The 57,387-nt window shown below is 54.9% G+C and carries 54 protein-coding genes and 1 riboswitch (2 of these 55 cut by a window edge); of the genes, 40 read left to right on the top strand and 14 right to left on the bottom strand.

The window, feature by feature from the left end; genetic code table 11:
* The 26 genes from rsmH to ACO6S1_RS19935 all read left to right on the top strand — a co-directional run.
* Positions 1-454, top strand: partial view of a 16S rRNA (cytosine(1402)-N(4))-methyltransferase RsmH gene (gene rsmH, locus ACO6S1_RS20060; protein WP_422344294.1) — the end only. The gene continues 515 nt to the left of window position 1, outside the view; only the last 454 of its 969 coding nucleotides appear in the window; the start codon falls outside the window, past its left edge; it ends in the stop codon at positions 452-454.
* Complete coding sequence (locus ACO6S1_RS20055; RefSeq protein ID WP_422344293.1) at positions 451-1,053, top strand: colicin transporter; 603 nt, start codon at positions 451-453, stop codon at positions 1,051-1,053. Before rsmH ends, ACO6S1_RS20055 begins: the two co-directional genes overlap by 4 nt.
* A complete protein-coding gene (locus tag ACO6S1_RS20050) occupies positions 1,050-2,738 on the top strand; it encodes a peptidoglycan D,D-transpeptidase FtsI family protein (RefSeq protein ID WP_422344292.1) in 1,689 nt (562 codons plus the stop codon). The genes ACO6S1_RS20055 and ACO6S1_RS20050 overlap by 4 nt, the downstream gene beginning before the upstream one ends.
* Positions 2,739-2,741: 3 nt before the next feature.
* Complete coding sequence (locus ACO6S1_RS20045; protein ID WP_422344291.1) at positions 2,742-4,220, top strand: UDP-N-acetylmuramoyl-L-alanyl-D-glutamate--2,6-diaminopimelate ligase; 1,479 nt, start codon at positions 2,742-2,744, stop codon at positions 4,218-4,220.
* Positions 4,217-5,638, top strand: a complete 1,422-nt coding sequence (locus ACO6S1_RS20040) for a UDP-N-acetylmuramoyl-tripeptide--D-alanyl-D-alanine ligase (protein WP_422344290.1) — start codon at positions 4,217-4,219, stop codon at positions 5,636-5,638. The genes ACO6S1_RS20045 and ACO6S1_RS20040 overlap by 4 nt, the downstream gene beginning before the upstream one ends.
* Positions 5,638-6,708: a phospho-N-acetylmuramoyl-pentapeptide-transferase gene (gene mraY / locus ACO6S1_RS20035; protein WP_422344289.1), complete on the top strand. Its 1,071-nt coding sequence runs from the start codon at positions 5,638-5,640 to the stop codon at positions 6,706-6,708. The genes ACO6S1_RS20040 and mraY overlap by 1 nt, the downstream gene beginning before the upstream one ends.
* A complete protein-coding gene (murD, locus tag ACO6S1_RS20030; protein WP_422344288.1) occupies positions 6,705-8,039 on the top strand; it encodes a UDP-N-acetylmuramoyl-L-alanine--D-glutamate ligase in 1,335 nt (444 codons plus the stop codon). The genes mraY and murD overlap by 4 nt, the downstream gene beginning before the upstream one ends.
* Positions 8,036-9,289: an FtsW/RodA/SpoVE family cell cycle protein gene (locus ACO6S1_RS20025; protein WP_422344287.1), complete on the top strand. Its 1,254-nt coding sequence runs from the start codon at positions 8,036-8,038 to the stop codon at positions 9,287-9,289. The genes murD and ACO6S1_RS20025 overlap by 4 nt, the downstream gene beginning before the upstream one ends.
* Positions 9,286-10,470, top strand: coding sequence for an undecaprenyldiphospho-muramoylpentapeptide beta-N-acetylglucosaminyltransferase (gene murG, locus ACO6S1_RS20020; RefSeq protein ID WP_422344286.1), 1,185 nt, complete (start codon positions 9,286-9,288; stop codon positions 10,468-10,470). Before ACO6S1_RS20025 ends, murG begins: the two co-directional genes overlap by 4 nt.
* A complete protein-coding gene (gene murC, locus ACO6S1_RS20015) occupies positions 10,467-11,873 on the top strand; it encodes a UDP-N-acetylmuramate--L-alanine ligase (RefSeq protein WP_422344285.1) in 1,407 nt (468 codons plus the stop codon). The genes murG and murC overlap by 4 nt, the downstream gene beginning before the upstream one ends.
* Positions 11,870-12,775 carry a UDP-N-acetylmuramate dehydrogenase gene (gene murB / locus ACO6S1_RS20010; protein WP_422344284.1) on the top strand — a complete coding sequence of 302 codons (906 nt, stop codon included), beginning with the start codon at positions 11,870-11,872 and terminating at the stop codon, positions 12,773-12,775. The genes murC and murB overlap by 4 nt, the downstream gene beginning before the upstream one ends.
* Complete coding sequence (locus tag ACO6S1_RS20005; RefSeq protein ID WP_422344283.1) at positions 12,772-13,695, top strand: D-alanine--D-alanine ligase; 924 nt, start codon at positions 12,772-12,774, stop codon at positions 13,693-13,695. The genes murB and ACO6S1_RS20005 overlap by 4 nt, the downstream gene beginning before the upstream one ends.
* A 10-nt stretch (positions 13,696-13,705) precedes the next feature.
* On the top strand, positions 13,706-14,593 hold the full coding sequence (locus ACO6S1_RS20000) for a cell division protein FtsQ/DivIB (RefSeq protein WP_422344282.1): 888 nt from the start codon (positions 13,706-13,708) through the stop codon (positions 14,591-14,593).
* Between the two features lie 61 nt (positions 14,594-14,654).
* Positions 14,655-15,914: a cell division protein FtsA gene (gene ftsA, locus ACO6S1_RS19995; RefSeq protein WP_422344281.1), complete on the top strand. Its 1,260-nt coding sequence runs from the start codon at positions 14,655-14,657 to the stop codon at positions 15,912-15,914.
* 104 nt (positions 15,915-16,018) lie between these two features.
* A complete protein-coding gene (gene ftsZ, locus ACO6S1_RS19990; protein WP_422344280.1) occupies positions 16,019-17,557 on the top strand; it encodes a cell division protein FtsZ in 1,539 nt (512 codons plus the stop codon).
* A gap of 164 nt (positions 17,558-17,721) precedes the next feature.
* Positions 17,722-19,458, top strand: coding sequence for an SPOR domain-containing protein (locus ACO6S1_RS19985; protein ID WP_422344279.1), 1,737 nt, complete (start codon positions 17,722-17,724; stop codon positions 19,456-19,458).
* A gap of 16 nt (positions 19,459-19,474) precedes the next feature.
* Positions 19,475-20,638 carry a deoxyguanosinetriphosphate triphosphohydrolase gene (locus tag ACO6S1_RS19980; RefSeq protein ID WP_422344278.1) on the top strand — a complete coding sequence of 388 codons (1,164 nt, stop codon included), beginning with the start codon at positions 19,475-19,477 and terminating at the stop codon, positions 20,636-20,638.
* Positions 20,635-21,309: an NAD(P)H-binding protein gene (locus tag ACO6S1_RS19975; protein ID WP_422344277.1), complete on the top strand. Its 675-nt coding sequence runs from the start codon at positions 20,635-20,637 to the stop codon at positions 21,307-21,309. The genes ACO6S1_RS19980 and ACO6S1_RS19975 overlap by 4 nt, the downstream gene beginning before the upstream one ends.
* Before the next feature lie 99 nt (positions 21,310-21,408).
* Positions 21,409-21,508: riboswitch (glycine riboswitch) on the top strand.
* 168 nt (positions 21,509-21,676) lie between these two features.
* Positions 21,677-22,822 carry a glycine cleavage system aminomethyltransferase GcvT gene (gene gcvT, locus ACO6S1_RS19970; protein ID WP_422344276.1) on the top strand — a complete coding sequence of 382 codons (1,146 nt, stop codon included), beginning with the start codon at positions 21,677-21,679 and terminating at the stop codon, positions 22,820-22,822.
* A gap of 29 nt (positions 22,823-22,851) precedes the next feature.
* On the top strand, positions 22,852-23,223 hold the full coding sequence (gene gcvH / locus ACO6S1_RS19965; protein WP_422344275.1) for a glycine cleavage system protein GcvH: 372 nt from the start codon (positions 22,852-22,854) through the stop codon (positions 23,221-23,223).
* A gap of 50 nt (positions 23,224-23,273) precedes the next feature.
* Entirely contained in the window at positions 23,274-24,632 is a 1,359-nt protein-coding gene (gcvPA, locus tag ACO6S1_RS19960) for an aminomethyl-transferring glycine dehydrogenase subunit GcvPA (RefSeq protein WP_422344274.1), read from the top strand.
* Complete coding sequence (gcvPB, locus tag ACO6S1_RS19955; protein ID WP_422344273.1) at positions 24,629-26,212, top strand: aminomethyl-transferring glycine dehydrogenase subunit GcvPB; 1,584 nt, start codon at positions 24,629-24,631, stop codon at positions 26,210-26,212. Before gcvPA ends, gcvPB begins: the two co-directional genes overlap by 4 nt.
* Positions 26,213-26,243: 31 nt before the next feature.
* Positions 26,244-27,230, top strand: coding sequence for a bile acid:sodium symporter family protein (locus ACO6S1_RS19950; protein WP_422344272.1), 987 nt, complete (start codon positions 26,244-26,246; stop codon positions 27,228-27,230).
* Positions 27,220-27,867 carry a DUF938 domain-containing protein gene (locus tag ACO6S1_RS19945; RefSeq protein ID WP_422344271.1) on the top strand — a complete coding sequence of 216 codons (648 nt, stop codon included), beginning with the start codon at positions 27,220-27,222 and terminating at the stop codon, positions 27,865-27,867. The genes ACO6S1_RS19950 and ACO6S1_RS19945 overlap by 11 nt, the downstream gene beginning before the upstream one ends.
* 80 nt (positions 27,868-27,947) lie before the next feature.
* Positions 27,948-29,534: a long-chain-fatty-acid--CoA ligase gene (locus tag ACO6S1_RS19940; RefSeq protein WP_422344270.1), complete on the top strand. Its 1,587-nt coding sequence runs from the start codon at positions 27,948-27,950 to the stop codon at positions 29,532-29,534.
* 112 nt (positions 29,535-29,646) lie between these two features.
* Positions 29,647-30,717: an acyltransferase family protein gene (locus ACO6S1_RS19935; protein ID WP_422344269.1), complete on the top strand. Its 1,071-nt coding sequence runs from the start codon at positions 29,647-29,649 to the stop codon at positions 30,715-30,717.
* On the opposite strand, the gene ACO6S1_RS19930 is transcribed toward ACO6S1_RS19935, so the two are convergent.
* Positions 30,714-31,301: a TetR/AcrR family transcriptional regulator gene (locus ACO6S1_RS19930; protein ID WP_422344268.1), complete on the bottom strand. Its 588-nt coding sequence runs from the start codon at positions 31,299-31,301 to the stop codon at positions 30,714-30,716. The genes ACO6S1_RS19935 and ACO6S1_RS19930 overlap by 4 nt on opposite strands.
* Before the next feature lie 116 nt (positions 31,302-31,417).
* Here ACO6S1_RS19930 and ACO6S1_RS19925 point away from each other — a divergent pair, with 116 nt between their 5' ends.
* Positions 31,418-31,735 carry a YciI family protein gene (locus tag ACO6S1_RS19925; RefSeq protein WP_422344267.1) on the top strand — a complete coding sequence of 106 codons (318 nt, stop codon included), beginning with the start codon at positions 31,418-31,420 and terminating at the stop codon, positions 31,733-31,735.
* Positions 31,736-31,802: 67 nt separating this feature from the next.
* Here the strand turns inward: ACO6S1_RS19925 and ACO6S1_RS19920 are convergent, their stop codons facing one another.
* The gene (locus tag ACO6S1_RS19920; RefSeq protein WP_422344266.1) at positions 31,803-33,545 is read right to left on the bottom strand and encodes an amidohydrolase; all 1,743 of its coding nucleotides are present in this window, start codon (positions 33,543-33,545) and stop codon (positions 31,803-31,805) included.
* A 53-nt stretch (positions 33,546-33,598) separates the two neighbouring features.
* Positions 33,599-34,474 carry a DMT family transporter gene (locus ACO6S1_RS19915; protein ID WP_422344265.1) on the bottom strand — a complete coding sequence of 292 codons (876 nt, stop codon included), beginning with the start codon at positions 34,472-34,474 and terminating at the stop codon, positions 33,599-33,601.
* Between the two features lie 306 nt (positions 34,475-34,780).
* On the opposite strand from ACO6S1_RS19915, the gene ACO6S1_RS19910 reads away from it, so the two are divergent.
* The 8 genes from ACO6S1_RS19910 to ACO6S1_RS19875 are packed head-to-tail and all read left to right on the top strand — an operon-like array spanning position 34,781 to position 41,520.
* A complete protein-coding gene (locus ACO6S1_RS19910; RefSeq protein WP_422344264.1) occupies positions 34,781-36,199 on the top strand; it encodes an aldehyde dehydrogenase family protein in 1,419 nt (472 codons plus the stop codon).
* Between the two features lie 55 nt (positions 36,200-36,254).
* The gene (locus ACO6S1_RS19905; RefSeq protein WP_422344263.1) at positions 36,255-37,202 is read left to right on the top strand and encodes a polysaccharide deacetylase family protein; all 948 of its coding nucleotides are present in this window, start codon (positions 36,255-36,257) and stop codon (positions 37,200-37,202) included.
* Positions 37,199-38,344, top strand: a complete 1,146-nt coding sequence (locus ACO6S1_RS19900; RefSeq protein WP_422344262.1) for an acyl-CoA dehydrogenase family protein — start codon at positions 37,199-37,201, stop codon at positions 38,342-38,344. The genes ACO6S1_RS19905 and ACO6S1_RS19900 overlap by 4 nt, the downstream gene beginning before the upstream one ends.
* 26 nt (positions 38,345-38,370) lie before the next feature.
* On the top strand, positions 38,371-39,414 hold the full coding sequence (locus ACO6S1_RS19895; RefSeq protein ID WP_422344261.1) for an enoyl-CoA hydratase/isomerase family protein: 1,044 nt from the start codon (positions 38,371-38,373) through the stop codon (positions 39,412-39,414).
* Positions 39,411-40,193 carry an enoyl-CoA hydratase-related protein gene (locus ACO6S1_RS19890; RefSeq protein WP_422344260.1) on the top strand — a complete coding sequence of 261 codons (783 nt, stop codon included), beginning with the start codon at positions 39,411-39,413 and terminating at the stop codon, positions 40,191-40,193. The genes ACO6S1_RS19895 and ACO6S1_RS19890 overlap by 4 nt, the downstream gene beginning before the upstream one ends.
* Complete coding sequence (locus ACO6S1_RS19885) at positions 40,190-40,435, top strand: hypothetical protein (RefSeq protein WP_422344259.1); 246 nt, start codon at positions 40,190-40,192, stop codon at positions 40,433-40,435. The genes ACO6S1_RS19890 and ACO6S1_RS19885 overlap by 4 nt, the downstream gene beginning before the upstream one ends.
* Positions 40,432-41,310 carry a 3-hydroxyisobutyrate dehydrogenase gene (mmsB, locus tag ACO6S1_RS19880; protein ID WP_422344258.1) on the top strand — a complete coding sequence of 293 codons (879 nt, stop codon included), beginning with the start codon at positions 40,432-40,434 and terminating at the stop codon, positions 41,308-41,310. Before ACO6S1_RS19885 ends, mmsB begins: the two co-directional genes overlap by 4 nt.
* Positions 41,311-41,316: 6 nt before the next feature.
* Entirely contained in the window at positions 41,317-41,520 is a 204-nt protein-coding gene (locus tag ACO6S1_RS19875; RefSeq protein WP_422344257.1) for a hypothetical protein, read from the top strand.
* On the opposite strand, the gene ACO6S1_RS19870 is transcribed toward ACO6S1_RS19875, so the two are convergent.
* Positions 41,514-41,894 (bottom strand): hypothetical protein, encoded by a 381-nt coding sequence (locus tag ACO6S1_RS19870; RefSeq protein ID WP_422344256.1) that lies wholly within the window; start codon positions 41,892-41,894, stop codon positions 41,514-41,516. The two genes, ACO6S1_RS19875 and ACO6S1_RS19870, sit on opposite strands and share 7 nt — an antisense overlap.
* A gap of 131 nt (positions 41,895-42,025) precedes the next feature.
* Positions 42,026-42,397 carry a VOC family protein gene (locus ACO6S1_RS19865; protein ID WP_422344255.1) on the bottom strand — a complete coding sequence of 124 codons (372 nt, stop codon included), beginning with the start codon at positions 42,395-42,397 and terminating at the stop codon, positions 42,026-42,028.
* Between the two features lie 66 nt (positions 42,398-42,463).
* Here ACO6S1_RS19865 and ACO6S1_RS19860 point away from each other — a divergent pair, with 66 nt between their 5' ends.
* The gene (locus tag ACO6S1_RS19860) at positions 42,464-43,003 is read left to right on the top strand and encodes a winged helix-turn-helix transcriptional regulator (RefSeq protein WP_422344254.1); all 540 of its coding nucleotides are present in this window, start codon (positions 42,464-42,466) and stop codon (positions 43,001-43,003) included.
* Here ACO6S1_RS19860 and ACO6S1_RS19855 read toward each other — a convergent pair.
* Positions 43,000-44,538, bottom strand: a complete 1,539-nt coding sequence (locus ACO6S1_RS19855) for a CpaF family protein (protein WP_422344253.1) — start codon at positions 44,536-44,538, stop codon at positions 43,000-43,002. The two genes, ACO6S1_RS19860 and ACO6S1_RS19855, sit on opposite strands and share 4 nt — an antisense overlap.
* Before the next feature lie 189 nt (positions 44,539-44,727).
* Between ACO6S1_RS19855 and ACO6S1_RS19850 the strand changes: the two genes are divergently transcribed.
* On the top strand, positions 44,728-45,648 hold the full coding sequence (locus ACO6S1_RS19850) for a DMT family transporter (protein WP_422344252.1): 921 nt from the start codon (positions 44,728-44,730) through the stop codon (positions 45,646-45,648).
* Here ACO6S1_RS19850 and ACO6S1_RS19845 read toward each other — a convergent pair.
* The 5 genes from ACO6S1_RS19845 to ACO6S1_RS19825 all read right to left on the bottom strand — a co-directional run bounded on the left by ACO6S1_RS19845 (position 45,645) and on the right by ACO6S1_RS19825 (position 50,488).
* Positions 45,645-45,902 (bottom strand): ATP synthase F1 subunit epsilon, encoded by a 258-nt coding sequence (locus ACO6S1_RS19845; protein ID WP_422344251.1) that lies wholly within the window; start codon positions 45,900-45,902, stop codon positions 45,645-45,647. The two genes, ACO6S1_RS19850 and ACO6S1_RS19845, sit on opposite strands and share 4 nt — an antisense overlap.
* Positions 45,903-46,049: 147 nt before the next feature.
* Positions 46,050-47,495, bottom strand: a complete 1,446-nt coding sequence (gene atpD / locus ACO6S1_RS19840) for a F0F1 ATP synthase subunit beta (RefSeq protein WP_422344250.1) — start codon at positions 47,493-47,495, stop codon at positions 46,050-46,052.
* A gap of 23 nt (positions 47,496-47,518) precedes the next feature.
* Positions 47,519-48,394, bottom strand: coding sequence for a F0F1 ATP synthase subunit gamma (locus ACO6S1_RS19835; RefSeq protein WP_422344249.1), 876 nt, complete (start codon positions 48,392-48,394; stop codon positions 47,519-47,521).
* Positions 48,394-49,923, bottom strand: coding sequence for a F0F1 ATP synthase subunit alpha (atpA, locus tag ACO6S1_RS19830; protein WP_422344248.1), 1,530 nt, complete (start codon positions 49,921-49,923; stop codon positions 48,394-48,396). The genes ACO6S1_RS19835 and atpA overlap by 1 nt, the downstream gene beginning before the upstream one ends.
* A 10-nt stretch (positions 49,924-49,933) precedes the next feature.
* Complete coding sequence (locus tag ACO6S1_RS19825) at positions 49,934-50,488, bottom strand: F0F1 ATP synthase subunit delta (RefSeq protein WP_422344247.1); 555 nt, start codon at positions 50,486-50,488, stop codon at positions 49,934-49,936.
* Between the two features lie 324 nt (positions 50,489-50,812).
* On the opposite strand from ACO6S1_RS19825, the gene ACO6S1_RS19820 reads away from it, so the two are divergent.
* From ACO6S1_RS19820 to ACO6S1_RS19810, 3 genes are read left to right on the top strand one after another with little or no spacing between them, the layout of a single operon-like run.
* Entirely contained in the window at positions 50,813-51,271 is a 459-nt protein-coding gene (locus tag ACO6S1_RS19820) for a DUF1203 domain-containing protein (RefSeq protein WP_422344246.1), read from the top strand.
* The gene (gene ada, locus ACO6S1_RS19815) at positions 51,268-52,332 is read left to right on the top strand and encodes a bifunctional DNA-binding transcriptional regulator/O6-methylguanine-DNA methyltransferase Ada (RefSeq protein ID WP_422344245.1); all 1,065 of its coding nucleotides are present in this window, start codon (positions 51,268-51,270) and stop codon (positions 52,330-52,332) included. Before ACO6S1_RS19820 ends, ada begins: the two co-directional genes overlap by 4 nt.
* Complete coding sequence (locus tag ACO6S1_RS19810; protein WP_422344244.1) at positions 52,329-53,078, top strand: isocitrate lyase/PEP mutase family protein; 750 nt, start codon at positions 52,329-52,331, stop codon at positions 53,076-53,078. The genes ada and ACO6S1_RS19810 overlap by 4 nt, the downstream gene beginning before the upstream one ends.
* Positions 53,079-53,085: 7 nt before the next feature.
* On the opposite strand, the gene ACO6S1_RS19805 is transcribed toward ACO6S1_RS19810, so the two are convergent.
* The 3 genes from ACO6S1_RS19805 to ACO6S1_RS19795 form a co-directional block, all read right to left on the bottom strand.
* Complete coding sequence (locus ACO6S1_RS19805; RefSeq protein ID WP_422344243.1) at positions 53,086-54,351, bottom strand: TCR/Tet family MFS transporter; 1,266 nt, start codon at positions 54,349-54,351, stop codon at positions 53,086-53,088.
* Positions 54,326-55,873: a S1C family serine protease gene (locus ACO6S1_RS19800; RefSeq protein ID WP_422344242.1), complete on the bottom strand. Its 1,548-nt coding sequence runs from the start codon at positions 55,871-55,873 to the stop codon at positions 54,326-54,328. Before ACO6S1_RS19800 ends, ACO6S1_RS19805 begins: the two co-directional genes overlap by 26 nt.
* A 122-nt stretch (positions 55,874-55,995) precedes the next feature.
* A protein-coding gene (locus ACO6S1_RS19795) for a primosomal protein N' (RefSeq protein WP_422344241.1) crosses the window boundary here: on the bottom strand, positions 55,996-57,387 show its 3' portion. It continues 798 nt past the right edge of the window; 1,392 of the gene's 2,190 nt are visible here — the last part of the coding sequence; its start codon lies off the right edge, out of view — the gene reads right to left on this strand; it ends in the stop codon at positions 55,996-55,998.

The raw sequence follows: 57,387 nt of genomic DNA, 5'->3' as shown, positions 1-57,387 counted from the left end.
TGCTCGTCCGCTTACCCGGACTTCCGAGTTGGCAAATCTGGTCCGCAAGACGTTGGGGCACAAGCCCGGCGACAAAAAAGACCCTGCAACGCGAACATTTCAGGCAATTCGAATTCATATCAACCGCGAGTTGGGTGAACTCGAAGATGGTCTGGTCGCTGCGGAACGCCTGCTGAAGCCCGGCGGGCGTCTGGCCATCGTGACTTTCCACAGTCTTGAAGATCGTATTGTCAAAAATTTTCTGCGTGATCGCAGCGGCCAAAAATCCGCTGGCTCGCGCCACTTACCCCAAGTTTCCGAAAAACGGCCGGCGCCCACCTTTCATAAACCAGCCAAACTGGTGCGCCCGACCGGGGCGGAGCAGGTCTCTAATCCCCGAGCCCGCTCCGCCACCCTCAGATCAGCGGTGCGCTCCGACGCGCCAAGTCAAGCGACGATGGGAGGCGATCAATGAAATTGGCAGTGAAACGTCTTGAAGGTATCGGATGGCTTGCGCTGGTTTTTCTGGTTGCGATATTGCTCTATCCGTTGTCTCTCAGCGTGGCCACTTTGCGCAGTGACCTGGCGCGCACTGACAGTAAAATCGTATCGCTCAAAAAGGAAATTCGTTACCTGGAAACAGAATTCAGTGCACGGGCGAATCTGCGCCAGTTGGAGCATTGGAACAAACTGGAATATGGTTACGTTTCGCCCAATGCGTCGCAATATCTGGATGGAGAACGTGCGCTTGCGAATCTCGGTGAGGCGAATTTGCGAAAACCCGTGAAGGTGGCGGTCATTAGTTCGATGGACGATGTCAAGCCAGCTGGAATTATTGGCTCGGTATTTCCGACTGCTTCAGCCAGAACAAGCGATACCGGAACAGGCGAAGCCGTTACCGCTCAACAGGTAGCTGTTGTTGCAACAGATGAAAATGTGCCGACGGCTCAGCAATTGCGTGAGACCAAAACCAGGCGGGTCGCAGATATGGAGGCGAAGCTTCTTGATGATGGCTTGGTCAGGCAGCTTGCGGCGAGAGCGGGTCGTGAGCAGGCAGGGAGCCTTGCTCAATGACGACTCTTCTGGCCAGCAGCAGAAAAGTCCAGTTTTCCGGGAAAAATAAGGAATTAGCAGCCAGTGCCCACTTTCGATTGATGGTGCTGTTGCTTGTATTTCTGGCGATTTTCACTGTTGTGGTTGGGCGGTTGATCAGCTTCGGTATCCTGGAAGATGCCCAGCCGACCCGAATGTCAAGCTCCGCCTTTGTGCCTGTACGGGGTGATATTGTTGACCGTAATGGAGTGCCATTGGCGCGCACCATAAGAGGCTATGCCATTCGCGTGGTTCCGGAGCGGGTACTGGGTGACAAAGCTTTATTGGCGCGGCAATTGGCTGATCTTTTTCCAGACACAAGCGCGGCAGAATTCCTTGCAAAGCTTGAGGGCTCGCGGCCAACTTATCTCCGCCGTCGGGCGCTGCCTAAGGAAGTAAAGCAAGTTCATGCATTGGGCGAAATTGGCATAGAGTTTCCCAGGGAGAATGAGCGTCTCTATCCACAGCGCGATCTGGCGGCCCATGTTCTGGGGTATGTTAATGCGGATAGCGAAGGTGTGATGGGCATGGAGCGTGCGCTCAATGATCGCCTGAAGGCTGAAAACACACGTGGAACGCCGGCCATGCTATCCATAGACAGCCGCGTGCAGGCGGCATTGGAAAGCGAATTGATGGTCGCGATGACAGCGCATGAAGCGCGCGGTGCGGCTGGCATCATACTCGATGTTCATACGGGTGAAGTAATGGCGTTGGCGTCGCTCCCCGTGTTTGATCCCAACAAGATCCGCAAGGAGACGATCAAATATCAGACCAATGAGGTCACGCAGAGCGTGTTTGAACTGGGATCGACCTTTAAGCCGTTGACTGTTGCAGCTGCCCTCGACGCCGGAACTGTTACCGACTTGGCTGTACGATATAATGCTACAGAGCCGATTAAGGTTGCTGGTTTTACGATCAAAGATGATCATGGTCAGAACCGCTATCTCAATGTGCCGGAAACGCTGGTTCACAGTTCCAATATTGTCACTGCCCGGCTGGCTGACAATCTTGGTAAAGAAGGTATGGAACATATGATCCGCCGTCTCGGCTTTGATGAGCGTCCGCACATCGAACTAGCGGAGCGGGGAAAGCCGCTCTGGCCGCAGCGTTGGGGCCGTGTGACCAATATGACGGTTGCTTATGGTCACGGCATTGCCGTTACGCCGCTCCATTTGGCAAGCTCTTATGCTGCCTTGGTGAATGGCGGCATCTGGCGTCCGGCCACGCTGCTTAAAGTTGAACCTGGTGAAGAAGCGGAGGGTCGCCGCGTGTTCAAGGCGGCAACAAGTGCAAGGATGCGGCAATTGCTGCGGATGATCGTATCCAATGGGACGGGTCGCAAGGCGGACGCACCAGGCTATCGGATCGGTGGCAAAACCGGATCGGCTGAAAAGCCATCCAATGGCGGCTATGCCAAAACATCGCTGGTCTCGACCTTTGCTGCTGCCTTTCCGATGGATAATCCGCGCTATGTGGTTATCGCGATGCTTGATGAACCCAAAGGCAATGCCGAAACCGGTTTTCAAAGGACTGCCGGTTGGACGGCTGCTCCAGTCGTGCGCAAGGTTGTTCAAAGAGTGGGGCCGATGCTGGGCGTTGTGCCGGATGAGCATCGGGATGTCGATGTATCGGAGCTGACACCGCTACTCTGGTCGCCGAAAGGATAGGCGATGAAATTAAGCGCTCTTATCGCCGGGCTTAATGACGCGGCATTGGAAAGCGAAGCAGGCGAGGCTCGTGTGACAGGCTTTGCCATTGATAATCGAAAGATTGCGCCTGGAAATATATTCGGCGCATTCCAGGGTAGTAATTTCAATGGCGAGGATTTTATCGAGGCCGCGGTTACAGCTGGTGCGATAGCAATCGTCGCTCATCCTGATGCTGAAGTGAAGGGCGCGGTCCATATTGCCGACCAGGAGCCGCGGCGGCTGTTTGCATTGCTGGCTGCGCGCTATTTTACCCCTACCCCGCAATATGTTGCTGCTGTGACGGGTACCAATGGTAAAACGTCAACAGCTGAACTGACTCGCCAGCTTTGGCGCATGGCTGGCCTGAACAGCGCGTCGATCGGAACGCTGGGCGTCACAACTGCGGATGAACAAGTCAAAACCGGCCTGACCACACCCGATATAGTGACTTTCCTCTCCAATATGTCCGGGCTTGCTCGTGAAGGTGTGAGTCATGCGATATTTGAGGCTTCAAGCCATGGGCTTTCTCAGTATCGCACAGAGGGTTTGCCGGTGCAGGTTGGCGTCTTTACCAACCTGAGCCGCGATCATCTCGATTATCATGGTGACATGGATAGTTATTTTGAAGCAAAAATGCGGCTGTTCGATGAAGTGGTTGATGACGCCGGCACTGCCGTGATCTGGGCTGATGATGAATGGTCAGGCGCAGCGATCAAGCGCGCGATGGATCGTGGGTTGAATCTTTTTACCGTAGGCGAGCAGGGCACATCGCTTCGTCTTTTGTCGCGAACACCCACGCAGTTGGGCCAGGTGCTCATGATCAAGGCGCAGGGCAATACCCATCGCATCGCTTTGCCGCTGATTGGTGCCTACCAGGCCGCAAACGTGCTTTGCGCGGCGGGCGTCGTCTTGGCGACCGGTGGTGCGCTGGAAGATGTAATCGACCATATGCAGCGCGTACAGCCTGTGCGAGGCCGCCTTGAGCGCGCCGTTATCACAAAGATCGGCGCGCCGGTCTATGTTGACTATGCCCATACGCCCGATGGATTGCGTGCGGCGATAGAGGCGTTGCGGCCGCATGTTAAGGGGCGGCTGATCACCATCTTTGGAGCTGGCGGAGACCGGGACAAGGGTAAGCGGCCGGAAATGGGCAAAGTTGCCGCACAGCTATCGGACATTTGCATTGTTACTGACGACAACCCGCGCGGAGAGGACCCGGTGGCCATTCGCAGCGACATAATGGCCGGGGCAAAAGGCGCCACGGAAGTTGGCGACCGCAGGGCGGCCATTGGCCATGCCATTGCACAGGCTGGTGCGGACGATATCATTTTGTTGGCTGGTAAGGGACATGAACAGGGGCAGATTGTCGGCGATCGGATCATTCCGTTCGATGATGTTGAAGTCGCACGAGAATGTGTCCGCGAAGCCAATGGCACACCGCAACCGGAGACGGCCGCATGAAGCCGCTATGGACATCTTCTGCCATTGCTGCAGCTGTTGACGGGCAGGCCAGCGCCGAATTTGAAGTCAGCGGGGTCGCGTTCGACTCTCGCGAAATCGGACCGGGCGACCTGTTTTTTGCGCTGAAAGGCGAACAGAGTGATGGCCATCTCTATGTCGATAGCATTTATGAAGCGGGCGGAGCCGGTGCGGTTGTAAGCCAGCCGGTCGATGGTCCGCATATATTGGTATCGGATACGACCAAGGCGCTGAATCAGCTCGCCACCGCATCGCGTACCCGAACCGAAGCCAAAATTATCGGTGTAACTGGCTCTGTCGGTAAGACCGGAACCAAAGAAGCCCTATTTGCAGCTTTGAACCGTGCGTCCATGGGAAAGTCCCATCGGTCGGTAAAAAGCTACAATAACCATGTTGGCGTTCCGCTGAGCCTGTCGCGTATGCCGGCGGAATGCCAATATGGGATTTTCGAAATGGGAATGAACCACGCCGGCGAACTGGCCCAGCTCACGCGGCTGGTTCGACCCGATGTCGCTATCATTACCGCCATAGCGCCTGCGCATATCGGCCATTTTTCCGGTGTCGAAGCCATCGCCGATGCCAAGGCGGAAATTTTTCAGGGCCTGACCCACGAAGGCACGGCGATCATCCCGTTTGACAGCGAACATTATGAGCGCCTGCGCAAAGCAGCGCTGCGTTGCACCAAGAAAGTGGTCACGTTCGGTTTTGGTGAACAGGCGGATGTTCGTGCGGTCGATGTCGTGCCAGCACCGGCTGGCGGATCGCTGGTTACGGCCAGGTTTCGCGACGATGGCCAGGGCGATCGCAGTCTCTGTTTCACGGTCGCAGAGCCGGGCAAGCATTGGGTATCCAATGCGCTGGCCATCTTGGCGGCTGTACGCGCGGTTGGCGGCGACCTGGCGGCAGCCGGATTGGCACTGGCAGAACTGAACGGCCTTGATGGCCGCGGAAAACGGCATAAAATTGAATTGAAGGATGGCGGTCACGCGCTTTTGATCGACGAAAGCTATAATGCCAATCCGGTATCGATGAAGGCCACTTTAGGGCAATTGGCGAGTGAACCGTGCAACGGGGATAAAATCGTCTTGCTTGGTGCTATGGGCGAATTGGGCGACAAAGCGCAGGTCTACCATGAGGCTTTGGCCGATGACATTATCACGTCGGGTGCGCGAACGATAGTTCTGGTTGGCGACGAAATGGCTTATACTTCGGCCCGGCTGGCCGAACTGGCATCAGAAAAACTTGATTACACCCCCGAAATAACTCATGTGGCGGGCGCTTCGGAAGCGCTAACTGAAGTCGCAGGAAAAATCGGCGACGAAGACACTCTGCTGATCAAGGGATCCAATTATCTGGGGCTTGCCAAGGTCGTATCGGCTTTGGTGAGCGGGGAGTATTAATGTTTTATCTACTGGCACAATGGCTTGAATTTGAAGGCGTTCTTAACGTCTTTCGCTATCTGAGTTTCCGGTCTGGCGCTGCAATTGCAACTGCATTGTTCATCGGCATGCTGATTGGACCGAGATTCATCAACATGCTGCGGATAAAGCAGGGGAAGGGCCAGCCGATCCGGGAAGACGGTCCGATCACACATCTAAAAAAAGCAGGCACACCGACAATGGGCGGCCTGATGATTTTGACTTCGGTTGTCATTTCGGTTTTGCTTTGGATGGATCTCAGCAATATTTTTGTTTGGGCCTGCATCTTTGTGACGCTGGGTTTTGGCGCCATTGGCTTTATGGATGACTATGACAAAGTCAGCAAGGCCAGTCACAAAGGCGTCCCCGGCCGGGTTAGATTGCTGATGGAATTTGTTGTCGCCGGCTTTGCAACATGGATCATTGTCCAGCAGATCGGCACCAATCTCTATGTTCCTTTTTTCAACGACGTGCAGATCAACCTGGGTTGGTTCTATTTTCCCTTCGCGATGTTTGTCATCGTTGGTTCCGGCAATGCGGTGAACCTGACCGATGGCCTCGACGGGCTGGCAACGATGCCAGTGGCTATTGCGAGTGCGACCTTCCTGATCCTGGTTTACATGTCCGGCAATGCGGTCTTTTCCGAATATCTCGGCATCCCCTTTGTACCGGGGGCAGGCGAGCTAGCCATTTTCTGCGCCTGTATAATTGGTGCTTGTTTGTCCTTTCTCTGGTTTAACGCCCCGCCTGCTGCCGTGTTTATGGGCGATACTGGAAGCCTGGCCCTCGGCGGCGCATTGGGGGCGATTGCTGTTTCGATTCATCACGAAATCGTTCTTGCCATTGTTGGCGGGTTGTTCGTGCTGGAAGCGGTTTCTGTCATCGTGCAAGTTTTCTTCTTCAAACGTACAGGCAGGCGGGTATTCCGCATGGCCCCGATCCATCACCATTTCGAACAGCTTGGCTGGTCTGAATCAACAGTCGTGATCCGCTTTTGGATCATCAGTCTGGTTCTCGCACTAGCCGGTCTGGCAACGCTCAAGCTCAGATGATCCGCTCGTCCGCCTTTGCCAACAAGAGCTACGCCATTTTGGGCCTGGCACGATCTGGCATGGCGACGCTGGAGGCCCTGCATGCCAGTGGCGCGCGAATACTGGCGTGGGACACAAGGGAAGACTTGCGTGAGGCGGCCAAGGACAAAGCGATCATTGCTGACCCGTTGGAGGCGGATCTGAGCGACTATGATGCGGTGATCGTATCCCCCGGCGTTCCGCTCAACACCCATCCGATCCGCGACAAGGCGGCTGATGACGGTGTGCCGATCATCGGTGATATCGAGCTGTTCGCGCATGCGCGGCGTTCTTTGCCACCGCATCGCGTTGTTGGCATTACCGGCACCAACGGCAAGTCGACCACGACGGCATTGCTCCACCACATCATACAGAGTTCAGCGATTCCAACGCATATGGGCGGGAATATCGGCCTGCCGATCTTGTCACAAAATCCATTGCCAGCCGGCGGTATCTATGTGCTGGAACTGTCAAGCTACCAGATTGATCTGACGCAAAGTCTGGATTGCGATATTTCGATTTTACTGAATATTTCTCCCGACCATCTTGATCGCTATGACAGTTTTCATGCCTATGCAGCGGCCAAGGCGCGGTTGTTCGACATGATGTCTGCTGATCACATGGCGATTATTTCCGGCAGCGATGAAAAATCGCAGTTGATCATTGCCCATTTGCGTGAAGAGGGCCGCATAAAGAAAATCGCCGATCTAAGCGCTGCTGCTGCAACCGGTCAGGAAAACTGGCCATCACTGCAAGGACCGCACAATCTGCAAAATGCTATTGTTGCCGCTTCCGCAGCGCACAGTCTGGGCCTCTCGGAACAACAGATACGGGCTGCGTTGGCAAGTTTTCGCGGGCTGCCGCACCGGATGGAACGGATTGCAAAAGCCAATGGCGTTCTATTTGTCAACGACAGCAAGGCGACCAATCCTGCGTCCTCGGGACCCGCGCTGGGCGCCTATCCCAAAATTCACTGGATTGTTGGCGGGCTGCCCAAAAGCGATGATCTGAAAGAATGCGAACCCTATTACAAGAATATCGTGCACGCTTATACTATTGGTGATGCCGGACCACGATTTGGTGAATTGCTGTCGCCGCATATGCCAGTCGAACCCTGCGAGATGATGCTGACCGCGGTGCAGCAGGCTGCCGCCAATGCAAAGCCAGGCGAAGTTGTCCTGCTTTCACCTGCTTGCGCCTCGTTCGACCAATTCAAGGATTTCGAGGCACGCGGCGATTGTTTTCGCTGTGCGGTAAAAAGCGTAATCGACAATGATCAAATCGGAACGGCAACTGGGGGCTCAGTATCATGACCGATGGAACAACGACACAAGGCTCGGCGCCAGCAAATGGATTGCCAGAAATTGCTGCAGGTCTGAAAAAGAAGCGCTTTCAGTTTGAATCGCGTTTGGGGCGCAGCGATCGCTCTCCTCTCTCGGTTTGGTTCTGGGAGCTGGATCGGGTGCTGCTGGCTTTGATGCTGACCCTGATCGCCATCGGCCTGATCGCTGTGGCGGCTGCATCTCCGGTATCTGCTCTAAAACACAGCACCGCGGCTGTTTCGCTGGACCCGCTCTATTATTTCTATCGTCAGCTCGGTTGGGTGATAGTCGGCATTCCGGTGATGCTGGTAGTGTCGATGCTACCCAAAGAGCAGGCACGGCGATTTGCGATTATCGCGGCGATTGCGGCTTTTGCTTTGCTGTTTCTGGTGCCGATATTCGGCAAGTCGGTCAATGGTGCGCAGCGCTGGATCGGCTATGGTTTTGCTACGGTTCAGCCGGGTGAATTTCTCAAACCCTTTTATGCTGTCTCTCTGGCATGGCTGCTTTCCTTGCGGATCAAGGATCCATCGCTACCCGTAATTTCACTGTCGTTCGTGCTGACCGGCGTTGTTGCTTTGCTTTTGATGATGCAGCCAAATCTGGGCCAGACGCTCATTTTCTGTGGCATCTGGTTTGTACTGATGATGATTTCTGGCCTTTCGGCGCGGTTGATCGCAGCCATGGGCGGGGTTGGTGTTGGCGGCCTGATTGCGGCATATTTCTTTTACCCCGTGGCAACCCAGCGCATCAACACATGGCTATTTGGTGGTGACGAATTTGATCAGGTGATGCTGGCGCACAAAGCATTGACCGGCGGTGGTCTGCTCGGCACAGGCCCGGGTCTCGGTACCGCAAAGTTCAAATTGCCTGAAGCGCATACCGATTATATTTTCTCGGTCATTGGCGAGGAGTTCGGGCTGCTCGCCTGCGTTGCCATCGCGCTGGTCTATCTGGCTATCGTTGTCCGCGTGTTCCTGCGCCTGCTGGATGAAGAGGATAATTTCATCATTCTCGCCGTCGGCGGGCTAACCGCGCAATTTGGTGGACAGGCGCTGATCAACATGGCGGTCAACTTGCAGCTTTTTCCCTCCAAGGGCATGACATTGCCGCTGATCAGCTATGGCGGTTCGTCTTTTATCGCCCTTTCGCTCGGCGTTGGACTGCTGCTAGCTTTCACACGCAGAAACCCCTATTTAGATCGCTCACTTTATGTCACGAATGGGATGGTGACCAAATGAGCTTTACGAAACACTATGTGCTCGCCGCCGGTGGTACGGGTGGCCACATGATTCCGGCCTATGCGCTAGCGAAGGAACTGGTTCAGCGCGGTCACCGTGTTGCCCTGATCACCGACGAGCGCGGCAAGAAAATCCCGGGCATGGTCGATGATGGTCAAGTGCATGTGTTGCCTGCGGGCCGGATTACCAAAGACCCGCGCGGCTGGCTTGCCGGCGCGCGTGCGATTATGAAGGGTCGCAAGATGGCGATGCAACTTTACGATGCGTTTGAACCATCGGCCGTTGTCGGCTTTGGCGGCTATCCCGCCTTTCCGGCTCTGCTGGCGGCGCACCGCAAGAATATCCCGACGATTATCCACGAACAAAATGCCGTGCTGGGCCGGGTCAACCGCCTTGCTGCACGTTCCGTCAATGCGATAGCGACATCCTATCCGGATGTTTTGAAGCTGAAAACGAAGCATAAAGAAAAGGTCCATCTGGTCGGCAATCCGGTGCGCGAAGAGGTCATCGCTCTGCGCGACGAGCCTTACCCGCCGCTGACGGAAGAAGGTATTTTCCGCGTGCTGGTTACCGGTGGCAGTCAGGGTGCGACGATATTGTCCGACGTCGTGCCTGACGGCCTCGCGCTTTTGCCGATGCATCTGCGCCGGCGTCTGCAAGTGACGCAGCAATGCCGCGAACAGGATATCGAACGGGTGCGGGAGAAATATGCCGAGCATGACATCCCTGCAGAACTCGCGACCTATCTGCCAGACTTGCCGCAACGACTGGGCTGGTCGCATGTGGTGATCGGACGGGCGGGCGCGTCCACGATTGCCGAACTGACCACCGCCGGCCGCCCCGCAATCCTCATCCCGCTGCCCATCGCAACCGATGATCACCAAACGCAGAATGTCCGGGAGATGGTTGCTGCTGGCGGTGCGCGTGCCATTGCGCAGCCGCAATTCACTGCCAAGGAACTGGCCAAACAAATGCAGAAAATGGCGCTTGGGCCAGATGCGCTGCAAAATGCGGCGCGCTTTGCCAAGAAATGCGGCCGTCCCGATGCGGTGAGCGATCTGGCTGATCTGGTCGAGAGCATTGGAACATCGCCGCTATCGAAAACGCTCAAAGTCAAAAAAGAAAAATCACAAATGCTACCCAATCAACGCCCCGCGCTGGCGAAAGAAACCGCGCAATGAAGGGCGTGGGTACCGATATCGGGACAATTCATTTTGTCGGCATTGGCGGTATCGGCATGTCCGGTATCGCTGAAGTCATGCACAATCTGGGCTATCAGGTGCAGGGCTCCGACATAGCCGAAAGCTATATTGTCGAGGGCCTGCGTGCCAAGGGCATCAAGGTGATGATTGGCCAAAATGGCGAAAATGTCGTTGGCACCGCTGTGGTCGTCACGTCGACTGCGGTCAAGCGCGGCAATCCTGAAGTCGAAAAAGCCCTCGAAGATCGCATTCCGTTGGTCCGCCGCGCGGAAATGCTAGCCGAATTGATGCGTCTGAAGCGCACCATCGCCATAGCGGGTACGCACGGCAAGACGACCACGACCTCCATGGTTGCGGCGATGCTCGATGCGGGGGGTATTGACCCGACCGTGATCAATGGCGGCATCATCAACAGCTATGGTTCCAACGCGCGTCTCGGCGACAGCGAATGGATGGTGGTTGAGGCAGATGAGAGCGATGGCAGCTTCCTGCGTCTTGATGGCACAATTGCGGTGGTCACCAATATCGATCCGGAACATCTCGATCATTATGGCAGTTTCGACAAGATCAAGGACAGCTTTGTCGAGTTTATCGAAAATGTGCCCTTTTATGGCGCGGCAATCCTGTGTCTTGATCATCCCGAAGTACAGGCGATCCTGCCGCGCATTCGTGACCGGCGGCTGATAACCTATGGATTTTCCGCACAAGCTGACGTGAAGGGTGTCAACGTCACACCAATTCCCGGCGGCAACCGCTTCGATGTGGTGATCCGCGACCGTGATGGCGAGACGCGGACGATTGAAGGCATCACGCTCCCCATGCCCGGGCGGCACAATGTCGAAAACGCGATAGCAGCGGTCGCGGTTGGCCTGGAAATGGGCATGACCGACGAGCAAATTGCCAGCGGATTTGATCATTTCGGCGGCGTCAAACGGCGTTTCACCAAAGTTGGTGAAGTCGATGGCGTATCTATTATCGACGATTATGGTCACCATCCGGTGGAAATCCGGGCGGTGCTTTCGGCTGCGCGAGAAGGCGCAGAAGGCCGGGTCATCGCGGTTGTCCAACCCCATCGCTTCACGCGGCTCCGCGATCATATGGAAGATTTTCAGCAAGCCTTTAACGATGCAGACATGGTCTATGTGACGCCGGTCTATGTTGCTGGCGAAGATCCTATCGAAGGTGTGGATAGCGAAGCTCTTGCCGCCGGCCTGCGCAAGCGCGGACACAGGGTTGCCGAAACCGTGGCAGATGAAGCGGATTTGACAGCACGGCTTGCGGATGTGGCGCAGGACAAGGACATGATTGTCTGTCTGGGCGCTGGTGATATCACGAAATGGGCTGCTGGTTTGGCCGATGGCATGAGGGCAGCACGGTCATGATGGCTGCGACGACCCTTCCCGAAACGCGCGGCAAGCTTACCGCTGACGCGCCTCTGGCGCCGCTCGTCTGGTTTAAAAGCGGCGGTCCGGCGGAGTGGTTGTTTGAACCCCAAGACGTCAGCGATTTACAGAATTTCCTGCGCGGTTTGCCCGCAGATATAACGGTCTGGCCGTTGGGCCTGGGCTCTAACCTGATCATTCGCGACGGCGGCAAGCGCGGCGTGACCGTGCGTCTGGGCAAAGCCTTCGCTGGCATCGCCCTACATAATGACGACTCCGAGGTGATAGTCTGCGGCGCTGGCGCACCGGGTATATCGGCTGCCAGCTTCGCGCGCGATAACGGGTTGGCCGGGACCGAGTTCCTGCGCGGTATTCCCGGCACGGTCGGGGGCGCGGTGCGGATGAACGCGGGCGCTTATGGCCGGGAAATGTGTGATATATTGGTAAGCGCTGATGTTGTGTTGCGCGACGGTAGTCTGGAAACATTCTCTCTCGATGATATGGATTATAGCTATCGCCACTCCGGACTGCCGGAAGGCGCTATCGTTGTCAGCGCGACCTTGCGTGGCACGCCGGGCGACAAGAATGAAATCACAACAGAAATGAAACGCATCGCGGACGAGCGCGAAGCCTCTCAGCCGCTGCGTACCAAAACCGGCGGCTCGACGTTTAAAAACCCCGATGGTCACAAGGCATGGCAATTGGTTGATGAAGCGGGCTGCCGTGGGTTGCAAATGGGTCAGGCACAGGTGTCAGAGAAACATTGCAATTTCCTGCTCAATTTGGGCGGAGCGACCTCCGCCGATATCGAGGCTTTGGGTAATGAAGTCCGTCGGCGCGTCAAAGAACATAGTGGTGTCGAATTGCAGTGGGAGATTCAGCGCGTGGGAGAAGAGACATGACCGATAAACTCCATGTCGCTGTCCTCATGGGCGGATGGTCTGCTGAACGCGAAGTTTCGCTGATGAGCGGTAACGGGGTCGCCGATGCGCTGGAAAAAAACGGTCATCAGGTGACTCGCATCGATATGGACCGCAATCTTGCTATGGTTTTGGACGCGGTAAAACCGGATGTCGTGTTCAACGCGCTGCACGGTTGTCCGGGCGAAGACGGAACCGTTCAGGGAATGCTCGATCTGATGCAAATCCCCTATACTCATAGCGGTCTGGTAACCTCAGTCATCGCGATCGACAAGGAGCTGACCAAGCAACAACTGATTCCCGCTGGTATTCCGATGCCTCCTGGCAAGATGGTCAAGAGCAAAGATATTTTCGAAGCCGACCCATTGCCTCGCCCCTATGTACTGAAACCAGTCAATGAAGGCTCATCCGTCGGAGTGGCAATTGTTACCGATCAGGGCAATTACGGCAATCCGATCGGCCGCGATGTATCCGGCCCGTGGCAGGAATTTGACGAATTGCTCGCTGAACCCTTTATCAAGGGGCGCGAGCTGACGACCGCTGTGGTCGGCGGCAAGGCGCTATGCGTAACCGAGTTGAAGCCGAAAGCCGGTTTTTATGATTATGACGCCAAATATACCGAAGGCCTGACTGAACATATCTGTCCAGCCGATATTCCGGCGGATATTGAAAAGCTCTGTCTGGATTATGCGCTGCGAGCCCATCAGGTTCTGGGTTGCAAGGGAACATCCCGGACGGATTATCGCTGGGATGATGAATTGGGTGCGGACGGCCTGTTTGTATTGGAAACCAATACCCAGCCGGGCATGACGCCGCTCAGCCTGGTCCCGGAACAGGCCAAGCAAATGGGGATAAGTTATGAAGAGCTGGTCGAAATGATCGTGAGGGAAGCCCTGAGATGAGGAAAAGGCGATGACAGCAGCGTCAGTGAGGCGGACAAATAAAAAGTCCAAGGGTAAGCCACGTAAGGTGAACAAGAAAAAAGTGCGTCAGATCTCGATATTTGACAAAATCCTGCGCGCGATGCCGGTTACCGAAGCACAGGTTCAGAAAGGCCTGACCTGGGGTTTGGTCGGCGTGTTTGTTTTGGGTGCCTATAGTATCGCGCACTATGCCGGCATCAACGAACGGATCAGCAGCCAGGTAGCAACCACCGTTGGGGCCGCGGGATTTGAAGTGAAGCGGGTTGAAGTCACCGGCGTCAACCGGATCGATGAACTGAAAGTCTATGAAATTACATTGGCACAGAAAGATCGCTCGATGATGCTGGTCGATATTGATCAGGTGCGCGACGATTTGATGGGCAATGGCTGGATCAAGGACGCGCGGATTTCGAGGCGCTTGCCGGACACGTTGGTGGTCGAGATTATCGAACGCGAACCGGCCGCAGTTTGGCAGCGGGATGGAAAACTGTCCCTGATCGACCAGACCGGATATCCGTTGCAACAGATACAGCCGGAAGAAATGCCGGACCTGCCGGTGATTGTAGGCAAAAAAGCCAATAAACGCGTACCCGAACTCACCAAGCTATTGGATGTAGCACCGGCGCTCAGTCCGATGGTGACAGGCGCGACCTGGATTGGTAACCGGCGATGGAATCTGGAGTTTGAAAGCGGGGAAACATTAGCCTTGCCGGAAGGTGAAGAGACAGCCGCTGCGGCGTTGCTCAACTTTGCGCGGATGGACGGGGTGAACCGCTTGCTCGGACGCGGGGTTGTGCATTTTGATTTGCGCGATTCGGAACGCGCCTATCTGCGGATGCCGCCGAAAGCCGAAACTTCACCGGAACCAGAGGGTTAAACAAGACGCTATCGATTGGGGGCACCATGAGGCAGCAAAAAGGACACAAGGGAACAGACACATGGCAGCACGGGTAGAAAAAATTTTTACCGCTTTGGATATCGGGTCATCCAAGATTTCAGCGATGATCGCTGGTCGGATGGACAATGGCGATATCACCGTGCTCGGAACCGGACAGCGCGCCAGTAAGGGCGTGAAGCGCGGCTATATTGCCGACACCGAACGGACTGAACTGGACGTCCGCGATGCGGTTGAGCAGGCCGAGCGAATTGCCGGCACCAATATTGATGACGTCTGGGTGAGTTTTTCGGCTGGCGGTTTGACCAGCATGCTAACGTCTGTTGAAACGGAGCTGGGCGGCCACCGCATTGAGCAAGAAGATATAGATCACTTGCTGCAGGCTGGACGCAGCAGCATCGACCCTCAGGGCAAAATGGTACTGCACGCGCAACCTGCGCTTTATACAATTGATGGCCTGGCCGGGGTGAAAAAGCCCAAGGGTCTGCATGCCGACCGGCTGGGCGTTGATATCCACGTGATTCTTGCCGACGCATCGCCAGTGCGTAATATCGATATGAGTGTGCGCGGAGCGCATCTTAATGTGAAATCCATTATTGCGTCCCCGATAGCCGCTGGCACCGCCTGCCTGTCGAAAGAGGAGCGCGAGCTGGGCGTTGCGATGGTAGAGCTGGGCGCAGAAGTTACCAATATCTCGCTATTTGCTGGTGGTATGTTGGTTGGACTCGCCACTTTGCCTTATGGTGCGGCGGATATTACCGATGACATCGCATCATCATTTGGTCTGCGGCGTGCGCAGGCCGAGCGGATCAAATGTTTCCACGGGTCGGCAACCACCAGCCCGCGTGACAATCATGACGTAATTGATCTGCAACTCGATAAAGTGGGGCCGGAAGCGGACGAAGATGGCCGTATCACCAAGGCGCAGCTTATCGGCGTGATCCGTCAGCGATTGGATCATCTCATGGGCGAAATTGGGCAGACACTGAAAGGGCTGGGCTTTACCGGGCCAGTCGGCCGGCAGGTTGTCCTGACGGGCGGCGGGGCAGAGCTGAAGGGCATTGCCGATTATGCGCAATCCGCGCTTGGTCAAACAGTACGGGTCGGACGACCGACCGGTTTGACAGCTCTTCCCGATGCCCATAGTGGTCCGGCCTTTGCTGGTCTGGCTGGTCTTGCACTTTATGCGGTGCAGGAACCCGTCGATCTCAGATCGCTTTCCGGCAGCCATCAAAACGTCCAGAAATATGCCGGTCCTGCGGTAATTGGACGGCTGATGTCGGCAATCCGGGGGAATTTTTAAGAATTTACGAAAAAAATTAACTTTTCGGGTGATTCCCACATCAAATTTGTGCAAAGCGTTACCCAAATGTTACACATCGAGTTTATGTCTGGGGAGACAGTAAAATGAGCATCAATATTGGCCCACCTGAAGTGGAAGAGTTGAAACCACGTATCGCTGTTATCGGCGTTGGCGGAGCAGGCGGCAACGCGATCGCAAATATGATCGCGGCAAAGGTTGAAGGCGTTGATTTCATCGTCAGCAATACCGATGCTCAATCGCTCAACAGCTCCCCCGCCGAACAGCGCATTCAGCTTGGGCCAGAGATTACACAGGGCCTTGGTGCCGGTTCTCGCCCGGAAGTCGGACGCGCAGCAGCGGAAGAAACGCTTGAGCTCGTCGAAAAGGCTCTCGAAGGCGCGCATATGTGCTTTATCGCGGCTGGCATGGGCGGCGGCACCGGTACGGGTGCGGCACCTGTCATTGCCAAGGCGGCGCGTGACAAGGGCATATTGACTGTCGGCGTTGTCACCAAACCATTTACTTTCGAAGGCACAAGGCGGATGAAATCGGCCAATGCCGGTATCGAAGAGTTGCAGAAAAACGTCGATACTCTGATCATCATCCCCAATCAGAACCTGTTCCTCGTCGCCAATCCCAATACGACTTTCAAAGAAGCTTTTCTGTTGGCCGACGAAGTACTGCAACAGGGCGTTCGCGGCATTACTGACCTGATGGTCATGCCTGGCCTGATCAACCTCGATTTTGCTGACGTCCGTTCCGTGATGCACGAAATGGGCAAGGCGATGATGGGCACTGGCGAAGCGGAAGGCGACGGTCGTGCACTGGAAGCGGCTGAAAAAGCCATTGCCAACCCGCTGCTCGATGGCGTGTCGATGCAGGGCGCAAAAGGCGTCATCGTTTCTATCACTGGCGGCGAAGACATGCGCCTGATGGAAGTGGACGAAGCGGCTAATCATATCCGCGAACTGGTTGATCCTGATGCCAACATCATCTGGGGCAGCGCGTTTAACGAAAATCTTGACGGCCGCATCCGCGTTTCGGTCGTTGCCACCGGCATCGATAGCGATGGTTCGGTCGCAGCACCTGCCGTCAGCTCTTCCTTCGCGATGAGTAATCCGGCGCCAGCGGCTACTTCTTTTGCTTCCACCATACCCGCCGAGGAGGAAGCCGAAGCAGATGTTCATGAGGAACAAGCGCCAGAAGAAGAGTCCGTTCTCGACATGGCTGACAGCCTTGAAACGAGCGAAGCGGAAATGGTTGTTGAACCCGAGCCCGAGCTAGAACCTCAACCGGCACCTGCACCCGCGGCAACCTATTCCGATGACGATGAACTGGAGGACGAAACCGCAGCAGCGCCGTCCTTCGCATCGCTGACACCGGGTATGGTTAGCGATGAGCCGGAAGAAGACGAGCTGGTTCTTGGGGACGAAACCATGCAGCCGGTCGATGCCGAAGAAGCAACACCCGCACCGAGCGAAGCCGCTCCGCGGGTAGCGAGCGGCGGTGGCACACTGTTTGAACGTATGTCCAATCTGACACGCGGTGGAAACAAGGCAGATGACGAAAGCGAAGACGACGATGAGGGTTCCCGGGACCCCTTGGATATTCCTCGCTTTCTGAACCGACAAAACAATCAGTAAGAGGGTGCAGCTATCGATCGGTCACAAACAGTGTTTTTTTGTCGTCTGATCGGGGCAGTTGGCCTTTCCCCCACGCATGGGCGCTTGATTTTAGAAAAATCACGCAGTTTAGTGAACCTGTGAAAAGCTTCTCAAAATATCTGATTCTGGCGGCGCTTCCGCTCATGAGTGCTGGTCCGCCATCCATGGCTGTTGCGCAGAGCAATGCAGAAACGAATACGACAGATCTGCAGGATGCGCTACGCCGCATCGCAAGAAATTCTAATGATTCTAGCGCTCTGGCTGATGCCGGACTTGCGGCTTTGGCCTTGGGCGATACCCGCGCGGCAATCGGTTTTCTGGCCAAGGCAGATCAAATCTATCCCAATAGCGGCCGTGTGAAAGCGGGTTTGGGACGTGCGCTCTTGATCGAAGAAAACCCTTTTGGAGCAATCCGTTATTTCGATGAAGCAATTGCCAATGGCATCGCACTAAAGGATATCGCGGAGGATCGTGGGCTGGCCTATGATCTGATCGGCAGAAATGCCGATGCGCAAAAAGACTATGCGGTGGCTTACCGCTACAGTCAGAATGACCGGCTTGTGAGCCGCTATGCCATTTCCCTTGGCATTAGTGGGGATATCGAGGGCGCGGAGGAAAAGCTTAGTCCCTTGCTGTTGAAAAGCGACCGTGACGCCTGGCGCAATCGGGCTTTCATACTGGCGATGAATGGCAAGAAGAAGGAAGCCAATAAAATAGCCAGCCAGACCATGCAAAAGCCGATGGCTAGGGCGATCAAACCTTTTTTTGACCGGATGCCAAATCTGACTGCCGCACAAAAGGCTGCCGCAGTGCATCTAGGACATTTTCCTGCGAGCGAAAATATCGGTGTCGATGTTGCGGCTGTTCGTTTGGCAGCCAATAGTGCAGTGCGCGGCGGCGACGGAGCTGATGCCGGACTAATTCCCGTGGGTGAACCGCTGGGTGTAGATGTAGAAAAGCCCAAAGTTCTGGCAATGCCGGATGTTTCGCCGCGTCGTCGGCCCGGTAGCAAAAGCGCAGTCAATAAAAAGAAACAGATTGCATCTCGATCTGAGTCCAATGGCCGAGTGCCGCTTGGAATGAACAGTTTGCCACCGCCAACCAGCGCACGGCCGTTGGTGAAAGCTGCCGTGGATCGACCGAACGATCCTGTGACAAAAGCGCCTGCTGCTCCAGGATTTGAGACATCTGTCGGCGGTGCCACGGAAAGTGCAGAGCGGCAGATCACTATAAAATCTCCCGGCAGCGGCAATGGAGCACCGCTGGTTTCGGAGACTGTTAGTCGGAAGGTCGATATCGGTGGCATCGCGCCGCCAAAGAAAACCGAACCTGAAGTGGTGAAAAAACCGGTTCAACTGGTCAACTTTGACCTGGCGAAAGCCGGTTCCTCTGGCGCAATGCCGCCAACGACAGCTATGGAAACTCCCGAGCCGTCCAACGTACGTCCACTATCGGCCATCATCGGTTCAATCGCTATTCCAGAGGCCGAAAAAAGGCCCGGCGTAGTTCCTGTGGACCTGTCAAAGATAACGCCTGCTGCACCGAAACCGAAGCAGGTCACAACAGCGCCCGAACCCAAAAAAATCGAAGTCAAACCAGAGCTGCCGGAGCATCCCAAGCGCTATTGGGTGCAGATTGCCACAGGCTCGGATATCAAAGCATTGGAATTTGACTATCGGAGGATGGCGAAGAAAAATGCTGAATTATTTGCAGATGTAAACGGCTGGACATCGGCATGGGGCAAGACCCGGCGTCTGGTCGTCGGTCCTTTTGATGATTTGAGCGCAGCAAAAAAGTTTGAAGCGGGTTTTCGAAAAGGCGGCGGTGATGGATTTGCCTGGGTTAGTGACAATGGCACGAAAGTGAACAAGCTGAACTAATGGCATACCCCAATTAATGACTGGTATGGCCCGCTATGCCAGTGATCCGCTCCAAAGCCGCGGACGCCTCTATGATGAAGGCCGCCCGGAAAATGACGGCAGCACTCGGGGACCTCGCGACGATTTTCAGCGCGACCGCGATCGCATCATTCACTCGATATCTTTTCGCCGGTTGCGCCACAAAACGCAGGTTTTTGTCTCGCCCGACGGTGACCATTTTCGCGTTCGTCTGACACACAGTCTGGAAGTGGCTCAGATTGGCCGGACCATTGCGCGCTCTTTGGGGCTCAATGAAGATCTGACCGAAGCGCTGTGTCTGGCGCACGATATCGGTCATCCGCCTTTTGGCCATGCCGGAGAAGATGCGCTGGAGGAAGCGCTCGCGGATTTTGGCGGCTTTGATCACAATGCGCAGACGATCCGGACGCTGACCAAATTGGAGCGGCCCTATCCACGCTGGGATGGTTTGAACCTCACATGGGAAATGCTCGAAGGTCTCGCCAAACATAATGGTCCGGTGTCCGATCCGACCTGGGCCTTGTCGGAGGCCAATGCGCCAATGAATCTTGATCTCGATAGCTGGCCGTCGCTGGAGGCCCAAATTGCGGCTGTGGCCGACGATATCGCTTATGATAATCACGATATTGACGATGGTATCAGGGCCGGGCTGCTGAGCATTGATCAGCTGCTGGTACTACCCTTTATCGCGGAACGCTGGAGTGATATCTGCACGCGCTTTCCCGACATAGACCGCGACCGTCTGGTGCCGGAACTGATCCGCGACCAAATTGGCTTGATGGTCAATAATGTGATCGAGACGACAGCGCGCCGGATCAGGGACGCGGGCATCGAAACCAGCGATGATGTGCGCAGCGCTGGCATGATGATCGGCGGTTTTTCCGATGATATGGCGACGAAGGAACGAGCGCTCAAAAAATTCATGTACGCGAATCTCTATAACCACCCTGAGCAGATGGAAGCCGCCGACAAGGCGCGGATCGTCGTTGCGGATCTGGTCACGGCCTATCGGGACAAGCCGCAGTTGATGCCGGAAAGCTGGGCAGAAACGCTGCCATCCGAGGAGCCCGAGCGCATGCGCCACATTGCCGATTTCATGGCGGGCATGACCGATCGCTATGCTAGCAACAGTCACACTGCAATTTTTGGAGATCAGGCATGACAGACCCGGTATTGATCGTTGGCGCGACGGGTTTGATCGGCAATTTGCTGGTCCGCAAGCTCATTGCCGATGGGCGAGATAACGCGCTCCATTTGCTGCTCCGCAAACCGGCAGATAAATCCTATGGCGCAGCGACTGTGCATGTCGCGCCGACTAAAGAATGGCCGGACGTTATCGCCACTGTCAAAGCAGGCCGCGCGGTGTCCTGTCTTGGCTCGACGATGAAAAAAGCGGGATCGAAAGAGGCGTTTGCCGCCGTTGATCGCGATCTGGTCGGCGCGGTCGGCAAAGCTGCCAAGGCGGCGGGTGCGCGCCAGTTTATCTCCGTTTCCTCGACGATGGCCAATGCCGAAGCTTCGAGTTTCTACCTGAAAGTCAAAGGACAGGCAGAACAACTATTGCGTTCCGAGGGCTTTGACCGGCTCGATATCATTCGCCCGGGTTTGCTGCGCGGAGAGCGGTCGGGTGATGCACGGCTTGGCGAGAGCCTGGCGATTATTGCCAGTCCGGTAATGGATCGGTTGCTGCACGGGTCTTTGCGGCGCTATCGCTCCATCGACGCGGCGGAAGTGGCATCAGCCATTGCGGCTCTTCTGGCTCAAGACAAGCCGGGCACGACTATCCATGAAAATGACGCGATATGGAAATTGGCAGGAATGACAGCGGCCTGAACTTTTTACAGCCTTCGGGCCTATCGAATCATTGACTCATACGGCACGCTCATCCACTCCTAAGACTGCTTATGATCGCCGCCTTGCAGGCATAGATCACGATGCTGTGCGGGAGAGCGTTTGCGATTCCATAGAAGGACAAGCCGCCGAAGGAGCAACCGCCCCGGAAACTCTCAGGCCAATGGACCGCACAGATTTCACAAGCACTCTGGAAAGAGAGCAAGCTCCCTTTGGGGTAAGCGTTGCTCCACCGAAGGGGTAAGTGGCTGCTGTTTGGGCACCATGAAACTCTCAGGTTCCGTGACAGAGGGGGCAGTTTTGCAGGCTTTTGCTGTGAGCTGTGCCCTTGTGACCAACGGAATTTTTGATGAGTGATAATAAAACCGAGACATTGAAGACATTGCCACTCGATAGCTGGCACCGCAGCCTTGGTGGGCGGATGGTGCCTTTTGCCGGGTATGAAATGCCGGTGCAATATGAAGGCGTAATGGCCGAGCATCTTTGGACCCGAGAAAATGCCGGATTGTTCGATGTGAGCCATATGGGTCAGGTGCAGCTGAACGGTAAAGGCGCCGCCGAGGCGCTGGAGGCGATTACCCCGGGTAACATTTCGGCACTGGGCGCTGGCAAAATCCGCTATACGTTGCTGCTGGCACAGGACGGCGGAATTCTCGACGACCTGATGGTCACCAATACCGGGCGCAATCTCTATCTGGTGGTGAACGGCGCGACCAAACATGACGACATTGCTTATATGCGCGGCCAACTACCTGAGCATATCACGCTCGACCATATGGAAGACGCTGCGTTGCTCGCCCTGCAGGGGCCAAAAGCCGCTGATGCGCTGGCCAAGCTGAATATCCAGCCATTGGAAGCTGGCTGGCCCGCTCCCAGTGAGCTCTATTTCATGGAAGCGGGGCCGTTTCTCTGGGGCGACATTCCGCTCGGCATTAGCCGGTCGGGCTATACCGGCGAAGATGGATTTGAAATCAGCGTTCCGGCGGAGCACGCGGAAAAACTGGCCGTAGCCCTATGTGCGATGGATGAAGTGAAGCCCATCGGTCTTGGCGCGCGCGATAGCTTGCGGCTGGAAGCTGGGCTGCCGCTTTATGGACATGACATGGACGCCAATGTGCTGCCGGTCGAAGCGAATTTGAACTTTGCCCTTTCCAAAGCGCGGCGGGAAGAAGCCAATTTCGCTGGCGCAGAGCGGGTATTGGCGCAATATCCGAATAAGGCTGATAAAAAACGCGTTGGCCTGTTCGTCAATGGCCGTCAGCCGGTCCGCGAGGGCGCGAGTGTTGTCGACGCCGATGATAAGGTGAATGGCGCCGTGACCAGTGGCGGTTTCTCGCCAACGCTGCAAAAGCCGATTGCCATGGCTTATGTCCCGGCGGCGCTATCGGAAACCGGGACAGAAATCATCGTGGAACAACGCGGCAAACTTATAACCTGCACCGTCGCAGACATGCCCTTTGTGCCGCATAACTATCACCGCAAACCGAAATTATAGACAATTAGAAGAGGGAAAAGGACGAGACTATGAGCCGATATTATACGGATGAGCATGAATGGGTGGATGTTGAAGGCGAAACAGCAACCGTTGGAATTACCGATTACGCGCAGGAGCAATTGGGCGACATTGTATTCGTCGAAACGCCTGAAATTGGTGCGGAACTGGATCAAGGCGATGACGCCGCTGTGGTTGAATCCGTGAAGGCCGCATCGGACGTTTACGCTGCGGTTTCCGGAACGGTGGTCGAAGTGAATGAAGCACTGGAAGACGAGCCGGCGCTGGTTAACAGCTCAGCTGAAGAAGATGGCTGGTTTTTCCGACTGACCCTGTCTGACATGTCGGAACTCGAAGATCTGATGGATGAAAAGGCTTACAAGGCGTTCGTCGAAAATCTCTAATGAATGAGCCCTTTCTTTCTATGTGAAGGGCTTAAGCAAGGAAGAAGAAAATGCGTTATCTACCTCTAACTCCCCAAGATCGACAGGACATGCTGGCGACAATTGGTGCGAATAGCATTGATGATCTTTTCGTCGATGTGCCCAAGGAAGTGCAGCTGGATGGTCCAGTCCGCGACTTGCCCGTGCACGCAGGGGAAATGGCAGTTGAAGCGCATATGAAAAGCCTTGCCAGGAAAAATTTGGCGGCCGGTGATATGCCGTTTTTTCTGGGGGCAGGGGCTTATCGCCACCATGTTCCTGCCAGCGTTGATCATATCATCCAGCGCGGCGAGTTTCTGACTGCCTATACGCCCTATCAGCCGGAAATTGCGCAGGGGACATTGCAGACCCTGTTTGAATTCCAGACACAGGTAGCGCGCCTTTTCGGCGTCGATGTTGCCAATGCGTCCATGTATGATGGTTCCACAGCCTGCTGGGAGGCGATTGTCATGGCGCGGCGGATTACCAAGCGCGGCAAGGTGATTCTGTCCTCTGGCCTGCACCCGCATTATGTGTCTGTCGCGGAAACGATGGCGCGTTTCACCAAGGACCAGTTGGTTAACGCAGCACCGACATTGGAAGCGGCGACCGACGGCGCAAAATTACTCGACCAGATTGATGACGATACCAGCTGTGTCGTGGTGCAATATCCTGACATATTGGGGCGCATATCGGATATGTCAGCGCTGGTTGAAAAAGCGCATAATCACAAGGCCTTGCTGATCGCTGTGGTCACGGAACCCGTGGCTTTGGGCGCGATTACATCGCCCGGTCAAATGGGAGCCGATATCGTGGTAGGGGAAGGCCAGTCGCTCGGCGTCGGCCTGCAATTTGGCGGACCTTATGTTGGCCTGTTCGGCTGCAAGCAAAAATATGTTCGCCAGATGCCCGGACGACTTTGCGGCGAGACCGTGGATTCCGAAAGCAAGCGCGGCTTTGTGCTGACGCTGTCTACACGCGAACAGCATATCCGGCGCGAGAAAGCGACCTCGAATATCTGCACCAATAGCGGGCTTTGTGCTTTGGCCTTTACTGCGCATATGACCTTGCTGGGCGAAAAGGGGCTGCGAGAGCTCGCGATGCTCAACCACAAAAAGGCGGTTGCTGCAGCGGATCGCTTAACAAAAATTGACGGCGTATCGGTGCTGAATGAGAGCTTTTTCAATGAGTTCACGCTGGTTCTTGATAAAGACACACGGCCGATTGTGCGCAAGCTTGCGGATCAGAAAATCCTGGCTGGCGTATCGCTAGGTCGGCTTTATCCGGACGAGGGTAAACTGGCGCATGGATTGATTGTAGCGGTGACGGAAACGACCAGCGACGAGGATGTCGAGATACTGGCGACTGCTCTGGAAGGAGAATTGGCATGAACATGTTGACCGAAGGCCGTCCGACCAAACAGGAAGCCAATATCGCTATGCCGGAGCCAGGCGCGGTACAGACCCATACCGGAAATCGTGCCTTGATGGTCGATGAACCATTGATTTTCGAGACCGGATCACCGGATCGCAGTGGTGTCGATTTACCAGAAGCACCGGCGGTAGACAGCCGCCTGGGAGGCCTTGAGCGCGATGACGCAATTGGCATACCGGGCCTATCCGAAGCCGAAACCGTGCGTCACTACACCCGGCTCAGCCGCCAGAATTATGCGATTGATGTCGGCCTGTTTCCTCTCGGAAGCTGCACCATGAAGCATAATCCGCGGCTCAATGAGAAAATGGCGCGGTTAAAAGGCTTTTCAGACATTCACCCGTTGCAGCCCGTGGACAGTGTGCAAGGCGCGCTTGGTCTTATTGATGAACTCGCGACTTGGCTTAAAACATTGACCGGCATGCCTGCCGTGGCGATGAGTCCAAAAGCGGGTGCGCATGGCGAGCTATGCGGCATCCTTGCCATCCGTTCGGCGCTCGAAGCGCGCGGCGATGCGCGGGAAGTCATATTGGTTCCGGAAAGCGCTCATGGCACCAACCCGGCGACGGCGGCATTTGCAGGTTACAAGGTTGAGGATATTCCCGCCAACGCCGATGGTCGCGTTGATCTCAATGCGCTGAAAGCCCGCCTTGGCCCCGATGTGGCGGGCGTGATGATCACCAATCCCAATACGTGCGGGCTCTTCGAACCGGATATGAAAGCTATTTCCGACGCGGTGCATGAAGCAGGCGGTCTGGTCTATTGTGATGGCGCTAATTTCAATGCGATAGTCGGCCGTGTGCGTCCGGGCGATCTGGGTATTGATGCTATGCATATCAACCTGCACAAAACCTTCTCGACTCCGCATGGCGGCGGTGGACCGGGTTCCGGGCCCGTTGTCTTCTCCGAAGCATTGGCACCTTTCGCGCCCTTGCCCTTTGTCGAAAAATCAGAGGACGGGCATTTTCGACTTGTCGAAGAGGAAACTGCGGAAGAGCATCATGCCAGCAGCTTTGGCCGGATGGTCGCTTTTCATGGTCAGATGGGGATGTTTACCCGGGCTCTCACCTATATGCTCAGTCACGGAGCAGATGGCCTGAAGCAGGTAGCCGAGGATGCGGTACTCAATGCCAATTATGTGCTGCGCAGTCTGGAAGATGTCCTCGATGCGCCATTCGCGAAATCCGGACCTTGCATGCATGAAGCCTTGTTCTCGGATAAGGGCTTTACCAATGGCCTGACCACGCTGGATCTCGCAAAAGGCCTGATCGACGAAGGCTATCACCCAATGACCATGTATTTCCCATTGGTGGTGCACGGCGCGATGTTGGTGGAGCCAACCGAAACCGAAAGCAAGGCGGCGATTGACCAGTTTATCGGCGCCCTGCGGTCGGTGGCAGAACGCGCGAAAGCGGGCGACGAGTTGCTAAAATCCGCGCCGCATTTCGCCCCTCGCCGACGGCTGGACGAGACGCAGGCGGCCCGCAAACCGATTTTGGTCTGGCAAGAACCGGAGGAATATGCTGAAGCAGCCGAGTAAAGGCTGACGGACAGCCGGTTTTGGGGGCAATATGATACAGCGCTTAACAAACCTGTTTGCGCTGTGGACGGTCCTCGGCACAGCCTGGGCGTGGTTCATACCGGAGCATTTTCTCTGGGTGGTGGACGGACGTTTCCGGCCATTGGGCCAACCGCTGATCAGCGTCATGCTCGGGCTGATCATGTTGGGCATGGGCCTGACGCTGTCCTTTGAAGATTTCAAGCGGATCGCCCGTATTCCTAAATGTGTTGCTGCGGGTGTTGTCTTGCAATTCACGATTATGCCGCTTGCGGGAATAGCTATTGCGATGCTGGCGGGTCTGGAAACCGGACTGGCGGTCGGGCTGATCCTTGTCTCCTGCTGTCCGGGCGGCACGGCATCCAATGTTGTGGCCTATCTCGCCAATGCCAATCTCGCGCTGTCGGTGACGATGACCATGGCCTCGACATTGATTGCTGTTTTCGCCACTCCGCTGCTTACCGGATGGCTAGCGGGGAAATTTGTCGAGATTGATCAGTGGAACCTGTTCATCAACATGGTGTCGATTGTGCTACTGCCGGTGATAGTCGGCGTGCTGCTCAATCGCTATTTTTCCAAAGCAACGGCGAAAATCGCAATTGTATCTCCGCTTGCATCAGTAATCGTGATTGTGTTGATCGTCGGTGCCATCATCGCTAATTCCAAAGCGCTTATACAGGAACATTTTGGTATATTGATGCTGGCCGTTCTGCTGCTTCATATTTTCGGGTTCGGACTGGGTTATCTCCTGACCCGGGCTTTGGGATTTGGTGCCGGAGAGCGACGGACAATCAGTATTGAAGTCGGTATGCAAAATAGTGGTCTGGGGTCCAGTCTTGCATCAACGCCAGCCTTCGCCGCGCAATTTGCAAATCCGGTGCAAGCGGCTCTGGCGCCTGTTCCCAGTGCCATTTCTGCCGTCTATCATGTTGTCATCGGCAGTTTTCTAGCCGCGATCTGGCGGCGGCAACCTATTGAGGAGCGCTTTTATGACAAATGAGGGCGATTCAAACTCATGGTCCCGCGATCAAACAGCCGCCGAGGATGTAAAGCACGCCCCCGCCACTCTCCGCAACCGCGATGCGATTATTGCGGTGCTGCAGAATGTGTTACCCGACAGAGGCACAGTGTTGGAAATAGCCAGCGGTACGGGCGAACATGTGGTCTATTTCGGTGAGAAATTCCCAAACCTGATATGGCAACCTAGCGATCCTGACCCAGATGGTTGTCGTTCCATCGCCGCCTGGACGAAGCGGGCAGGGGTGGGCAATGTCCTGCCGCCACTACAGCTTGATGCGCTCGCGCCCAGATGGGATGTTGCCAAACCGGCTGCTATTCTGTGCATCAACATGGTCCATATCGCGCCTTGGGAGGCGTCTATCGGGCTATTTGAGAAGGCAGCGCTCCTGCTAGAGCCGGGTAGCGCTTTCTACCTCTACGGCCCTTATTTTCGCGGTGATGCGCCCACGGCACAGGGAAATCTCGACTTTGACCGCAGCCTTAAAAGCCGCAATTTACGGTGGGGCATTCGGGAAGTTGATGACATGGATGCGTTGGCCACGAAAAACGGGTTTACGCGCACCGACCTCGTTGAAATGCCTGCCAATAACCTGTCGCTGATTTATCGGCGCGACTGACCTTTCGGCCGCAGCGTCAATGCTCTTGCCTTGATTTAGGCGACCGCTTAACGTCGCGCAAAAGAGATTAAGGAGTGGGCATGTCAAACGAAACACCAGAAATCCGCCGGTGCATGGGATCATCTATCGCTTATTGGGCAGAGCGCCTGCCAGACAATATCGCGCTGGACGATGCGGCGGGGGCGGTGACCTATGCCGAACTCGACCGGATTGTCACCGATTATGCCCGCGCCTTTAGCGGTTCCGGTCTCAAAAAAGGCGACCGTATCTGCTGGCTCGGCAAGAACAGCGCGCTCTATTTCACGCTATTTGCCGCCGCTAGCCGTGCAGGCGCCGTCATCGCGCCGATTGGATGGCGTCTTGCCGCGCCGGAAGTTGCTTATGTTTTGAAAGATTCGCAGGCCGTGATGGTAATCTGCGAACCGGAATTTGCCGAAACCGCGAAGCGGGCTGCGGCCGAAACGGCTACGGTCAAAACCATATTGGTGGCGGGCGAGGCGGACGGCCTGCAGTCGCTTGATGCATGGATGGATGAGACTCAGCCGGGCGAATTGCCTGCCACCGATCCGGCAGAGGGCGTGCTCCAGCTCTACACATCCGGCACCACCGGTAATCCAAAGGGTGTGGTGCTGACTAATGACAATCTGTTCAAAATGCGCCCGCTGGTCGAGGACAAGCCGGAACATGCGTGGATTGATATTGGCCCGGACGACAGCACACTGGCGGTGATGCCCTGCGCGCATATTGCGGGGTCCGGCATTGGTCCGATTGCTTTTTATAACGGCGCCACAATGATGGTCATTCCGGAATTTCATCCTGATACTGTGCTCGATTGCGTGGACAAGGGGCTGAACCAGTTTTTCCTCGTGCCAACCGCGCTGCAGATGCTGGTCAATTGGCCGCGCGCCAAGGAAACGGATTTTTCCAGTGTGCGGTCGGTAACCTATGGCGCCGCGCCGATCCCGCTGGAACTGCTGCGCCAGTGCATCCAGACCATGCCGCAGGCCTTATTCTGCCAGCAATATGGCATGACCGAAACGACCGGCACTGTGTGCATCCTGCCGCCTGAAGATCATGATCCGGAAGGTAACGAGCGCATGCGCGGCATCGGTATCCCGTTGCCCGGCGTGGAGCTGCGCATTGTGGACGAGCAGCACAATGAAGTTCCCCCCAATACTATCGGAGAAATTGCCACACGATCCGGTCTTAACATGCTGCATTATTTCAATAATCCGGAAAAGACCGCCGAGACCGTGGATAGCGACGGCTGGCTCTATACCGGCGATGCTGCGATCATGGACGAAGACGGCTATTTCTACATCAAGGACCGGGTGAAGGACATGATCATCTCCGGCGGCGAGAATGTCTATCCAGCCGAAGTTGAGAACGCGATTTTCGGTCACCCGCAAGTGAACGAAGTCGCGGTAATCGGCATACCCGATGACAAATGGGGCGAGGCGGTAAAGGCGGTCGTTTCGCCCAAACCCGATGCGGGTGAGATTGATGCTGACAGCGTCATCGCTTGGGCCAGGGAACGCATTGCTGGCTTCAAGGTGCCCAAATCGGTTGATGTGATCCCGGAATTGCCCCGTAATGCGAGCGGCAAGATTTTGAGAAGAGAGTTGCGTGCACCCTATTGGGAAGGCAAAGAGCGCGGGGTGAATTAGACGCCAACATGGCAGCTTGCTCGGCAGGCAAAACAGGGGATGGGGAAATTCTTAATCGATTGTGCCAACATTTTGGGGCAGATTTTGCCCTGTCGTCGTTTAGCGCTTGTCTATGTCGCTAGGCAAAGAGGGTGAAGTCCATTCACCAGTAAATAAAGCGAATCACATTAGCGGATTGGACGGCATTCGGGCCTCTGCCGTGCTTATCGTGATATTGTCTCATGTCGGTTTGAACCAGTTTGTTCCCGGACAATTTGGTGTCACGATATTCTTCTTTTTGAGCGGATATCTGATCACGACACTTTTGCGCAGGGAAATGGAGCGAACCGAGACCGTTAGCCTGAGGGGCTTTTATTTCCGGCGTGTTGTCAGAATTGTTCCACCGATGATCATTGCGATTTTCATAGTGCTGGTCCTCGCGCAATTAGGACAGTCTCTGGCAGAGATTTCCTATGAATATCTGGTCTGGGATTTCCTGTTTCTTACCAATTACGCCATGTATTTCGAGCAGTATAGCGGCCTGTTATATCCGCTCTGGTCATTAGGCGTTGAAGAGCATTTCTACATGCTTTTCCCGGCTTTTTACCTGCTTCTGGCGCGGCGATTGTCCAGTCACCAGATTGCTTTGGTCTGTCTGGGGCTATGTGTTTTCGTGCTTGGGGTGCGCCTGGTGAGCTATCAGCTGATGGAAGACCCACAATATATTTTGATCATGACCCATACGAGGATTGATTCCATTCTTTTCGGATGTTGTCTGGCATTGTGGAATAATCCCGTGATGGACGAGAAAGATCATTTTACAGTAAGTTGGCTGGCGATTTTTGGGGCGTCACTGGTCCTCTTGAGCACATTTTTGATCCGAGATGAGTTCTTCCGTCAAACCTTCCGTTACACGCTGCAAGGTATCGGGTTGTTTATCGCCTTCAACTTCGTGATCCGGGACCGAGGGTGGATTGCTGCGATTCTAAATTCTGTTCCAATGCGGTGGACGGCTTTGTTTTCTTACACCCTTTATCTCTTGCACGTTCCGATCATCACGCTTGTCTACAAAAATGCTACTGACATACCGGTGGCCATGCAGTCATTGATTGGGATAATATTGGCGTTTGCGTTGTCAGCGGCTGTTTATGCATGGGTCGAAAAACCGCTGGCCAAGTGGAAAAGCAAGAAACGGACTTTCTAACTCGCCAACTGGTCCAAAGCAAAGCTCTCTGCGGCACTTCGCACCTCTTCAGCCAATGCTGAATCGGGGAGCGATCTGGCAATAACCATCCCGCCCACGCACAAGGCAGCCAGTGACAAGGCGCGCTGTCGTGATTCATCGTCTTTCTCACCAATGCCGGTCTCAAACAATCCAACCATTGCTTTCAACAGTTCAGAGTAAGACGTCTGCACCTGCGGATTGGAGCGTGCGATGTCCGAGGGCAAAGCGATCATCGGGCATTGTCCATCAATATCGCCCAAATGTTCCGACGACAGATAGCCGGATATCATCTGACGGACCATGTCCTCTCCGGGCGAATTTGGATCAACGCCAGCATTTTTTCGCCATTCAGCGCCGCGGCCATGAAGAAAGCTGGATATCGCGGCGTGGTGGAGCTGTTCTTTGGTCTTGAAATGATTGTAGAATCCGCCACGGGTCAGTCCCGCATTCTCCATCACCATGTCGATCGTGACATCCTGAAAGCCGTGCCGGTTGAACAGTACCCGCGCGGATTCGATGATCTTGGCCCGTGTCTGCTGTTTGTGTTCTACACTGTAAGGCATTGATATGCTCTCCGTTTCACGGAACCATAGAAGGTTTTTAAAAATGTTCTTTAACATATTTAGATCGGCGCAATAAAGGCTCTTCCAAACTAAAAAAATCAGAGAAGGAGAATGAAATGCAGAAATTTATTTTGGCCTATCATGGCGGCAAGACCTCGATGACACCGGAAGAGGGTCAGCAGCACATGCAGAAATGGATGGCGTGGATGGATAGTCTTGGCGATGCAGTTGTAGATCGCGGACTTCCCGTCGGTCCATCAGTGACGGTAAGTTCTGATGGTGTGTTGGAAGATGGCGGGGCGAACCCACTGTCCGGAATCACGATCATTCAGGCCGAAAGCCAGGAGGCTGCCATCGCTATGACGCAAAAATCTCCGCATCTTGACATTGGCGGAACCATCGATCTGGCGCCGGCGATGGAGATGCCGATGTAAGGGAAGCGCCGACAGCCTCACGCGCGATTATCGAAAACCGGATTAGGTCGCGGTCAATAAGCCATGTCTACTCCGCCGGGAACCATTGGCCCTCGAATATCACGCCTTGTACCTGCACCTCCTGCAGCTTGGCGGCCCCGCCTTGATAGGGGTCACGATCCAGCACAGTAAAATCGGCCTTCTTGCCAGTGGCTATGGAACCGACCATCGCATCAAGCCCGATGACCTGCGCCGCTTCTATGGTGATGGCGCGCAGGGCTTTATCGAGGGACAGCTTTTCTTGCGGTGCCTTGGCATTGCCATCCAGCGTGATCCGGTTGCTCGCCACCCAGGCGAGGTAGAGCGGGTCAATCGGCGCCATGTTAAAGTCACTATGCAAACCGAGCGGAACACCCTTGCGTTCGAGTGAGCCGAGCCGGCTCATCTGCGCTGCACGGTCGGGACCCATGCCGGTCTTGGCATAGGTATCGCCGAGAATACGGATATAATTGGGTTGGGCAGAGACATAGAGACCCATTTCACCGATCCGCCGGTTCTGCGCCTCGGTAGAGTAACCGAGATGCTCCATAACAATGTCCTGGCCATTTTTGACCGATAATTTCTCTGTGATATCAAGTACGATATCGAGGCCTTTGTCACCATTGACGTGGGTATGGAGGTTCCAGCCTGCATCCCAGAATCGCTGTGTCTGTTTCAGCAATTCATCCGGTTCGGTCAGCCATTTGCCTTCATGGCCATCGCTATAACCAGGCGGATTCATCTGCATATATTGGGCAAAAAAGGCGCCATCGGCGAACAGCTTTACCCGGTTGGAGAAGAAGAATTTATCGCTTTCATATTTGGCTTTCATATCCTTTAGCCAGACATTCGGATCGCCTGTTACTAGCGGCGCAACCGGAATGGCGAGAATTCGCGAAGGGGTTGTCTGTAGATCGTAAAGGCTCTTGAACAGCTGCGATTCCATCTCCGGTCCACCAAATCCGCCAAAGGCAAGATCGGCACTGGTGGTCACGCCGTTTTCCAGCATCATCTGGCGCATATCGGCGAGGCCCTGCTGTACTTTTGCGGGAGAGAAGAGATAGGGACGGAGTTTGTCGATGCCGTTGAACAGCGCGGTTTCATGAATAACACCACTCGCAAAGTCGGCATGTCCGGGGTCGATCTGGGGTTTGTCAAATTCGGCCTTGAAAGCTTCAGCAGTGCCGATGCCGAGTAAGTCGAGGGCCTTTGAATTTGCGATAATTTCATGAAAACTGCGCTGCCAGATCACCACCGCGCGATCGGGCGAAATGCGGTCCAGTGCCGCGCGGTCCATATCCCCATGAAACAGTTTATGATGACCCCAGGTGATGAAAAGCTCGTCCTGACTTTTTGCCAGTTCTTCCCGCAACCGCCGTTCGTAGGCCGCCTTGCCGCGCGCTGCGGGATAGGTCTTGCCCGGCAGCTCCCATGCTTCAGGGCTGATGAAGGGGATAGGCAGCATCATGATCGTCTGCATCGGGTGGATATGCGGCTCGACAAAACCGGGCATCAAAATCTTGTCGGCAAAGCGCCGGTCGACGGTTACATCCCGGCGGTCGGTCCACGGATCGAGCTCTTCGATCTCTTGCGCAAGGGCGAGGATGATACCATCCGCAGTGGCTACAAATCTGGCCTCGGGATAACCCGGTTCCATGGTAATGATCCTGGCGGCTTCGTAAATTGTTACTTGGGGATAGGGCGGAGCTGCGGGTGGTTCATTAGCCGCTGCTATACCCGAAAAGGCTATCATTGCCCAAAATGCGGCTGCCTGGCGCCAAAAATACTGCATATCTCTCTCCCCTGGCATGGAAGCTATGCGCTTTACACCGGCTTGCCAAGCTATCAGTTTTTGGAGTGAACCTGACGCGTTTCGCGGACATGCTCACGCCAGGCGATGAACAGGCCGGATCCGATGATGATCGGCGCACCAATCAGGATGGATAGGCCCGGCCATTGGCCGAATATGATGATGCCGATGATCGTCGCCCAGAGCAGCGCGCTATAATCCATGGGCATGATCGTCGATACGGGCGCGAAGCGCAGCGATTGCGTGATTGTCAGCTGGCCAATAGCACCGAATATCCCGACGCCAAGCAAATAGCCCCATGTCTTGGCGTCATGCCCACCGCCATAGATATAGGCGCAAACGGCCAACGCTGGCAGGGTGTAGACCGAGAACCAGAATATCGTAACTATGCTGGTTTCGGTTCGGCCAAGCATCCTGATGACCAATGTTACTGACGCCGTGACCAATGCCCCGATCAAAGCGACGGTCGCGCCGAACGCAGGGATCAGGTTGCCACCTGGCTGGATAACGACCAATACGCCGATAAAGCCGATCAGGATCGCCGACCACCGCCGGATACCGACCTTTTCACGGAGGATGACGGTAGCGAATAGCGTTGCAAAAATCGGCACGGTAAAGCTGATCGTCGTTGCATCGGCCAGCGGCAGTAGTGTCATGGCCCAGAAATTGAGGCCCATCGCGAATATTCCGAGCGCAGACCGCAAGATATGAAGCTTGTGTTTGTCGGATTTGATCGCAGGCCATCCTGCCGTGCTGCGCCAAATCAGGAAACAAATGAGCGGCATTGCGGTTAACTGCCGATAAAAGAGGCTTTCGGTGACATGGACACCTTGCTGTCCGGCGAGCTTCACGAAAGCGAACATAATGGCAAGCGACAGCATCGCGGCCAATCGGGTAATTATACCAGCCATCGGCCGGTTTTGGCCGACTATGGTTGATGGAGCCGGCGTTGGGTCCACCGGTGCTTTATCTAAAACATCAGTTGTCATTTGGTGGTTAGAATGGTGGTGAAGTGGCTCATTTTGCTGACGATAGGCGCAATCGGATTGACAAAGCAATTGCGTATCACGGTGGAGCTTTGTTGCTTTTGTAATTTAATTGCGCGCAGCGTTGCATGCTTATCGGCGGTGAATTATATATATCGGTAAAGATAATGCCGGTTCAACGAGTCCTTTTGCGTTGATTTTCGGGCAAAAACATAATTTCAGGAGCTTTCTATGCTGGACACAACCACCAACCCACAGGATCCCGTCGTGGAAGAAGTCGCCGAATTGGTCGCGCGGTCGCGTGCAGCACAGCAGCAGATTGAAAATTACACGCAGGAACAGGTCGACGAACTGATCCGTGCGATGGTGTGGGCAGTTGCCGAGGAATCCGTCGCCGAGAAAATTGCGCAACACACGGTTGATGAAACGCAGCTTGGTAATTATGACGGCAAATATCTGAAGATTTTCCGTAAGACCCGGGCGACCCTGTTTGATATTATCGATGATAAATCCGTTGGCATTATTGAGGAAGATCACGAGCGCAACATCGTAAAAATCGCCAAGCCAGTTGGCGTTATCGGCGCATTGTCGCCATCGACCAATCCGGAAGCCACGCCAGTGATTAAAGCGATCTCAGCGGTCAAAGGGCGTAACTCGATCATTGTGGCTCCCCATCCTCGCGCCAAGCTGACAAACAAACTGATTTGTGACCTGATGCGCGACGCGATTGTCAAAATGGGCGCACCGGCTGATCTGGTTATCAGCATTGATGTGCCTTCGGTTGAGAAAACGAACGAATTGATGCGGCAATGTGACCGGGTGCTGGCCACAGGCGGTGGCGCGATGGTGACGGCAGCTTACTCCAGCGGCACACCTGCTTTAGGTGTTGGCGTCGGCAACGCAGTCATTACCGTGGACGAGAGCGCTGACCTGGAAGATGCCGCCGAAAAAATCCGGATTTCCAAGACACTGGACCTCGCGGCGAGCTGTTCTTCAGACAATAGTGTGATCTTGGTCGATGCCATTTACGACGAGATGGTCGAAAAGCTGAAACATCAGGGCGGCTATCTCTGCAATGAAGAAGAGAAACAGAAATTGCAGGATGCGCTGTGGCCTGATGGTAAATTCAATACCGCAATTGTTGCGCAACCGGCTGAAAAAATCGCTGGCATGGCTGGATTCAATCTGCCGGAAGGACGGACCTTCTTCATGGTGCCGGAAACCGGTTTTGGCCCGGACTTTCCTTTCTCTGGTGAAAAACTGACCGTCATCATGGCGCTTTACCGCGCTGCCGATATTGAAGAAGCCATTGAGCTGACCAACAATATCCAGGCCTATCAGGGGCAGGGGCATAGTTGTGGTCTCTACTCGCGGTCAGACGAGAATATCATGAAGCTTGCCAACGCGACCCGCACATCCCGCGTGATGGTGAATCAGCCGCAATCGGCCTCCAACAGCGGAAACCTCTGGAATGGCATGCGTCAGACATTTTCGCTCGGCTGTGGCAGCTGGGGCGGCAATGGTACGAACAACAATATTACCTGGCGCGATCTGATCAATGAAACCTGGGTTTCCAAGCCACTTGCGGTATCCAAGGAATTACCTTCCGACGAAGATTTGTTCGGCGACGTGATGCGGAAACTGGCATAGCGTCGTAGTTGCCGATAGGAGGTGCCTTTCTAACAAGAAAGGAATCAGTCCTACCATGATGCGCTTCTTATTCATCTTGATGGCAAGCCTTGGTCTCGCCTTACAACCTGCTGTTGCAGAAAAACGGATTGCGATCAGTTTTGACGATGTTCCGCGGCATGCCGGCGGTTTCTTTACGTCGGACGAGCGGGCGATAAAGCTTATCGCTGCATTGGCCGAAGCGGGTGTCGAGCAGGCGGGATTTTTCGTGACCACCGGCAATCTCGACAAGCCGGATCGGGAAGGCGGAGAGGAACGGATCCGCGCCTATGTGGCGGCGGGGCACGTGATTGCGAACCATACCCATACCCATCCCTGGCTGTGGAAGACCGAAACGGCGGACTATATCGCCGAGATTGATCGGGCCGAAAAATGGCTGAAAGGCCGGGACGGTTACCGGCCCTGGTTCCGCTTTCCCTATCTTGATGAAGGACGCCGCGATCTGGAGAAGCGCGATGCGATCCGCCAGGCACTGGCCGAGCGCGGCCTTAGCAACGGCTATGTGACAGTCGATAATTATGACTGGCACATTGACTATCTGGCGTCGCAAGCCGCCAAGGCAGGCAAGACCATGGACATGGACGCGCTGCGCGATCTCTATGTCGAAACCATGGTCGATACCGCTAATTTTTATGACGATATTGCGGTGCGGACGACAGGCCGCTCTCCGGCCCATGTCCTGCTGCTGCACGAGACAGACATTGCAGCGCTGTTCATTGATGACCTGGTGCGGGGACTGGTGGCGGACGGCTGGGAAATTATCACCATGGATGCGGCCTACGAAGACCCGATTGCCGCAATCGAACCCGATACCTGGTTTCTCGGCAGCGGCAGGGTCGCGGCCATGGCGCATATTAAGGGCATCACGCCCCGCGAACTTGTGTATGAGCGGACCGACGAAGATGTTTTGAACCGGCTTTTCGCCGAGCGGGTTTTGAAAGAAGAATGGAACGACAAGAAATGACTGATCAATTCTCCCTGACCGAAGACCAGTTTGCCATTCAGGATATGGCCCAGAAATTCACGGCCGATGCCATCACGCCCCATGCCGGTGAATGGGATGAAAAGCATATCTTCCCGCGCGATGTGATCAAACAAAGTGCTGATCTGGGTTTTGGCGGGATTTATGTGTCGGAAGAATCTGGCGGGATCGGGCTTGGCCGGCTGGAAAGCGCGATCATCATGGAAGCGATGGCGTACGGATGCCCTTCTACCAGCGCCTTCATCTCGATCCATAACATGGCAGCATGGATGATCGATACCTTCGGTGCGCAGGCGGTGAAGGATAAATATCTCCCTGATCTAATCAGCATGGACAAGATTTCCAGCTATTGCTTGACCGAACCGGGGGCCGGTTCCGATGCCGCTTCGCTGAAAACCAAGGCGGTCCGAGATGGTGATTACTATGTCGTCAGCGGCTCAAAAGCCTTTATCTCTGGCGGCGGCGAAAACGAACTCTATGTCACGATGACACGGACCTCGGACGATGGCGCGAGCGGCGTAACTTGCCTTGTTATCGAGAAAGATATGGAAGGCGTCAGTTTCGGCGCGAATGAGAAAAAGCTCGGCTGGCACTCGCAACCCACAGCGCAGGTCAATTTCGATAATGTCCGAGTGCCGGTGGAGAACCGGGTTGGCGGCGAAGGCGAGGGCTTTCGTATTGCGATGGCGGGGCTTGATGGCGGTCGGTTGAATATCGGAGCCTGTTCGCTTGGCGGAGCGCAACGCTGCCTCGACGAGGCGGTGGCCTATACCAAAGAGCGCAAGCAATTTGGCAAGAGCATCAGCGATTTTCAGAATACACAGTTCATGCTGGCCGATATGGCGACCGATCTCGAAGCCTCCCGCGCGCTGCTTTATATGGCCGCAGTAAAGGTCACGCAGGGCGCGCCGGACAAAACGAAATTTGCCGCCATGGCCAAGCGCCTGGCTACCGACAACGGCTCCAAAATTGTCAATGATGCGCTGCAGCTTTTTGGCGGCTATGGCTATTTGCAGGACTACCCGATCGAGCGCTTTTGGCGCGATCTGCGCGTGCATTCGATTCTCGAAGGCACCAACCAGGTCATGCGCATGATTGTGTCGCGTGAAATGCTCAGGCAATAAGCCTATCCCAAGATTAGAAAGACAAAATGACCGAAGATCTGATTATTAAGAAAACTGGACGGGTCGGGCATATCAGCCTGAACCGTCCCAAAGTTATCCATTCGCTGAATCTCGCGATGTGCGAAGCCATGCGTGACGCGCTTATTGATTGGCGCGACGATGACAGTGTGGAAGCCGTAATTATTGACCATAGCGAAGGCCGTGGATTCTGCGCGGGGGGTGACATTGCAATGTTGCAGGCCTCTGGCAAAAAGGATGGCAAAAAGGGCAGGGAGTTTTTCTACAAGGAATATCAACTCAACCATCTGCTGTTCGAATATGCAAAGCCTGTTGTCGCGTTCATGGACGGCATCACAATGGGCGGCGGCGTTGGTATTTCGCAACCGGCCAAATATCGTGTTGCCACCGAAAACACACGCTTTGCCATGCCGGAAACGGGTATTGGTCTATTTCCCGATGTCGGTGGTGGCTGGTATTTATCGCGGCTGACCGGGCGTTTGGGGCAATTTCTGGCGCTTACCGGCGCACGGTTAGATGGAGCCGAATGCAAGGAAGTCGGATTGGCGACCCACTATGTTCCATCCGATAATCTTGACGAAGCGAAGCAACGGATCAGCGAAAATCCGGACCGGATTGACGGGATTTTGGGCCAACTGTCGGATATTGTTCCGCCTGCACGGATTGCTGATAATCTCGACAAGATCGACAAGTTTTTTGCCTCCGATGTCTATGAGGAAATCCTCGCCGCACTGGATGCAGATGGCAGCGATTGGGCCGCAAAAGAGCGCGGCACTTTGGGGACGAAGAGCCCGCAAACCTGCAAAGTTGCCCTGCGTCAGTTAAAAGAAGGCGCGGCGATGGAAACATTTGCTGATGAAATGCGCAATGAATATCGTATCGGGTCGCGCGTGCTCGTTCGGCATGATTTTATCGAGGGCGTTCGCGCGTTGATTGTCGACAAGGATAACGATCCCAAATGGGATCCCGCGACACCGGAAGAAACAAGTGATGAACTGATCGACGCTATTTTTGCGCCCTTACCGGCAGAAGAGGAATGGAAACCGCTATGACCTACGAAACAATTCTGACCGAAAAAAAGGGTCAGGTGACGTTGATTACCCTCAACCGACCTAAGTCGCTAAACGCGCTGAATAGTCAGGTTCTGGATGAATTGATCAGCGCTTTTGCGGCCTTTGAAGCGGACAAAACGCAGCTTTGTGCCGTGCTCACCGGTTCCGGCGACAAGGCTTTTGCGGCCGGCGCTGATATCAAGGAAATGTATGAAAAATCTGCAGCTGATTTCTATCTCGAGGATTTTTTCTCCAAATGGACCAGCCAGATCGTCAAGACCACGCGCAAACCCTGGATTGCTGCTGTGAACGGTTTTGCATTGGGCGGTGGCTGTGAACTGGCCATGATGGCGGACTTCATCATTGCCAGCGAAAACGCCAAATTCGGTCAGCCGGAAATCAAGCTGGGTGTTGCACCGGGCATGGGCGGGTCACAGCGCCTGACCCGCGCTGTGGGCAAATCGAAATCGATGGACATGTGCTTAACAGGCCGGATGATGGATGCAGAGGAAGCGGAACGATCAGGTCTGGTGGCACGGGTTGTGCCGCATGACCAACTCGTTGATGAAGCCATCAAGGCGGCTGCCACGATTGCCTCGATGCCGCCCATGGCCATTCAGGTGAACAAGGAAATGGTGAATGCCGCGTTTGAAACCATGCTGGATCAAGGGCTGCTGCATGAACGCCGCCTGTTCCAGATTTTGACCGCTACCGAAGACAAAGCCGAGGGCATGGCGGCGTTTATCGAGAAACGGGAAGGCAATTGGAAGGGGCGGTGATCCTAAAAGCTGTCGTACTGATTCTTTTTGGACTAGCGTCAATCTTTTGGGCAATCTGGACGTGGGTTGCTTGGAAAAAAGGTAAGTCTACTCCGCTGGAGTTAATTGGTGCGGTGAAAGAACCGCGGACAGAGATAGGCACGGTATCGCTTGCGTTCGAGGTCTTTTTTGAAGTCGCTATCGGATTGCTTTCTATCGGGATTGGCTGGTCTTTGTTGCCGGCAATGGGAGAATTACTATGAAAATCGGATTTATCGGTCTCGGTAATATGGGCGGCGGGATGGCTGCCAATCTGGCGAAGGCGGGGCATGAAGTGCATGCCTTTGATTTGTCTGGCGAAGCGCTCGCCAAAGCCGGAGAAGCAGGATGTCATCCGGTCAGCGATGCCGCCGATGCAGTCCGGGGCATGGAAGCGGTCGTCACTATGCTACCAGCAGGCAAGCATGTGCGTTCCGTCTATGCCAATGATGTGGTGATCAATGCCGGGCCCGGGATGCTGGTTCTCGATTGTTCGACGATTGACGTGGATAGCGCGCGCGATGTCGCGGAAATGGCGAAGGCCAAAGGAATTCTGCCAGTCGATGCGCCTGTTTCAGGCGGTATTGCCGCGGCCAATGGCGGCACACTGACTTTTATGGTCGGTGGTAGCGAGGAGGCGTTTAAACGCGCTGAGCCAATTTTATCCGATATGGGCAAGGCTGTGATTCACGCCGGGGATAACGGCGCGGGCCAAGCGGCGAAAATCTGCAACAACATGCTGCTCGGCGCTTCCATGATTGCGACCTGTGAAACGTTCAAAATGGCTGAAAAGCTTGGGCTCGACCTTCAGAATTTCTACGACATCTCATCGAAAGCGTCGGGCCAGAACTGGTCGATGACAAGCTATTGCCCTGTGCCAGGGGTTGGACCACAAAGCCCGGCGGATAATGGCTATGAAGGCGGTTTTGCGGCGGCTCTGATGTTGAAAGACCTGCGTCTTGCCATGGAAGCAGCGGAAAGTGCTGGCGCGCAGGTTCCCATGGGCGAAAAAGCGCGGGCGCTTTATGAGCAATATGCCGAAGCGAACGGGCAAGGCGGTATGGATTTCTCCGGCATCATCAACATGCTGGACGATTGATCGACCTTGGACTTGTCGCTGGATTTAAGTGGTTGGGCGATTGCTGGCGGCCTGGCTGTGGTGATTGCGGTCATCGCTGCGATTGCCGAACGTCGCCGCAATAATCGCAAGAATATCGAAAAAGTAGGTTTCATGCCTTGGCCGTTCGTCATGTTGATGTCATTGCTCTTCGCAGCCATCAGCATCGGGTTGGCGTTTAAAGGTCACTGACTTTTATCGGGCGTTTCCTCGCAATCAGTTTTGCGATCATAATCAGCGCTGGCAAACAGTTCAAAGCGCCCCTCTTCCCGCATTACATAATCCGTTACTCGCAGGCGCCCGGGCCCGATGCTTCGATACTGAGTTTGCCCGGTTTCGACTTCTGCGTTGTGCCAATTGGCGATGAACGATTGATCTGAAGCGACGGCCGTCAGATCATGATCTACTCCGTTGCTACCAATCCACCGGCCCCGCCAACGATTTTCTGCGTCAGGCACATAATCCGCGTGACCAGCAAATTGCATTGCCGAACTGAATACGCCCGTGACCTGATAGTTTAGTGTCAGTCCCCGGTGCCCCACCAACGGGCAAACAGAGAGCAACATTTTGGCGGGCTGCCCAAACAATTCGCCTTTGCCCGACCATTGACCCAGCAGTCATTCCGGATGCTCTTGCTTTTCAGGATGCGTTGGCGCTTCCATGGTTAGCATCATTGGCAACACCAGCAACGCGGAAATCATTGATTGTCATTCTCGAAAAACATCATCGCATTACCATCGGGATCGTAGAAGGTAAGCAGTTTAACCAGACCGGGAATATGCTGGATATCACCATCCTGCTTTACCTTTGCCGCGTCCAGACTGGCTTTTGCTTCAACAATATCCGTTACGCCCCAGACGGGGGTGGCACCGCCCCCTTTTTCCACTGTTTCAACCTGGCTAAGCCCCAGATTGACGTTCGCGAGCCCGGTGGACATCTCACCCCAGGCGATTTCCTCATTTTTGTAGAGAAGCTCGAAATTCAGGATATTCCTATACCATTCGATTGAGGCATCGATGTCGCTCACGCCCATCGAAACGGTCAGATCGCCGTCATAGCTAATAGTCATCTTGAGAACTCCTGTTTTCGAGTCGCGGTTGATTTATAGTCAGAAAAGTATAGTAGATTAAATATTATGTCAATTTTGCCTCTATCGACGGTTATTGCGCTGAGCCGCTATCGCTGGTCCATAGCGATACTGGCGACACTGTCTGGCAGAGGGGCGCGTTTTGTGGAGATATTAAACCGTGTCGGCCTGTCGCGTGACAGCTTGTCCCGCGCTTTGGAACAATTGATGGAATCGGGGTGGGTTATCCGCAATCCGGGGCATGGTCATCCGTTACGTCCGGAATATCTGCTAACAGAAAGCGGCGAGGCGTTAGCGCGCGTGGCCGGTTCCATTGTCAGGACGCAGAACCGTCTGGAAATTCCAGTGCAAGATTTGACCCGCTGGACGCTACCGCTGGTTCATGTTCTGGCTGACGGGCAGAATCGGTTCAGCAGGATAGAGCGGGCTTTGCCTGAGGCATCACCGCGCGCAGTTTCGCTATGCTTGAAAGCCTCGGCGTCACAACGGCTGGTGCAAAGGAAGGTGTTGGATGGGTTTCCACCGACAACAGAATATCTTCTTGCGAAAAACGGCAAATATCTCGCCGAAGCTTTAGAGATGTTCTAGAGACAAGCCTCAAGCAGGGGCTGTTCAAAGCCATATTGCCGCGCTTTTTCAAGCGTATAGGGGCGCAGACCAGCGGACTGATATTCGCCAATAATCTTGCCGTCAGCATCCTCGTCGAGATACTGATATTTAAACAATTCCTGTGTCACAATCACGTCGCCTTCCATCCCGATTACCTCGGTAATGTTGGTTGTACGACGCGAACCGTCGCGAAGACGTTTCACCTGAACAATCAGGTCAACGGATTCTGCAATCTGGCGTGAAATCGCTTCTTTCGGAATCTTGATGTCACCCATGAGGATCATGTTTTCCATACGGCCGAGACACTCGCGAGGAGAGTTGGCGTGAAGCGTACACATGGAGCCATCATGGCCCGTGTTCATGGCAGCGAGAAGGTCGAAACATTCCGCGCCACGAATCTCACCCAGGATGATCCGGTCAGGACGCATACGCAGGGCGTTTTTGACAAGGTCACCAATAGTAATCGCGCCTTCGCCTTCAAGATTTGGTGGACGGGTTTCCAGCGGTAACCAGTGTGGCTGTTGCAAGCGAAGCTCGGCAGCATCCTCGATGGTCAGCACGCGCTCGCCCGGATCGATCATTTTCGACATGGCGTTGAGCATGGTTGTTTTACCGGAACCCGTACCGCCTGAGATGACCACGTTAAACCGGCAGGCACCGGCAATTTTCAGTGCCGTACACATCTGGGTCGACATAGAACCAAAGCCTTGCATCATGTCGAGCGTGATTGGCTTCTCGGAGAATTTACGAATGGAGATGGCTGTGCCTTTGAGACTCAGCGGCGGAACGATGACGTTCACACGGGAACCATCGGCAAGACGGGCATCGGCAAGCGGCGTTGTTTGGTCAACACGGCGGCCGACCTGGTTCACGATCCGCTGGGCGATCTGGAAGAGATGTTCCTCGTCGCGAAACTGGATCGGTGCGATCTCAAGCTTACCCTTGATCTCGATATAAGTCTGTTCCGGGCCGTTGACCATGATATCCGAGATATCCGGATTCTGGAGCAGTTCCTCCAGCGGACCAAAGCCGAGAAGCTCGTCCACGAGAACCTTTTCCAGCGCAAACTGTTCGCGCCGGTTCAATGTCAGTTTCAGCTCGGTCAGCACTTCCATGATGATCGGGCGGAATTCTTCGGTCAGCTCTTCCTTGTTGAGCGTCGCAGCTGCCTCGGGGTCAACCCGTTCCAGCAGGCGCGGAAGAACCTGTTCCTTAATTTTGTGGACAGAGGCGCCAAAGCCCTCGTCTTTGTTGGAATCCTCTGGCGCCGCATTCGAACGGTCTGCAAGGCGCGACATCACATCATCTTTGTCGGGAGCCGCTGCATCGGCTGATTGCTGCTCGCCGGGAAGCGGAACGGCGTCTATCGGGGGAAATTGTCCACCGCCTGCTGGCTGGTCGAGTTCTTCCTGATTTGCGTTGGATTTCGATCCTCCGCCACCGGACATTGGTTTTGCGACGCCAAATGACGGTCTGCCGCCACCCAATCCATTTTTCTTACCAAATGCGCTCATGTCTCTCCGCCGGAAATAGTTTGTTCCCAAGTCATCAGACATCTCTTTCAAGGAAAATGGTTAATGTTTGGATAATGGTGATGGGACAGTTTTGATTTTATGCTATTTGATTCAATACGAAATGAAGGTTGTGTGTTGCCAAATAGCCTGCAATCGATGGTCGAACGTTGATAGAGATCGGACTGGTTGTTGCGGGCAGATAAACATATCGGAAATACAGTTGCCGGTAGCGGTATCTTACTGGCTTTGATTGCGTTTTCCGGTTTTCCGATCGGCGATGCGTTTATCAAGTCGATGGCGGGCGATTGGCCCGCGCCGGCAGTAGCGGCATTGCGTTTCACTATTGGAGCCGTCGCATTGGCGGCCATTCTCTTCTGGCGCGAGGGGAGGGCGGGTTTTCAGATCAGCCGCCCATGGCTGCACGCCGCCCGGGGAATGACGCTCGCAGTCGGAACTATCACCTTCTTTTCAGCAATTTACATCATGCCACTGGCGGATGCCGTTGCGATATCTTTTATCAATCCCATCTTGACGGCCTTGTTTTCCGGCTGGTTTTTAAATGAGAAGATGAAGCCTGCGACCTGGGTTGCGACGATCGTCGCCTTTGGCGGGGTACTGATCATGCTGCGTCCCAATGTTGCGGCCTTTGGCTGGGTTGCGATCTTGCCGCTATTTTCCGCCGTGGCGATGGCAGCGATGCTGATTCTCAACCGCATGGTTTCCAGCCAGCGGTCGATATTTGCGGCACAATTTTATATCGCCTTCTGGGCGGCGATATTCCTGTCCATCGCCTCTGTAGCGGGGCATTTTACACTTCCAGTAATGTATGTTCCCGGTGCGCCTGATTTGGATGTGATCCTGCGCTGCGCGATTGTTGCGGTCACGGCAACCGGCTGTCATTTCCTGCTTTATATGGCGACGATGCGAACGACGGCGGCGGCCATTGCTCCGATTGTCTATATACAGTTGATCATCGCATCGCTGATCAGCGTGTTTGTTTTCGGGGATGCTATCGATCCGGTCGCGTTGGCGGGCGGTAGCCTGATCTTGCTGAGCGGATTGTTCCTGTGGCGCAGCGAGCGCAAGGCAACAACGGTACTGGAAGCCTAGGAAACGGCCTCGGCCAGCACTGTCAGGCCTTTTTCATTCACTTCGGCAAAGCCACCCTGAACGGTAATGACTTCGGCTTCCGCGCCTTCGCTGGCATAGATTGTCAGCTCGGCATCACGAATAGTGGACATGAACGGGGCATGGCCCTCCAGCACGCCAAAGTCGCCTTCTGTGCCGGGCACAACAACCATATAAACATCATCCGACCGGACGAGCTTTTCAGGGGTTACGAGTTCGAAATGTAGGTTTGCCATCTGCTTTTCCTCAAAGCCCTCGCCCCATCAGGGGAGAGGGTTGGGAGAGGGGAATATTCCCAAGGAAAGAAAACCCCTCTCGACTTCGACTAACTGCTGATGCAGCACGTCTTCGTATCTCTCCCTTGAAGGGGAGAGAGCCATAGTTTAAGCCGCTTCTGCTGCCAGTTGTTTGCCTTTTTCAAGCGCTTCTTCGATGCCGCCGACCATGTAGAAGGCATTTTCAGGAAGGTGATCATATTCACCGTCCACAACCGCTTTGAACGACTTGATCGTATCTTCCAGATCCACGAACTTGCCTTTGATGCCAGTAAAGACTTCGGCAACATGAAAAGGCTGTGACAGGAATTTCTGGATCTTACGCGCACGGGCAACGACCAGCTTATCTTCTTCAGACAGTTCGTCCATGCCAAGAATGGCGATGATGTCTTGCAGAGATTTATATTTCTGCAGGATTTCCTGAACAGCACGCGCCGTGTCATAATGTTCCTGACCCACAACGCGCGGCTCGAGAACACGGGAGGTTGAATCGAGAGGATCAACAGCAGGGTAGATGCCCAGCTCTGAAATCGCACGGTTCAAAACGGTGGTGGCGTCCAAGTGGGCAAACGAGGTTGCCGGTGCAGGGTCGGTCAAGTCATCGGCAGGAACGTAAATCGCCTGAACCGATGTAATCGAACCTTTGTTGGTCGAGGTAATACGCTCTTGCAGCTGACCCATGTCGGTAGACAGGGTTGGCTGATAGCCCACAGCGGAAGGAATACGGCCAAGAAGCGCGGACACTTCTGAACCAGCCTGCGTGAAGCGGAAGATGTTGTCGACGAAGAACAGAACGTCCTGGCCTTCCTGATCGCGGAAATATTCAGCGATGGTCAGACCCGACAGAGCAACACGGGCACGCGCGCCTGGAGGCTCGTTCATCTGGCCGTAGACGAGGGCCACTTTGGAGCCTTCTGGCGTTGCATTGCCGTCTGCGTCTTTGGCGATAACGTTCGCGTCGAGAAATTCGTGATAGAGATCGTTGCCTTCACGGGTCCGTTCACCAACCCCGGCGAAAACGGATGTACCGCCGTGGCCTTTGGCGATGTTGTTGATCAGTTCCTGAATAAGCACGGTCTTGCCAACGCCGGCGCCGCCGAACAGGCCAATTTTGCCGCCCTTTGCATAAGGTGCGAGCAGATCGACAACCTTGATACCGGTCACGAGAATTTCGCTGTCGGTGGACTGGTCCACAAACAAGGGCGCTTCTGCGTGAATAGGAGCAGATGATTTTGCGCCAATGGGGCCAAGCTCATCAATCGGCTCACCAATCACGTTCATGATGCGGCCGAGTGTTTCCGGGCCAACAGGCATCATGATCTGCGAACCGGTGTCGGTCACTTCCTGACCGCGGGTCAAACCTTCGGTGGCATCCATAGCGATGGTGCGCACGGTGTTCTCGCCGAGATGCTGAGCAACCTCAAGCACCAGGCGGTTGCCGTTATTGTCGGTTTCCAGAGCCGACAAAATTGCCGGAATGTCCGTGTCAAAGGTCACGTCGACGACAGCGCCGATAACCTGTGAAATGCGGCCTACATTGTTGGTTTTTGCCATTTGTCTTTCCTTGCGTACTTGCTTTAGAGCGCTTCTGCGCCAGCGATAATTTCAATCAATTCGGTGGTAATCGCGGCCTGACGGCTGCGGTTGTAGACGATGGTCAGGTCGTCGATCAGCTCGCCCGCGTTGCGGGTTGCGTTTTCCATGGCGGTCATCGACGCGCCTTGTTCGCCTGCATTATTTTCCAGCAATGCGCCGAAGACCTGCGTTGTCAGGTTGCGCGGCAGCAGCTCGGTGAGGATTTCTTCCTCATCCGGCTCATATTCCACCGCAGCATCCGAACCAGCGCCTTCAACGGCTTCGATCGCAACGGGAATAATCTGTTGCCGTGTTGGTTCTTGCACCAGAGCGGATTTGAATTTGGAATAGAAGAGATGGGCAACATCAAATTTGCCGTCTTCAACCATTTCGGTCAGTTCAGCAGCAATCGCTTTGGCTTCTTCAAAACCTGGCGCTTTGACGTGGCCGGTATCAAAATGCTTGATAATCTTGCCTTCGTAAACGCGCTTGATCACCGGCAGACCTTTGCGGCCAACCATGTAGAACAGCACGTCTTTGCCAGCGGCCAGAAGTTTGTCGGCTTCAACCCGCGCCTCTTTAACGATATTGGCGTTAAAGCCACCGCAAAGGCCGCGATCCGAGGTCGCAACGACCAGCAGATGCACTTGGTCCTTGCCCGTACCAGCGAGCAGCTTGGGCGAATTTTCATCCACTGTCACTTTGCCAGCAAGGCTGCCCATGACCTTTGCCATTTCATTCGCATAGGGACGCGCGGCTTCCGCTGCCATCTGCGCACGGCGCAATTTGGCGGCGGCCACCATTTTCTTGGCCTTGGTGATCTTCTGGGTCGATTTAACCGACCCGATACGATCCTTAAGTTCTTTTAAGGAAGCCATTAGGCGAAGCTCTTACCAAATGCGGCAAGCGCATCTTCCAGAGCGGCTTTCGTATCATCTTTCAAGTCACCGCTGTCACGGATTGTTTTCAAAATGTCCGCATGATCGGCGCGCATATGAGCCAGCATCGCTTCTTCATAGCGGTTCACATCGGTCACCGCGACAGTATCGAGATGGCCGTTTGTACCGGCATAGATAGAAGCAACTTGCTCTTCAAATGCCAGTGGAGAGAATTGCGCCTGCTTCAGAAGCTGCGTAAGACGCTCGCCACGGGCCAGCAATTTCTGGGTCGAGGCATCAAGGTCGGAACCAAACTGCGCAAAGGCCGCCATTTCGCGATATTGCGCGAGATCGAGTTTGATCGAACCGGAAACCTTTTTCATGGCTTTCGTCTGCGCGGCAGAACCCACACGGGAAACCGATAGACCAACGTTAATCGCAGGACGGATGCCCTGGTTGAACAGGTCGGTTTCGAGGAAGATCTGACCATCGGTAATCGAAATCACGTTGGTCGGGATGTACGCCGAAACGTCACCAGCCTGTGTTTCAATGATCGGCAGTGCGGTCAGTGAACCAGAACCATTATCTTCGTTCATTTTCGCAGCACGTTCGAGCAAACGACTATGCAGATAGAAAACGTCACCAGGATAAGCTTCACGGCCCGGAGGACGACGCAGCAACAGGGACATCTGACGATAAGCCACAGCCTGCTTGGAGAGATCGTCATAAACGATACAAGCATGCATGCCGTTGTCGCGGAAATATTCACCCATCGTCACACCGGTATACGGCGCGAGATATTGCAGCGGAGCAGGCTCGGAAGCGGTTGCAGCAACAACGATGGAATATTCCATCGCGCCATTTTCTTCGAGCTGACGGACAATCTGTGCGACGGTGGAGCGCTTCTGGCCCACAGCAACATAGATGCAGTAAAGTTTTTTGCCTTCGTCATCACCAGCATTGACGTTTTTCTGGTTGATGAACGTATCGATAGCGACAGCGGTTTTACCGGTCTGACGGTCACCAATGATCAATTCGCGCTGACCACGGCCAACAGGAACGAGAGCGTCGAGAGCTTTGAGGCCGGTTTGCACAGGCTCATGAACCGATTTACGCGGGATAATACCCGGTGCTTTGACTTCAACACGGCTACGCTGTGAAGTTTTGATCGGGCCCTTGCCGTCGATAGGATTGCCGAGACCGTCAACAACGCGTCCGAGCAATTCCTTGCCGATGGGAACGTCCACAATCGTGCCGGTCCGCTTAACAACATCGCCTTCTTTAATGTCCGCATCCGAACCGAAGATCACGACACCGACATTGTCGGCTTCGAGGTTTAGCGCCATGCCTTGCGTGCCGTTGGAAAACTCCACCATCTCACCGGCTTGCACCTGATCGAGACCGTGGATACGGGCGATGCCGTCACCAACCGCCAAAACGGTTCCGACTTCGGAAACCTGGGCTTCGTTGCCAAAATTGGCGATCTGGTCTTTGATGACCTTTGAAATTTCTGCTGCGCGAATATCCATTGTTCTTCCTTTAGCCCTTCATGGCCTGAGATAGCGTGTTCAAACGGGTTTTAATTGAATTGTCGATCATCTGGCTGCCAATTTTGACGACCAGACCGCCCAGGATGGACGGATCGACGGAGGTGGAAACCGAAACATCGCTTCCCACACGTTTCTTCAGCTGCGCTTTTAGCGCATCAACTTGCGCATCATCCAGGGGATGAGCGGAGGTCACTTCGGCGGTAATCTCGCCGCGATGGCCAGACGCCAAAGTGGAGAAGGCGCGAATGACAGCCGGTATTTGGTCGAGCCGACGATTTGCGGCCAAAACACCAAGCACGTTGGTGGTCAGATCATCGAGCTTCATTTCCTTGGCGATACCGGCAATTGCTTTGCCAGCGTCGGCACGGGACAGAACCGGGCTGCTGATCAGTGATTTCAGGTCGTCCGATTCGCCCATTGCATTGCCGAGCGAAGCGAGGCTTGCTTCGACGGTTTCGATGGCTTTGTTTTCGGTGGCCAAAGCGAACAGCGCAGTGGCGTAACGCCCCGCTAAACTCGCCCTAATGCCGCTGGAATTCTCCACGCGTTCGTTACTCCGTGCCTGTATTATTGATCTGATAATCAGATCAAAAAACTGGTAAGTGATGGGTGCCCGTTGGCAGGTGAAATACACTGTATCTCGCCTTTAGTTGGGCGGCGTCTAGCAACCATTTTGCTGCGATGCAAGATGGCTTTGGGAATGATTTTTGGCTGCTGGATTTTGGTCAGATTATTGGTTGCTATCTGCGCTCACCCTAGGCGCGAGAGGATAGCGAGAGAACAAATTCGCTTTGATCGCAAGATACGGGAAGCAGACGGGTCGGTAATCGGTCTAAATAAGGTGAAATCAACAAGACGGAGACGCACATTGACCTATCAGATTACCGGTATCAGCCCCGAAACATTGGAGCCGCACCGGCGAGCCGCTGGCAGCACGGCAATCCGTGTTACCGCGACAAGCAAGCCGGGGTTTCCCTGCCGAGTGTCCTTGGAGGATGCGGAAAAGGGCGAGGAAATGCTGCTTTTTCATCATGTTTCGCACGATGTGGAATCGCCTTATCACAGCAGTTATGCAATTTATGCCCGATCTGATGCAAAGAAATCCGCGCATTATATAGATGAAATTCCACCGGTTTTTAAAGGCCGCCCCTTGGGCATGCGGGCTTTTGGATCTGACGCCATGTTAAAGACCGCGGGATTAGCCATGCCCGGTGATGCAGACAAAACGATCAGGCAGCTATTTGAACTGGATGAGGTTGCTTATATAGATGTCCATAACGCAGCGCATGGATGTTTCGTAGCGCGCGTGGAAAGATTTGACCCATGAGCACCGAGACGGTTGGGCTTCGACCAACAAGCAACCGATTAATAGACAACGATAAAGCCTGGCAGGCGGTAACCGCTCGCGATCGGTCTTATGACGGCAAGTTTGTGACCGGAGTGCTGACCACTGGTATCTATTGCCGCCCATCTTGTGCCGCACGCCATCCAAAGCGAGAGAATGTCCGTTTCTTCGCCAAGCCGGAGCAAGCGGAAGCGGCGGGTTTGCGTGCCTGCTTGCGCTGTATGCCCAAGGATGTGGCGCGCGATGATGCGGCGGTAAAAGCGGTGATCGATGCGATCCGCATGGCCGAAACAGCGCCGACACTGGACGAATTGGGTGCCATGACCAGCTATTCGCCAACCCATTTGCAGCGTATATTCAAACGGGAAATGGGATTGTCGCCGGCGGCTTATGCCCGCGCCCTGCGATCCGAGCGGGCCAAGCAAGCCCTGGATGACGGTGCATCGGTGACCGAGGCGATATATGACGCGGGCTATGGTTCGGCCTCCAGATTTTATGCAGATAATGGAAAGAGATTGGGCATGAAGCCAAGTGCTTGGAAAAATGGCGGGGCGGGCGTGACGATCCGCTGGGCCAATGTCGAAACGTCGCTGGGCATAATGATGGTCGCGGCCACAGATAAAGGCGTTTGTTGTCTGTCGTTCAACGAGGGTGAAGACGAATTGCACGCCCGTTTCCCCAAGGCGGACCTGCAGCCGGGTGATGATGCGTTTCACGGTCTGTTGTCGCAGGTTGCCGCCTCGGTCGAAAAGCCCGGAGATTTTAGTCATATCCCGCTGGACGTGCAGGGCACGGCCTTTCAGGAAGCGGTGTGGCAAGAGCTTCAGAAAATCCCGCTTGGGGAAACCCGCAGCTATGCCGATATTGCAGCCGCTATCGGCAAGCCCAGGGCAGTGCGCGCCGTGGGCAGTGCCAATGGCGCCAATAATGTCGCCGTGCTCATCCCCTGTCACCGGGTGGTGCGCAGCGACGGGACGATGGGCGGCTATGCCTATGGGTTGGATATAAAAGAGCGTTTGCTCAAGAAGGAAGCCGGTAAATGACGGATATGATCACACAATTTGCCGAACTGCATCAACCGGGCAAGCCGTTGGTCCTCTATAATATCTGGGATGCGGGTAGTGCCCAGGCTGCGGTCCGTGCCGGGGCAAAGGCTGTTGCAACGGGCAGCCTGTCGGTTGCTGGCGCGCAAGGTTTTGAGGATGGGGAGAAGCTGCCATTTGACTTCGCGCTCACCAATGCCACGCATATCGTGCATGCGGTCGATGTGCCCGTCAGCATCGACTTGGAAACTGGATATGGCGACGAAGCGGCCAATGTCAGTGCGAATGCGAAGTCGATGAAAGAGGCTGGCGTAGCCGGTCTTAATATCGAGGATCAGGATTTGTCAGCAGGTGGGCTGCGCGATGTGTCAACACAGGCGGAACGCATTAAAGCAGCGGCTGATACCGGATTGTTCATTAATGCGCGGACGGATTTGTTCATCCAGACACCGCCGCAGGATCATGATGATTCGCTGGCCCAAAAAGCCCTGGAGCGTTGTCAGGCCTATGCTGATGCAGGCGCAGGCAGCTTTTTCATTCCCTTCGCCACGGATGAAAAACTAATCGGTCATATTTGTGAAAGGGCCGGTCTCCCGGTCAATATCATGATGATGTCGGATGGACCGTCGATATCCCGATTGGCTGAATTGGGTGTTTCGCGGATCAGCTTCGGTCCCGGTCCTTGGAAGGCGGCCATGGCAGCTCTTGAAGCAGAGGCTTTGAGAATATTTACCAATCAAGCCTGACTAAAGCTTACCCCTTATAGTCAGGGGCGGGTTTGATGATCATGAGCAAGATGAGCGGAATCAGCCCGACAATTGCGGCGATGACGAACGGCGCGCCGACAAAACGAAACGGCGCTGCATCGCTGGTGAAATAGGACAGCGAGCCATTGTAAAGCAGCGGTGCGATCAGCGCGGCCAAGGCGGCCATACTGCCGTTGAAGCCCTGCAATTCCCCCTGCATATTGCTCGGCGTCCGCCGGGACATCATCGCGTTGATGCTAGGCATGGCCATGCCTTGCAGTCCAACAACCAAACATAGCGATATGGCGACCCAGCCGACATCAACCAGCACGTAGAAGGCGAAAATAACAACGGCGACGAATATTCCGAATATAGCAGTTTTCCGCTCGCCTATTTTCTCGACAAAGCGGCCGATCAAAAAGGCCTGCACCAGTGCCATGGACAGGCCGACACAGGTTAGCGACAGACCCACCATCTTGCTGTCCCAGCCATATTGCGCGGGCGCGAAAAAGGACCAGCTTGCGGGATAGATAGAGCTGCTGAGCATCCAGAGAAAATAGATCATTGCGACGCCCAGCAGGTTCGGCAATTTGCCAAGATTGAGCAGCGCGCCCAGCGGATTGGCGCGTTTCCATTCAAAACTGCGTTTCTCCTCCGGCGCCATGGTTTCGGGAAAAGCAAACCAGCCATAGAGGAAATTGAGAAAGGCCAATCCGCCGGCGACAAAAAACGGAATACGCGTACCAAAATCGCCCAAGAAACCACCCAATGCCGGGCCGACGATGAATCCGATACCAAAGGCGGCACCGACCAGGCCGAAGCTTTTGGCGCGGTCTTCGTCGCTCGACATGTCGGCCATGGCGGCATTGGCAGGGCCGAAAATGGCGCCCAATCCTCCAGCAATGGACCTGCCGATGAACAGCCAGACTATCGATGTTGCAAAGCCCATCAGCGCAAAATCAATGCCGAAGGCGAGTAGCGAAACCAAAAATACGGGTCGGCGGCCAAAGCGATCCCCCAGATTGCCGACCAGCGGTCCCATGAGGAACTGGAACAGGGCATAAGAGGCGCTGATGAAGCCACCAAGCAAAGTCGCCTCGGACAGGCTAACGCCTTCCAGCTCTTGAATTAGCTCGGGCAGTACAGGCATTATGATGCCAAAGCCGACAGAGTATATGAACACCGTCAGCAGGACGAAGCGCATGGCCGACTGGCGCTGCTTGTCTGTGATCATAATGTGCCAGCGATCATTGTGAGGCTTTCTCACACTCATAGACCAGCCGCTCGTTGGTCTGTATTGGCAGTTCGGTTCTGATGGCTTTCACCATCTCGGCAATATCGGAAAGCGCTTTTTCGTCGCTGGTGCAGGCGCGATTGCCATATTGCTTGCGAATTTCACGGGCCTTGGTCATCGCGCTGAGGTCAAGCAAATAGCGTTCGGTGATGAATTCAGCACTCGCAGGATCAAAGCTGCTGATCGTGACCGTCTGTTCCTCATTCGGCACGAAAATGCGCGACCATTTGTCGCCATCGCGGCCATATTGCGTGCGCCCGTTAACACAGCCACCTTCGGCCCATTCCAGATCCAGCGTATCCACTTGCGATACCGTGATCCGGCTGCGTTCTGGATTGAGGCGGCATTGATATTGTCCTGCTGTCGCAAGCGTGCTGCCCCCATTCGTGCCATTTTCGTCTGGCAATTTTTCCTTGAGCGCCGCTGCCACGCGATCATCGATTTCGGTAAAGGCGGGTCGAGACAGAAATACCAATATCGCGCCAACCAGCAGCAACGCCGCGCCGCCAGCCGTCCCGATAGCGGGTGTGCGCTTGTCCTGAAGCATCAAATAGGCTGCCCCGCCCGAAACGAACAGCGATAGCACCAACATCAGGGCAGCGATCGCCATCTGATTTTCACGCTCGGTTGTGATCTCCTGGGAAATTGTGGTGCGCAGCTTGGCTTCCGCCTGCTGGCGCTTGGCTTCTTCGGCTTTTTGCGCCGCTTCTATGCGCGCTCTTGCGGCTGCTTCTCGCCTTTGTTCCTGTCGGCTGAGATCCGCAACGGATCGGCAAGGCGTGGCGGTCATTCCCGCTTTTACACCAGCTTTCCGCAGAAAAGAGAGAATTTCACGGCTGGACACAGCAAAGCCAAATTCGGCATCATTGCCGTCCGACAGGGAACCAAAGCTGTTCGCCCCCAATATGCGCCCGCAATTATCGATCAGCGGCCCACCGCTATTTCCGCTGGCAATTGGAGCTGTATGGAGGATCGTGTCAAATTGTTTGGTCGTCCGTCCGCCGGAGACCGAGCCGCGCGTTTTAACCGGCGACATCGGATTGATAAGATCATCAAGGTTCAAACCCTGCGCGCGATCGACAGAACCGGGATAGCCGATTGCAACGACATCCGCGCCATCGGCCACGGGTCCACTAAAAACTGTCATCGAAGGCAGGCGGCCGCCATCCTGCAATTGAATGAGCGCCAGATCATTGCCAGGCGAATAAGCAATGACTTTTCCGCCATAGCTGGTGCCGCCCTGAGATGGCACGATTCCGATGACGACGGATTTTTCCTGTCGGGCAATTTCAACCACATGGGCGTTTGTGATAATCTTGTCAGGCGCAACCGCAAACCCGCTGCCATGGCCAACAAACGCAACCTTGTCACCGTCTGTGGCGGCCAGCACAACGCGGACTACCGATCGGCTGGCTGCCGCGATATCGGCGGGATCAGCATGAGCCGGTGCTGCAGACAGGATCGCCGCAATTGCAGCAACAATAACAAAGAAGCGGTTCATAGAATGGCCTTTAGTGTTTCGTGCTCCGCACTTGATGCAGAGCCCAGAGTAGAAGCAGCGCTACCATCACCCTAGGCTCTGCATCAAGTGCAGAGCACGAGCCATGTGCATTTTCTGCGAAATCAAACAAAGCTATAGGGATCAACGTCCACACCGACCCGGACCGCACGCGGCCATTCGAGCTTTTCCAGCCATTCGCGCAGGATATCCTGTAATTCGACCGACCGATGTGCGTGGATCAGCAAACGATGGCGGTGACGACCGCGTAACATGGCGAGCGGGGCAGGGGCAGGGCCATAGACGGCAAAGCCCTCTGCCTTTGGTGCTGTCTGACCGATCAGCCGCGCAGTTTCCATTGCTTCTGCGTTGTCCTCGGAGGAAATAATGATTGCTGCAAGTCTTGAAAAAGGCGGTGCTGCGGCAGCCCGTCGGGAATCGGTTTCGGCAGCATAAAATCCATCCCGGTCGCCTTTTATCAGCGCCTGAATCACGGCTGCACCGGGCATGCGCGTCTGGACATAGACATGGCCGGGTTTCTCGGCGCGACCGGCGCGGCCGGCAACTTGCGCGATCTGTTGGAAACTGCGTTCGGCCGCGCGCAGGTCACCGCCTTCGAGACCAATATCCGCGTCGACGACGCCGACCAGTGTCAGATTGGGGAAATGATAGCCCTTGGTCACCAACTGCGTGCCAACCACAATATCAATTGCACCCGCCTCCATTTGGGCCACAAATTCCCCTGCCTTGGCGGGTGACCAGATGGTGTCGGACGTTACAATGGCAGTCCGCGCCTGCGGGAATAGCATTTTGACCTCGTCGCAAATGCGCTCCACACCCGGACCACAGGCGACCAGTGAGTCCTCGTCGCCACATTCCGGGCATTTTTCGGGTTGCGGCATGACATGACCGCAATGGTGGCACGCGAGGCGCTTGGTCAGTCGGTGTTCCACCATCCATGCGGTGCAATTGGGGCAGTTGATTCGGTGGCCACAGGTCCGGCAGAGCGTCAGCGGCGCAAAGCCGCGCCGGTTGAGGAACAGCAGTGATTGTTCGCCTTTGTCGAGATTTTCCTCCAGCGCGTTGATCAAGGTTGGGGCAAGCCAAGACCCGCGCGCCGGGATATCCTTGGTCAGGTCCAGTGCTTCGATCTCGGGCAATGTCGCCGCACCAAAGCGGGCAGGCAGTTCCAGCAGCTCGTAATTGCCCTGCTCGACCTGATGACGGCTTTCGATCGCCGGCGTTGCGGAGGCCAGTACCACGGGAATTTTCTCGTGCAGCCCGCGCATCACCGCAACATCACGGGCATGATAGCGGACGCCATCTTCCTGTTTGAAACTGACTTCATGGGCCTCGTCGACGATGATCAGGCCAAGATGTTTATAAGGCAGGAAGAGCGCGGATCGCGCGCCGACGACAACTTTGGCATCGCCATCGGCCAAAGCCCGCCAGTTTTTCTTGCGATCGGATTGTTTAAGCCCGCTATGCCACGCCACTGGTTCAGCGCCAAAGCGCGC

Origin of the sequence: Parasphingorhabdus sp. (assembly GCF_965233695.1) — a bacterium.
Lineage (GTDB): Bacteria > Pseudomonadota > Alphaproteobacteria > Sphingomonadales > Sphingomonadaceae > Parasphingorhabdus.
The sequence above is the reverse complement of the archived record's forward strand: the minus strand, read 5'-3'. Positions and strand labels throughout refer to the sequence as shown.

Bases quoted from the DNA above. Each gene is read 5' to 3' on its own strand.
- murD (WP_422344288.1), top strand. From the start codon at position 6,705: ATGATCCGCTCGTCCGCCTTTGCCAACAAGAGCTACGCCATTTTGGGC.
- ACO6S1_RS19915 (WP_422344265.1), bottom strand. From the start codon at position 34,474: ATGGCTGGTATAATTACCCGATTGGCCGCGATGCTGTCGCTTGCCATT.
- gcvT (WP_422344276.1), top strand. From the start codon at position 21,677: ATGAGTGATAATAAAACCGAGACATTGAAGACATTGCCACTCGATAGC.
- ACO6S1_RS19950 (WP_422344272.1), top strand. From the start codon at position 26,244: ATGATACAGCGCTTAACAAACCTGTTTGCGCTGTGGACGGTCCTCGGC.
- gcvPA (WP_422344274.1), top strand. From the start codon at position 23,274: ATGCGTTATCTACCTCTAACTCCCCAAGATCGACAGGACATGCTGGCG.
- mraY (WP_422344289.1), top strand. From the start codon at position 5,638: ATGTTTTATCTACTGGCACAATGGCTTGAATTTGAAGGCGTTCTTAAC.
- gcvPB (WP_422344273.1), top strand. From the start codon at position 24,629: ATGAACATGTTGACCGAAGGCCGTCCGACCAAACAGGAAGCCAATATC.
- ACO6S1_RS19800 (WP_422344242.1), bottom strand. From the start codon at position 55,873: ATGAACCGCTTCTTTGTTATTGTTGCTGCAATTGCGGCGATCCTGTCT.
- murC (WP_422344285.1), top strand. From the start codon at position 10,467: ATGAAGGGCGTGGGTACCGATATCGGGACAATTCATTTTGTCGGCATT.
- ACO6S1_RS19895 (WP_422344261.1), top strand. From the start codon at position 38,371: ATGACCGAAGATCTGATTATTAAGAAAACTGGACGGGTCGGGCATATC.
- murB (WP_422344284.1), top strand. From the start codon at position 11,870: ATGATGGCTGCGACGACCCTTCCCGAAACGCGCGGCAAGCTTACCGCT.
- ada (WP_422344245.1), top strand. From the start codon at position 51,268: ATGAGCACCGAGACGGTTGGGCTTCGACCAACAAGCAACCGATTAATA.
- ftsZ (WP_422344280.1), top strand. From the start codon at position 16,019: ATGAGCATCAATATTGGCCCACCTGAAGTGGAAGAGTTGAAACCACGT.
- ACO6S1_RS19910 (WP_422344264.1), top strand. From the start codon at position 34,781: ATGCTGGACACAACCACCAACCCACAGGATCCCGTCGTGGAAGAAGTC.
- ACO6S1_RS19855 (WP_422344253.1), bottom strand. From the start codon at position 44,538: ATGAGCGCATTTGGTAAGAAAAATGGATTGGGTGGCGGCAGACCGTCA.
- ACO6S1_RS19925 (WP_422344267.1), top strand. From the start codon at position 31,418: ATGCAGAAATTTATTTTGGCCTATCATGGCGGCAAGACCTCGATGACA.
- ACO6S1_RS20050 (WP_422344292.1), top strand. From the start codon at position 1,050: ATGACGACTCTTCTGGCCAGCAGCAGAAAAGTCCAGTTTTCCGGGAAA.
- ACO6S1_RS19930 (WP_422344268.1), bottom strand. From the start codon at position 31,301: ATGCCTTACAGTGTAGAACACAAACAGCAGACACGGGCCAAGATCATC.
- ACO6S1_RS20025 (WP_422344287.1), top strand. From the start codon at position 8,036: ATGACCGATGGAACAACGACACAAGGCTCGGCGCCAGCAAATGGATTG.
- ACO6S1_RS19985 (WP_422344279.1), top strand. From the start codon at position 17,722: ATGAGTGCTGGTCCGCCATCCATGGCTGTTGCGCAGAGCAATGCAGAA.
- ACO6S1_RS19835 (WP_422344249.1), bottom strand. From the start codon at position 48,394: ATGGCTTCCTTAAAAGAACTTAAGGATCGTATCGGGTCGGTTAAATCG.
- ACO6S1_RS19865 (WP_422344255.1), bottom strand. From the start codon at position 42,397: ATGACTATTAGCTATGACGGCGATCTGACCGTTTCGATGGGCGTGAGC.
- ACO6S1_RS20040 (WP_422344290.1), top strand. From the start codon at position 4,217: ATGAAGCCGCTATGGACATCTTCTGCCATTGCTGCAGCTGTTGACGGG.
- ACO6S1_RS19935 (WP_422344269.1), top strand. From the start codon at position 29,647: ATGTCGCTAGGCAAAGAGGGTGAAGTCCATTCACCAGTAAATAAAGCG.
- ACO6S1_RS20000 (WP_422344282.1), top strand. From the start codon at position 13,706: ATGACAGCAGCGTCAGTGAGGCGGACAAATAAAAAGTCCAAGGGTAAG.
- ACO6S1_RS19940 (WP_422344270.1), top strand. From the start codon at position 27,948: ATGTCAAACGAAACACCAGAAATCCGCCGGTGCATGGGATCATCTATC.
- ACO6S1_RS19900 (WP_422344262.1), top strand. From the start codon at position 37,199: ATGACTGATCAATTCTCCCTGACCGAAGACCAGTTTGCCATTCAGGAT.
- ACO6S1_RS19810 (WP_422344244.1), top strand. From the start codon at position 52,329: ATGACGGATATGATCACACAATTTGCCGAACTGCATCAACCGGGCAAG.
- ACO6S1_RS19975 (WP_422344277.1), top strand. From the start codon at position 20,635: ATGACAGACCCGGTATTGATCGTTGGCGCGACGGGTTTGATCGGCAAT.
- gcvH (WP_422344275.1), top strand. From the start codon at position 22,852: ATGAGCCGATATTATACGGATGAGCATGAATGGGTGGATGTTGAAGGC.
- ACO6S1_RS19845 (WP_422344251.1), bottom strand. From the start codon at position 45,902: ATGGCAAACCTACATTTCGAACTCGTAACCCCTGAAAAGCTCGTCCGG.
- ACO6S1_RS19860 (WP_422344254.1), top strand. From the start codon at position 42,464: ATGTCAATTTTGCCTCTATCGACGGTTATTGCGCTGAGCCGCTATCGC.
- ACO6S1_RS19890 (WP_422344260.1), top strand. From the start codon at position 39,411: ATGACCTACGAAACAATTCTGACCGAAAAAAAGGGTCAGGTGACGTTG.
- ftsA (WP_422344281.1), top strand. From the start codon at position 14,655: ATGGCAGCACGGGTAGAAAAAATTTTTACCGCTTTGGATATCGGGTCA.
- ACO6S1_RS19805 (WP_422344243.1), bottom strand. From the start codon at position 54,351: ATGAGTGTGAGAAAGCCTCACAATGATCGCTGGCACATTATGATCACA.
- ACO6S1_RS20055 (WP_422344293.1), top strand. From the start codon at position 451: ATGAAATTGGCAGTGAAACGTCTTGAAGGTATCGGATGGCTTGCGCTG.
- ACO6S1_RS19920 (WP_422344266.1), bottom strand. From the start codon at position 33,545: ATGCAGTATTTTTGGCGCCAGGCAGCCGCATTTTGGGCAATGATAGCC.
- ACO6S1_RS19905 (WP_422344263.1), top strand. From the start codon at position 36,255: ATGATGCGCTTCTTATTCATCTTGATGGCAAGCCTTGGTCTCGCCTTA.
- ACO6S1_RS19980 (WP_422344278.1), top strand. From the start codon at position 19,475: ATGACTGGTATGGCCCGCTATGCCAGTGATCCGCTCCAAAGCCGCGGA.
- atpA (WP_422344248.1), bottom strand. From the start codon at position 49,923: ATGGATATTCGCGCAGCAGAAATTTCAAAGGTCATCAAAGACCAGATC.
- ACO6S1_RS20045 (WP_422344291.1), top strand. From the start codon at position 2,742: ATGAAATTAAGCGCTCTTATCGCCGGGCTTAATGACGCGGCATTGGAA.
- ACO6S1_RS20005 (WP_422344283.1), top strand. From the start codon at position 12,772: ATGACCGATAAACTCCATGTCGCTGTCCTCATGGGCGGATGGTCTGCT.
- mmsB (WP_422344258.1), top strand. From the start codon at position 40,432: ATGAAAATCGGATTTATCGGTCTCGGTAATATGGGCGGCGGGATGGCT.
- murG (WP_422344286.1), top strand. From the start codon at position 9,286: ATGAGCTTTACGAAACACTATGTGCTCGCCGCCGGTGGTACGGGTGGC.
- ACO6S1_RS19870 (WP_422344256.1), bottom strand. From the start codon at position 41,894: ATGTTGCTCTCTGTTTGCCCGTTGGTGGGGCACCGGGGACTGACACTA.
- atpD (WP_422344250.1), bottom strand. From the start codon at position 47,495: ATGGCAAAAACCAACAATGTAGGCCGCATTTCACAGGTTATCGGCGCT.
- ACO6S1_RS19945 (WP_422344271.1), top strand. From the start codon at position 27,220: ATGACAAATGAGGGCGATTCAAACTCATGGTCCCGCGATCAAACAGCC.